Origin of the sequence: Pedobacter puniceum (assembly GCF_009674685.1) — a bacterium.
GTDB classification, from domain to species: Bacteria; Bacteroidota; Bacteroidia; order Sphingobacteriales; family Sphingobacteriaceae; genus Pseudopedobacter; species Pseudopedobacter puniceum.
Genome location: NZ_WKJI01000007.1, coordinates 1 through 57,671 on the forward strand (window position 1 = coordinate 1; position 57,671 = coordinate 57,671).

Sequence of the window (57,671 nt, forward strand, 5' to 3'; positions counted from 1 at the left end):
GAGCTTTCATGATGGTTCCTTCGGTTAATATAGGTTCTTTCGGATTAATCCTAACTGCATTTTTTGTGATTGCTATAGGTTTCTCCCTACAACAAACGGCAGCCAATCCTTTTGCAGTAGCTTTAGGTACACCAGAGACCGGTGCCGATAGGTTAAATCTTGCCGGTGGAGTAAATAACTTTGGTTCTTTATTAGGGCCTATTATTGTAAGTATAATTTTATTTGGAACTGCAGCAGGTGCTGAGCCAAAAGCGGTAGAAATTACCTCTATCAATACCTTGTATTATATTTTGGGAGCTTTGTTTATTGGAGTAGCAATTTTCTTTGCCATTTCTAAATTGCCCAAAGTTACCAGTGATGAACATATTGAGGCTAGTAAAAAAACAAATGGTCCTTTACTGATTATGTTGGTAGCCTTTTTATTGATTTTAGCTGCCGACCCTTTGGCAAGTATGACAGGTATATCAGCAGCTATTTATGTTTATGCATCTTTACTTATTGTGGTATTAACCTTATTCTTATCAAGCACAGCAGCAAGTAAAAAGCCCGAAGGCTGGGGAGCTATGAGATATCCTCAATTGATTTTAGGTATGCTAGCCATCTTCACTTATGTAGGGGTAGAGGTAAGTATACAAAGTAATTTTGGAGCCTTGTTAAATACACCAGAATTTGGTTCTTATCCAGAGGCAGAAATAGCGCCTTTTATATCCCTATACTGGGGAAGTTTAATGATTGGTCGTTGGACAGGAGCAATATCAGCTTTCAATCTTAGTAAATCTGTTAAAAATATTTTAACTATTGTGGTTCCCTTTATTGCCTTCGCGGTGATACTAGGTTTTAACCATATCAGCGGTACAGATATTGGCAATTTATACATCTATGCCATTTGTATTGTGGTATTGATAGCAGGCTTCTTTTACAGTCAAGAAAAACCAGCAAAAACTTTGGCTACTTTTTCTGTATTAGGCGTTATAGCTATGGTAATAGGTTTATTAACCACCGGGCAAACGGCTACCTATGCTTTCATTAGCGGCGGTTTATGTTGTTCTATCATGTGGCCATGTATTTTCTCATTATCCATAACGGGATTAGGGAAATATACTAGTCAAGGGTCGTCATTTTTAATCATGATGATATTAGGCGGTGCAATAATTCCACCAGTACAAGGTATATTTGCCGATAATAGCGGTATCCATTTATCTTACATTATCCCTGTAATATGTTTCGCTTATTTATTGTTTTTCGCTTGGAAAGTAAGTAAAGAACTACAGAAACAAGGTTTTGATGTAAATAAAATTGAAGCAGAAGGCGGTCATTAATCAAAAAAGTATAAGAAATTCAAATAACAATATATGAAAAAGGAAATCTTTAAAAAGATAGAACAAGATTTAATACAACAAGGCTTTGAAATTGCAAATTATGATGACACCCGTCCTTGGGGAGGTTTTTTTGTGATTAACGAAGCACAAGCACAAAAATTTGCTGATACTTATTTTAACGGTCAGCAGGTAGGTCAACTTCAAATTGCGGGTAAATTAAGTCCTAAAATTTTAGTTGTAGAGCCACAAAAACGCTTATCATGGCAATACCATTTCCGTAGAGCAGAAATATGGAGGGTAGTGAGTGGTACAGTAGGTGTTGTTACTAGTGATACAGACGAAGAAGGCGAATTAAAAAGCTATAAGCCAGAAGAAATCATCACCCTAAAAAAAGGAGAAAGACACCGTTTAGTAGGTTTAGATGATTGGGGTATTATAGCCGAAATATGGCAGCATACAGATAAAGACGCTCCATCTGATGAAGAAGACATAGTAAGATTACAGGATGACTTTGGTAGATAAGTCTACAAAATCTAGGATTAAAAGCAGCTTGATAAGCTGCTTTTTTGTTTATAAAATTCAATAATCATATTTATTAGATTTTTTTTCGAGAAGCTATTCCTAATTCTTGTAAAATATCCCTAACTTTTGATAGTTTAACAAATTTTGTTTCCATGAAAAAATCAATCATATCTACTTTAATTTTAGGCATTATCACCTCTATCATGACTTCATGTTCTGTGTTAAATCGTAGTTCAGAAAATCAATCATCTGCATATAATCCTGTAATAGCTCATCGCGGAGCATGGAAAGCTTTACAATTGCCACAAAACTCCATAGCATCTTTAAATCAAGCCATCGCCTTAAAATGTTATGGATCTGAGTTTGATGTACATCTCACTAAAGACAATATTTTAGTGGTTAACCATGATCATGATTTTTTTGGTATCAACATAGAACAAGCAAATTATCAAGACTTACTCGCAAAAAAATTAAGTAACGGAGAGTCTATACCAACCGCAGAAGCTTATTTAAAAGCAGGTTTAAAGCAAAAACAAACTAAGCTTATCTTGGAGTTAAAACCATCTAAATTAGGGAAGGAGAGAACGCAGGAAGCAGCAGAACAAGTGGTGAATTTGATAAAAAAGCTAAAAGCAGAAAACATGGTGGAGTATATTTCTTTTAGTTACGATGCCCTTACGAAGATAAAAGAGCTCCTTCCTAAAGCAAAAGTAGCTTATTTAAATGGAGGCATAGCTCCACAACAACTAAAGCAAGATGGTATTGATGGTTTAGATTATCACTTCTCAGAATATAAAAAGAACCCTACTTGGATAAATGAAGCACATCAGTTAGGATTAACCATTAACGCTTGGACGGTAAATAATCCCATTGATATGAAACACTTGATAGCACAAAAAGTAGCATTTATCCCGAGTTACTGATAAAGGTGTTGGCAGAGAAATAATTTTTTTATTTCTATTTCTAGATAGTAATATTAGTCCTTTCTAAAATTGTATCCTAATTTATTTGCGAGGTATCCTCCTTATAGAGGAGGTAGAAAAATTAATTGTAAGCAGCAGTATTTTCATGAGAAGACACCCAACCTTCTTCGAGACTCGTTCGACAATCCTTCGATAAAATAGGGGTATTTCTCGAACAACTCTCGAAGAAGCCTCGAAGCGGTCTCTTGTTTTTCTCGCAAAAGCTCGCAAATGCCCGCAAAAGCCCGCAAAGTTCGGCAAATTGCGTGTCCCATGTTAATGAAAACCAAATAAGATTTTAAATTGCAAATCTTAAAAACTCTCTATATACTCTTAGTTGATGTTTCAGTTTTCAATTCTAACTTAGTTTTTTAACTTTATTTTACCTCAAAAAAATCAATCTTTTATCAATAAAAAACAATAATTTTGCCGGCCTTATAACACTTCATTGTATAAGTGTTTTGCATATTATTTTTTAACAAATATCAATCATAGTTGTACATGATTAAAATTACACTTCCCGATGGTTCTATAAGGGAATATGAAAAAGGAACCAGTGCTCATCAAATTGCCTTATCTATTTCAGAAGGCTTAGCCAGAAACGTATTAGCCGCCGTAGTAGATGGCGAAGTTTGGGATGCTTCAAGACCTATCGAGCATGATGCATCTTTAAAGTTATTAACCTGGAATGATGCCGATGGAAAATCTACATTCTGGCATTCATCTGCTCACTTGTTGGCAGAAGCCTTGGAAGCTTTATATCCAGGAACAAAATTTGGTATTGGCCCGGCTATAGAAACAGGTTTTTATTACGATGTTGATTTCGGAGAACATCAGATTTCTTCTGACGATTTTAAGAAAATAGAAGATAAAATTATTGAACTTGCCAAAACAAAGTCTGAATACAGCAGAAAGTCTGTTTCTAAAGCAGAAGCGTTGAAGTATTTTGAAGAAAAAGGCGATGAATATAAATTAGATTTAATCAAAGACCTTGAGGATGGTAAAATCACTTTCTATACACAAGGTAATTTTACCGATTTATGTCGTGGTCCACATATTCCTAATACTGGTTTCATAAAAGCTGTAAAGCTGATGAACGTTGCAGGCGCTTATTGGAGAGGTGATGAAAGCAGAAAGCAGTTGACACGTATTTATGGTGTAACTTTTCCTAAACAAAGCGAGCTTACCGAATATCTTCAAATGATTGAGGAAGCTAAGAAAAGAGATCACCGTAAGTTAGGAAAAGAACTAGAGCTCTTTACTTTCTCAGAAAAAGTAGGGATGGGTTTACCATTATGGTTGCCTAAAGGAACTGCTTTAAGAGAAAGATTAGTTAATTTCTTGCAAAAAGCTCAGCAAAAAGCAGGTTATGATCAAGTAATCACCCCACATATTGGACATAAAAATCTATATGTAACCTCTGGGCATTACGATAAATATGGTGCAGATTCTTTTCAGCCTATTAAAACTCCGCAAGAAGGTGAAGAGTTTTTCTTGAAGCCAATGAACTGTCCGCACCATTGCGAAATCTATAAATCTAAACCAAGATCTTATAAAGATTTACCAGTAAGATTAGCCGAGTTTGGTACTGTTTATCGTTACGAGCAAAGTGGCGAGCTACATGGTTTAACAAGGGTAAGAGGCTTTACACAAGATGATGCTCACTTATTTTGTAGGCCAGATCAGGTTAAAGAAGAATTTAAAAAGGTTATCGATTTAGTTTTATATGTTTTCAAAGCTTTAGGCTTTGAGAACTATACTGCTCAGGTATCATTAAGAGACCCTGAGAATAAAGCCAAGTATATAGGTTCTGATGAAAATTGGCAATTGGCAGAGCAAGCTATTGTTGAAGCAGCAGAAGAAAAGGGTTTACCAACCGTGGTAGAGTTAGGTGAAGCAGCATTTTACGGGCCTAAACTAGATTTTATGGTAAAGGATGCTTTGGGTAGAAAATGGCAACTAGGAACCATACAGGTAGATTATAATTTACCAGAAAGGTTTGAGCTAGAATATACCGGAAGCGATAATCAAAAACACCGTCCAGTAATGATTCATAGAGCACCTTTTGGTTCTCTAGAAAGGTTTGTGGCTGTTTTGATTGAGCATTGCGCCGGAAACTTCCCATTATGGCTTACGCCTGAGCAATTTATCGTTTTACCTATTTCAGAAAAATTTGAAGATTATGGTAAAAAAGTTTTAGAATCTTTAAATAATTCCGATATTCGCGGTTTGATTGATTTGCGGGATGAGAAAATTGGAAGGAAGATTAGAGATGCTGAAATCAAAAAACTACCTTATATGCTTATTATAGGCGAGAAAGAAATGCAAGAAGGCATGGTTTCTGTACGTAAGCATGGTGAGGGAGATAAAGGAAGCATGACTTTAGAAGAGTTCCAAAATCATCTTCAACAAGAAATCATCATATAAATAAATAACTGGAGGACTATTATTAGACCAAAATTGAATCCGAATAACAGAAGCAGAAGAACCACAGAGCCAGCTCATAATATCAACAGACGTATTAGAGCTAGGGAAGTTAGGGTAGTAGGCGAGGATATTGAACAGGGCGTATACCCTATAGAAAAAGCATTGCAGATGGCAGAAGAGTTGGAACTCGACTTAGTTGAGATTTCACCTAATGCAAATCCGCCAGTATGTAAAATTGTTGATTACAATAAGTTTGTTTACGAGCAAAAGAAGAAGCTTAAAGAAATCAAAGCAAATGCAAAACAAACTGTTATTAAGGAGATTCGTTTCGGTCCTAATACCAGTGATCATGATTTTCAATTTAAACTAAAGCATGCCGTTAGCTTTTTAGAAGCGGGTGAAAAAGTAAGAGCTTACGTTCACTTTAAAGGTAGAGCTATTGTTTATAAAGAGCAAGGAGAGATTTTATTATTAAAATTTGCCCAGGCTTTAGAAGATTATGGAAAAGTAGAACTACTTCCTAAGTTAGAAGGGAAGAGAATGTTCTTAACAGTAGCGCCTAAAACGTTAAAAAAATAAATATCCACAGGTTAAATTAAAAAGCATAATTATGCCAAAAATGAAAACCAATTCTAGTGCAAAAAAGCGTTTTTCGCTTACTGGAACAGGTAAAATCAAAAGAAAGAGTGCTTACAAAAGTCACATCTTAACTAAGAAGACTACAAAGCAAAAACGTAACTTAACTCATACTACATATGTAAATGATGGAGATATGGGAAATGTTAAACGTATGCTTTGTATCGGAAAGTAATTAATTTATTAACCAGGTATCCGGTAGTAAGAATTCTGAAATACGAATCGCCGTTTATCAAAATCATTTAAAATATGCCACGTTCGGTTAACGCAGTAGCGTCAAGAAGAAGAAGAAAAAAAATCTTAGGTTTAGCCAAAGGCTACTGGGGTTCAAGAAGCAAGGTTTACACCATTGCTAAAAATACTGTTGAAAAAGGTTTGCAATATGCTTTCCGCGACAGAAAAGTTAAAAAGAGAGAGTTCAGAGCTTTATGGATTCAGCGTATTAACGCAGGAGCCCGTCAGTACGGTATCTCTTATTCTCAATTAATGGGAAAACTAGCTGCAAAAAACATAGGTTTAAACAGAAAAGTTTTGGCTGATTTAGCGATGAATCATCCAGAAGCTTTCAAAGCTATTGTTGATACAGTAAAATAAAAAAATCACGTTTTAGGATCATAAAGAAAAGGAATCAAACTTATTTGGTTCCTTTTTTTTTTGAGCAAATGTTGGCTATCGCTTTTTAGTTAAATTATTAACTATTTTTTTTAAATGTTATTTTCATGATTGAAGAAATACTTATCTTAGTGCAGTAGCTCTCATGAATAATCTCTCAATTTTAAACCTATCCTTGAACAAGCTACTTTCTACAGAATCAGATTCTTTAGAAAGAGCCAAGATTAAAATTTTATTTTCCTTACTTGTTTTAGCTTTAGTAAAAGTAATTGTAGTAGCAAGTACAGCTTGGTATTTCCAACAGGGTTTTCAGCTTAACAGAGCAGTTTTCTTCGGCAGTATTTACGTTATCATCTTAAAATTGATGTTGTCTAGAAAAATTAGTTTTTCTAAAACAAGTCACTTCATGATTTTAATAGGCTTAATCATCATTTGGTCTAATATTTTTATGGTGAATAGAGATTTTAACTTAGTAGCTATACAGTTTGCCTTCATGCTCATCATGAGTAGTTTTTACTTAATAGGCTCTAGATTTGCTATTATTGCCTCTTTGTTAGCTTGTTTGCCTGTTATGTTAGATTTAATGTTTGATATTAAAGGCTTTATCATAAAGCAAACGGCGGTTCCCTTAGCTTCTCCAGGTTATGAAATTTTGGTGGCTTTAAATTTTCTTACGGTTATAGTTGCACATTACTTTTTTAATCAGGCATTCTCGGCAAATATTGCTACGCAGATAGAGCTTAATAAAAAGTTAGAAATAGCAGTTCAAGAAGCTAATCAAGCAGCCCAGTCCAAATCAGACTTTTTGTCGGCAATGTCTCATGAATTAAGAACGCCTCTTAATGCCGTTATAGGTATTACTGATTTGTTTTTGTCTAACCCTAAAAGTAATGATAAGGAAGAAAATTTGAATATACTAAAGTTTTCCTCCATGAGTTTGCAAGCTTTAATTAATGATATTCTAGATTTTAATAAACTAAGTTCCAATAAATTAAGTTTAGATATCCAAAAAGTTAATCTTTTTGAATTGGTTAGCAACTTATGTTCTACCATGAAGCTTCAATTTGAGGAAAAGAATATTAACCTTGTGGTAGTTATAGATGAGCAACTACAAAATCTAAATGTCTTATCAGATTCGACTAGAATAACACAAATCTTATATAACCTTGTTGGTAATGCTTTGAAATTTACAGCCCAAGGGAGTGTGAAGGTGAGTTTAAAAGTAATATCTAAAGATAAAGAACAAATAAATGTTGAATTCTCTGTCGAAGATACCGGGATAGGTATAAGTAAAGAACAACAACAAATTGTTTTTGAACCTTTTATGCAAGCTACAGCAAACATTGCTAGAAATTATGGCGGAACAGGTTTAGGATTGGCCATTGTAAGAAATTTATTAAATCTGTTTGATAGTGATATTCACTTAGAAAGTGCTCCTAATCAAGGTTCTAAATTTTATTTTAATTTAAATTTATGGACAAATGAAAGTTTTGATGATATAGATTTAGAGCCCGATACGACTTTTCAAGATCTAAGTGAGATAAAAATTTTGGTAGCGGAAGATCATCCTATGAACAGACTGCTTCTAAAAAAAGTATTAAATAATTGGAATAACAAACCCACATTCGCAGAAAACGGAAGAGAAGTGCTTGAAAAACTAAAAGAAGAAAATTTTGATATTGTTTTGATGGATTTATATATGCCAGTATTGGATGGTTATGCAGCAACTAAACATATTAGAGCAATGGATGATAAGACTAAAGCTCAACTTCCTATTTTAGCTTTTACGGCTTCTGTATCAGAGCATCTTTATTCAGATATAAAAGAAGCTGGTATGAACGATTACTTGTGTAAACCATTTAAACCATTAGAGCTTTACCAAAAACTTCTTGGCTTGGTATAGTTGTCTAAAAAAAGAAACACAGCATTTTTATATAAGCTTAAATTTTTATAGCTAAAATCATTAAGCTAATTATCAATTTAAACATTCATTCTCTAGTTAATATAAAGTCTAATAGATTTTAGGGTTCGTAATTTGTTTGGCATGCTTTGTAACAAATAAATTAACGAACATGAAAAAGAACAATTTTTTAAAACAGATTTTAAGCGGAGCTTTGCTTATAGCAGTTGCCGCAGGTTTTACTTCTTGTAAAAAAGACGATGTAGATGAAACCGGTTCAGCAAGAATTAAAGTAGTGAATGCTTCTTCAGCTTCAATACCACAAAGTGTGTTTTTAGCTAATAGTGCTATCGTTCAAGGTGGTTTAGCCTTTAATAATTCTTCTGATTACATCACCACAAATTCTGGAAATAATTTACAATTAGAATTTAGAAATGAAGGTTCTACAACGGCCTATGCAAGCGGAAGATTTGATGTAGATAATGGAAGTTCATATACTGCTTTCTTAGCAGGAGACGGACAACAAGCAAGGGTGAAATTTTATAAGGATGATTTATCTGCGCCAGCTGGTGGGCAAGCAAAAGTGAGGTTTGTTCATTTAAGTGATGCAGCTCCTGCAAATGTTGATATCAGACGCTCTTCAGGGGCTAATTTAGCAGCCAATTTAGCTAAAGATAATGCAAGTAACTTTATGAATATTGAGCCCGGAATACTTTCTCTACAAGTTTATTCAGCAGGAGGTACTCAAAGTTTAGGTACTTTTAATTTAAGCTCTTTTGCAGAGGGTAGGATTTATACAGTATATATTACTGGTTCTACTACACAAAATATTGCGGTAAGACAAATTACGCATAATTAAGCTAAATTTAAGCTATAAAAAAAGGGCTGCATCATAATGCAGCCCTTTTTTATTCTATTGATTTTAACAACTAATAATTATTGTACTATCACTTTTAAAACTTCTTTAGAAATAGCTCCTTCAATATTTAAGAAATAAACACCAGGTATAATTTGGTCTTTTAACTTAAGTTCTTTTGAAGATTCATTTTCTTGATTTAATAATTCTGTATAAACAACCTTACCTTGAGAAGATATTAAACTCAATTTTTTAGGTTTTAAATTTGTTTTAAATTTAATAGTAGCTGAACCAGAAGAAGCAATAGGATTAGGAAAAATAGTTGAAACATCTTTTTGATTTCCTAAATCAAAATTGATAGCTCTAATGCCTTTTTCATTTACCTTGCCATTTAAATCATACTGTAATAATTTGTAATAGTTACTACCATTAAAAGGGAAATTATCTACAACGGTATAGCTAGAAGCTCCTTTAGCTTTAACAGTAGCTAATAAGGTGAAATCTTTTCCATTGTTAGATTTTAAAATCTCAAACCTATCATTATTAACTTCTGAAGCAGTAAGCCAATTAATATTTATTTTGTTAAGCTCTTTCTTCGCATCAAAAGAAATTAAATCAACAGGTAATACACCTGTCCCATTTAAATTGGTGGTGCCTAGGACGGTAAAGCTGCCTACCACATTAACAGTTGTATTGGCACTTAAAGTTAAATTGTTAAAAGTAAAATTTCCAGTTGCTGTAGAAGTTCCCGTTTTATTAAAAGTAACATTGGTGTTGCCTGTAAAAGTTGCATTCACAGTTCTAAAACTAATAGGTGTAACAGCTGTTAAATTTCCACCTATAAATAATGTTTGATTTGTGCCTACCGAATTATTAGTTATAGATTTTGCGCCTGCTCTAAAATTTAATTGATTCTCAACCAATAAAAATCTATTTGAACCACCACCTACCATAAAGGAACTTCCTGCAATAACTTCTGGTGCTGTAGCATAACCAGAGCCTGCAGCTGTGATAAATACTTCTTGTACACCTAATTGAGCGCTAAAAGACGCTCCTGTTCCACCGCCAGTATCAGTAATTGTAATTGCGGGGAAATTTGTATATCCCGAACCTGGATTAGTAATATTAATGCCAGTAATAACACCTCCTGAAATTATAGGTTCCCCTGTAGCTGTTATTAGTGGAGATGTAGAAGTTTGTTGCCCTGAAATTGCAGATGGTGCAGCAAAGGTGACCGTTGTTGCATTGGTGTAACCGCTCCCACCAAAGTTAATAGCTGTGCCAGTGATGGTGTAACTCGTTATAACTGCAGCTGCAGCGCTTGTAGGTGTGGAACCAGCAAAAACCAAGCCTGAGTGCACTGTAGTACTTGGATTAGGTTTGCTAGATAAACGACCTGCATTTACTATAGTTAAACCTGTTACAGATCCAGCGCCATCAATGCTAGAAGTAATAACTGCAGCATTACCTTCCCCAATATTTAGAATGCTTCCTAAGACACCTGGAGGTGTGGGTGAAGAACCAAAATTAGAAGTCATTGCAACTCCATCTCTAATAGTAACTATAGATCCAGTTCCAGGTACGCTTGATGTATTTGTCCAGCCTGTTGCAGCATTAAATATTTGCCAACCAGAGGTGCTTGTATAACTAGCATTGTAAGTAGATCTAGTCCTAAATTCTCCGTCAACCTGAGCCTGAGATATAAAAGGTAGTATAGTTAAAGAAGATAAAAGGACTAGACGTCCAAAAGAAAGTAAAGTTTTTTTCATGCGTTTATAATTTGGTTGTGATGAAATTACTTGAGAATACTAGTGATGGCAACCTGATTCATCCTGATTGCTTATAGTTTATATCAAAAAACCAAAGGGTATTTATTAAATGTTGTTGTTCTGATGAATATTTACAAGGAATTGAAAGGACCTGAAAATTTAATAACAAGCTTGTAACATAAAAAAAACTTACACCTCGCTGAATAACAGATATAAAAGACTATTTTTGTGCCGATTAAATAATACATATGAGTTTAAATGTTTTTAAAAAGTCGATTGATTTAGGCGATGGCCGTATCATTGAGATCGAAACTGGTAAATTAGCTAAGCAAGCTGATGGTTCAGTTGTCGTGAAACAAGGTGATACTATGCTTTTAGCCACTGTTGTTTCAAATAAAGATGCAAAAGAAGGTGTCGACTTCCTTCCTTTATCCGTTGATTATCAGGAGAAATATGCGGCAGCTGGCCGTATCCCTGGAGGTTTTTTACGTCGTGAAGCCCGTTTGTCTGATTATGAAGTGTTAATTTCTAGATTGGTAGACAGAGCTTTACGTCCATTATTCCCTGAAGATTACCATGCAGAAACGCAGGTAATGATTTCCTTAATATCATCAGACAAAAATATCATGCCTGATGCATTAGCAGGTTTAGCTGCTTCGGCTGCTATTGCGGTTTCTGATATTCCGTTTAACGGACCTATCTCAGAAGTACGTGTTGCTAAAATTGATGGAAAATTGGTTATTAACCCTACTAAGTCTGATTTAGAAAGAGCAACACTTGAGTTTATTGTTGCTGGTTCTGCTCAAGATATTAATATGGTTGAAGGAGAAGCTGATGAAATTCAGGAAGCTGAGTTGGTTGAAGCTATCCAGTTTGCACATGCTGCAATTAAAGCACAAGTTCAAGCACAAGTAGAACTTACCGAGTTGGTAGGTAAAACTCAAAAAAGAGAATACTGCCACGAGCATAGCGACGAGGAATTAAAAGCTAAAATTACGGCTGATACTTACGATAAAGTTTATGCTGTAGCAAAATCTGGCGCAGGTAAAGATGAGCGTTCGGCAGCTTTTAAAGCTTTGCAAGATGAGGTTTTAGCTGCTTTAGGTGAAGATGCTACAGAAACGACTAAGTTTTTAGCTAAGAAATATTTCCATGATGTTCAGTATGATGCTGTAAGAGCTTTATTATTGAATGAAGGTATCCGTTTAGATGGAAGAAATACAAAACAAATTCGTCCTATCTGGAGCGAAGTTGGTTATTTACCTTCTGCACATGGTTCTGCAATATTTACACGTGGCGAAACACAATCTTTAACAACCGTTACTTTAGGTGCTAAAGATGATGAGCAGTTAATAGATGGTGCTTTCATCAATGGTTACAACAAATTCTTATTGCACTATAATTTCCCTTCTTTCTCTACAGGTGAGGCTCGTCCTAACCGTGGTGTGGGTAGAAGAGAAATTGGTCATGGTAATTTAGCCATGAGAGCTATAAAAAAAGTATTACCCGGAGATGAGGAAAATCCTTACACCATTCGTGTAGTTTCTGATATTTTAGAATCTAATGGTTCTTCTTCAATGGCAACTGTTTGTGCTGGTACCTTAGCTTTAATGGATGCAGGTATTAAACTTAAAGCTCCGGTTTCTGGTATCGCTATGGGTTTAATTTCTGATGATAAAACAGGTAAATATGCTATCCTTTCTGATATCTTAGGAGATGAAGACCATTTAGGAGATATGGACTTTAAAGTTACAGGTTCAAGAAATGGTATTACCGCTTGCCAAATGGATTTAAAAGTTAATGGTTTATCTTACGAGGTTTTAACAGAGGCGTTAAACCAAGCTAAAGAAGGCCGTTTGCATATCCTTGGTGAGATGGAAAAAACCATGTCTGCTCCTCGTGAAGATTATAAACCACATGCTCCACGTATCATCAGCATGACCATAGATAAAGAATTTATTGGTGCTGTAATTGGTCCGGGTGGTAAAATTATCCAAGAAATGCAACGCGAAACTGGTGCAACCATCTCTATTGAAGAAAAAGACAATAAAGGTGTTATCCAGATTTTTGCTGATAATAAAGATTCTATTGACCAAGCGGTTAGAAGAATCAAAAACATCGTAGCAAAACCAGAAGTTGGCGAAGTATACGAAGGTAAAGTAAAATCTATCATGCCTTTTGGTGCTTTTGTTGAGATTATGCCAGGTAAAGATGGTTTATTACACATCTCTGAAATAGATTGGAAACGTTACGAAAGTATGGACGGAATTTTCCAAGTAGGAGATGAGGTAAGAGTTAAATTATTGGATATCGATAAACAAGGTAAATTAAAACTTTCTAGAAAAGCTTTATTACCTCGTCCGCCTAAGCCAGATGCAGCACCAGCAGCAGAAGCGCCTCAGGCTTAATAAAAATATATTTTTTTGATTTTTTTTACCCGCTCTGTGTATACAGAGCGGGTTTTTTGTTTGATAATGTGGTTGTCGGTTGATTGGATTTATTTTAATAATTTCTATCTTAGAGATAACCCAATAATAAACCATTACGTTTGAGATGATCTTAGATATCAAAAAAAGCAGAGCCTTGTCTTTGATAACGACATCATCAAACCTAAATAAAAATTAAATGAAAAATCAAGAAAAAGAAGTTTCTAATGTTTCTAGACGTAAGTTTTTAGCAAGCGCTGCTACCTTATCAGCCTTTATGATTGTGCCTCGTTTTGTACTAGGTAAAGGATTTGTTGCACCCAGTGATAAGATAAATTTAGGTTTTATTGGCACTGGAAAGCAATCGATTACATTGAGACGAGCATTTGCTAGCCAAGAGCAAGCACAGATAGTAGCTGCAAGTGATGTTTATAGACGAAAACTTGATTTTTTTGCACAAGAAATCAATAAATTTTACGCTGATAAAAAGGGTGCAGACCAGTATAAAGGCTGTGATATTTATGAAGATTACCAAGAGATTTTAGAAAGGAAAGATATTGATGCTGTAGTCATCATCACGCCAGACCATTGGCATGCTGTACAAGCAGTTGCAGCAGCTAAAGCAGGTAAAGATATTTATTGCGAAAAGCCATTATCATTAACCATAGAAGAAGGAAGAGCAATGGTAAATGCTACTCGCAAATATAAGCGTGTTTTTCAAACAGGAAGTATGCAACGCTCTTGGGATGAGTTTAGACAGGCAGTTGCTTTAATAAGAGGGGGCTACATTGGCGAACTAGATAATATTAAGGTAAGTGTTGGGCCTCCACCACTAGCTTATAATTTACCTAAAGAAGAAATACCAGCAGATTTAAACTGGGAGAAATGGTTAGGGCCAAATAAAAACTATAGTCACTTTAATGAAAAGTTAAATCCAGATATTAATGCTTATTGGGCCAAATGGAGGGATTATAAAGAGTTTGGAGGTGGTATGGTTACAGATTGGGGCGCACACATGTTTGATATTGTGCAGTGGGCTTTAAATATGGATAATAGTGGCCCGGTAGCAGTAACTCCACCAGATCAAAATCATAAATTTTTAACTTTCGAATATGCTAATGGATTAAAGATGACTCATGAGAACTTTGGTGTTGGTAATGCCATTCAGTTTAATGGTAAAGAAGGCAGTATTGTGGTACGTCGTGGAAAATTGGAGGTCAATCCAGAATCTCTACAAAATAAAGTAATAGACGCTAAAAATTTAGGTATTTATCATAGCACTAACCATTATCAAGACTTTTTAGAGGCGATAAAGAACCGTAGTAAACCTGTTTGCGATGTAGAAATTGGACACAGAACGGCTAGTGTTTGTAATATTGCCAATATAGCTTATGAGCTTAAAAGACCATTAAAATGGAATCCTGAAAAGGAAGTTTTCATCAATGATAAAGATGCGAATAAATTAAAGGGTAGAGAGCTTAAAAAAGGTTTTAAGCTTAGTTAAAATTAATTACTCACTTTATTTAAAGAGCCGTTAACAGTAACTTCAATTTTCTCGCCAATAGGTTTTCCTAAGATTTTAGGAGGCTCAATTTTAAAATCTTTTGTATTTAAAATGAAAGTGCTGTTAACGCTTATGATGTTTTTTTGAAGAGTTATTTTACAAGGTATAACTTGCTGTACATCCACACCATGCAGGTTGAATTTGCCTTCTACATAAATGAGGTAAGTACCATCAGGTTTGTTGGATAAATCATCTTTAAAATTACCCTTGAAGCTCGCCATAGGGTATTTGTCACTTTCTATATATTTTTCATTAAAATGCTGTTGCATTAAAGCTTTTTTAAAACTAAAAGAGCTAATAGCAATGCTTACCTTTATTTCTTTACGTTTTATATCTAAAGTTGCGTTTGCAGAATTTGTAAGGGCATCAATATCAGCTACAGGAGCTGCGGCATAAAAGTGCACCGATAATTTATCTGTCTTAAAGTTTTGCGCTTGAAGCCATAAAGGCAAAGAAATAATGCTAAAGATAAGAGCCAAATATTTCATGGTTGGATGTTTTCTTATATACTAAATACGTTTAGCTTATGATTAAAGTTTTATAAGAAGGCATATTTATTATATTTGAATCATGAATCATTTAATCGCACCATCTATTTTATCGGCAGATTTTGCTCATCTAAAACAAGATATTTTAATGCTTAATAATAGCGAAGCAGATTGGATACATGTAGACGTTATGGATGGCGTTTTTGTACCCAATATTTCTTTTGGTTTTCCGGTTATTGCAGCAGTAAAAAATTATGCATTAAAACCTTTAGATGTACATTTAATGATTACCAATCCAGATCGTTATTTGGAAGATTTCCAAAAAGCAGGAGCCAATGTTATTACCGTACATTATGAAGCTTGCGATCATTTGGATAGAACCATTCATAAAATTAAAGAATTAGGTTGTAAAGCGGGGGTTGCAATTAATCCTCATACTCCGGTTTCTTTATTAGAGAATGTGATAGAAGAATTAGATTTAGCCTTAATCATGACGGTTAATCCGGGTTTTGGCGGACAAAAATTTATTGCCAATAGTTACCATAAGATACAACAGTTAAGGGCCATGGCTGATGAAAAAAATCCCGACTTATTTATTGAGGTTGATGGTGGCGTAAGTAATCATAATTCTTTAGCCTTATTAAAGGCTGGGGCTAATGTTCTGGTAGCTGGTAATGCTATTTTTGCTGCCGAAGATCAGTTGCATGCCATAGCAGAATTAAAAAATATATCTCCTGATACTTTCCATGCGTAGTTTCCTTCTGGCGATACTTTTAGGATTTTCTGTAAATGTCTTTGCGCAGCAAACGCTTAAGCTTTCAGGAAAAATAAGTAATGCGCAATCAGAATCTTTAAGCGGTGTAGAGATTAGTGTTAAAGATGCTGATATCAAAAAGATATCTAACATTAAAGGAGAATATAACATCAATCTAAAGCCCGGAACTTACACTTTAATCTTTTCATTATCAGGGTACAATACAAATATTTCTAATCTTAAATTAGAGAAAAATACAATACTTAATGTTGTTTTGGTAAAAGATAAGCAAATGCTTGATGTTGTTGTAGTGAACGACCAAAGCACTAGGGTAGAAGGGATGACCAACATTAATGCCCGTAATTTTGAGCTCTCGCCAAACGTTGCACAAAGTTTTGAGGCCATGTTAAAACAATTACCAGGTGTCTCAACCAATAACGAATTAAGTTCGCAATACTCGGTACGTGGAGGTAATTTTGATGAAAACCTCATTTACATCAATGATGTTGAGATTTTTAAACCTTATTTGGTTAGAAACGGTCAGCAAGAGGGTTTAAGTCTTATAAATCCCGATTTAATCTCTAATGTGAAATTTTCTGCCGGAGGTTTTTCAGCTCGTTATGGCGATAAATTATCATCTGTTTTAGATGTAAACTATAAAACAAGAGATACAGCGGCAAGTGTCATCAGTTTAGGTACCAATGGGTTGTCTGCAAGTACTTTTTTTGCACAAAAAAGGTTTAACGTAGCTATTAGTTTTAGAAATAAGAGAAATAGGTTTGTACTTAATGCACAGCCTATTAGAGGAAGTTATGATCCACGTTTTTACGATTTACAAACTCTTGTCAACTATAAAGCTAGTCCGCGTTTAAATGTTGAGTTTTTAGGTATTGCCAATAGCAGCCAGTTTAGTTTATTTCCACAATCTAGAGAAACTACTTTTGGTACTTTACAACAAACTTTAAGGTTAAGGGTAAACTACGAAGGACAGGAGATAGACCAATATACCAACTTGGTTGGGGCTCTTACTTTTAACTATAAGCTTAATGATAAAGCTAAGTTAAAATGGATAAATTCTGCTTTTATCATGTCTGAAAGAGAGAATTTTGATATTACAGGTTCTTATTTATTTGATGAAGTAGAAACTGATTTTTTAGGAGGAGGTTTTGGTAATGTGGTAGCAAACCGAGGAATAGGTGCCTTCCAAGATTATGGCAGAAACCAAATGGATGCCCGTGTTTTAGCTAGTGATATCAAATACTATTTCTCTAAAAACAACTCGCATTGGGAAGGCAGTTTAAGATTTCAGCAAGATTATATCAAAGATGAACTTTTAGAATTTAATTATCTAGATTCTACGGGTTACGCTTTGCCCAATAATCAATCAAATGGCTTTCCGCTGTTTGATTATCGTAATGCCAGTAATACATTAACTACTAATAGGATTTCTGCTTATATCTTAAACACTTCTGATATTGGTGAGCATTTTACTTTAGCAAGCGGCTTAAGGTTTAATTATAATAGTTTTACTAAAGAGTTATTGCCTAGCCCTAGATTGGTGTTAACTTATAATCCTAAAAAGGAAAAAGACATTATTTATAGGTTTGCTAGTGGTTATTATGTTCAAACGCCCTTTTACAGGGAGTTAAGAGGTTTTGATGGCCAGATAAACCCTGATGTTAAATCGCAAAAGTCTTTACATTTTATAGCCTCATCAGATTATAAATTTAAATCTTTAGGGACTAATTTGAGGTTTAATACCGAGTTGTATTACAAAGCTTTATTACAACTTACCCCTTACGAGTTAGAAAATCTTCGTGTAAGATACAATGCTGGTTTAACCTCAAAAGGTTATGCAGCAGGGGTAGATTTTTCTATTAGTGGTGAGTTTGTACGAGATTTAGAATCGTCTTTTAGACTTTCTTTAATGAAAACAGAAGAGGATATTAATGGCGATTCTTTTACCAGAACAGATGCCAATGGAAATCAGCAAGTTGTTTTTCCAGGCTTTATCAAAAGACCAACAGATCAACGTGTAAACTTTTCGATATTTTTTCAGGATAGGTTATTCAACAGCCCAACTTATAAAGTTCATTTAAGTTTACTTTATGGCTCTAGATTACCAAGTTGGCCACCTAGAACCAATAACTTCACTACAAACTTCACCATACCACCCTACAGAAGAGTAGATATTGGTTTTTCTAAAGATATTTTGGATAAAGAAAGTATCAAAAGATTTAAATGGTTTGATACCTATTTCAATTCTTTCATCGTTTATGCAGAAGTATTTAACTTGCTCAATATCAACAATACAGTTTCTTACTTGTGGTTAACAGATGTTAATAATAATCGTTACGCAATTCCTAATTTTTTAACATCTAGACAGCTAAATTTTAAGATTATTGCAAAATTTTAAATTTACACCGTAGAAACGTTTTATTGTTTTAAATTTGGGCCTTAAAACGTTAACAATAAAAAATGAAACTTAATTTTAAACACCTTACTTAAAGCCGTGTTTAATTTTAAAATCCGATATAGAAACCAAACAAACAACTCAAACAAATGAAACATAACTTTGGCGCTGGTCCATGTATTTTACCACAAGAAGTATTTAAACAAGCTTCACAAGCAGTATTAAATTTTAACGATACAGGCTTGTCTATTCTGGAAATATCACACCGTAGTAAAGAGTTTATTGCTGTATCAGAAGATGCTATTAAAATTGTTAAAGAATTAATGAATGTACCAGAAGGTTATTCGGTTCTTTTCTTACAAGGTGGTGCAAGTTTACAGTTTGCCATGGTAGCTATGAATTTACTTCAAGAAGGTAAAAAAGCTGCTTATTTAGAGACTGGAGTTTGGGCTAAAAAAGCTATTAAAGAAGCTAAATTATTTGGTGAAGTAGAAATCGTAGCTTCTTCAAAAGACGCTAATTTTAATTTCATCCCTAAAGGATACACCATTCCAGAAGATGCGGCTTATTTCCACATTACTTCTAACAATACCATTTATGGTACAGAGCTTTTTGATATTCCAAAAACCAATGTTCCTGTGGTTTGCGATATGTCTTCTGATATTTTTAGCAGGGTGATAAACGTTGCAGATTTTGATTTGATATACGCTGGTGCTCAGAAAAATATTGGTCCGGCTGGTGCAACTTTAGTAATTGTAAAAGACGAGATTTTAGGTAAAGTTAACAGAACTATTCCTTCTATGTTAGACTATAAAGTACATATTGAAGGAGAGTCTATGTACAATACGCCACCTGTTTTCTCTATTTATGTTTCTTTATTGAACTTAAAATGGTTAAAATCTAAAGGTGGTATAGCAGCTATAGAAAAAGAAAATATCGCTAAAGCTGAGGCCTTATATCAAGAAATTGATAGAAACCCATTCTTTAAAGGAACAGCAGCAGTTGAAGATCGCTCTAGAATGAACGTTTGCTTTGTGATGGAAAATCCAGAATTAGAGAAAGATTTCTTAAAACTTGCAGAAGAAAAAGGTTGTGTAGGTATCAAAGGACATAGAAGTGTTGGTGGTTTTAGAGCATCTATTTACAATGCTTTACCTATCACAAGCGTTCATGTATTGATAGAGGCTATGCAAGAATTTGCTGAAAAGCATAAATAACATCGATTTGAGAAGTGAGATAAGAGATTTGAGATTGTTGAACGGTCTCAAATCTTAATACTCACCTCTCAATAATCAAATCTTAAAACTCAAATCTTAAATAAAAACAACATGAGAATCTTAGCAAATGATGGTATAGATCCAATAGGAAAAAAACTACTGGAAGAAGCCGGAATTGAAGTTGACACCCAGAACATCCCACAAGAAGAATTAGCTTCTAAATTAAATGCTTATGATGGTATCACAGTAAGAAGTGCAACCAAAGTAAGAAAAGAGCTTATTGACGCTTGTCCTAACATTAAAGTTATTGGTCGTGGTGGTGTTGGTATGGATAATATTGATGTAGAATATGCAAGAAGCAAAGGTGTTGCAGTAGTGAATACGCCAGCATCATCATCATTATCTGTTGCCGAGTTGGTATTTACTCACCTTTTTAATGGTGTAAGATTTGTTTACGATGCTAACCGTAAAATGCCTGTTGAAGGAGCTAATCAATTTAATAACCTTAAAAAAGCTTATGCAAAAGGTAGCGAGTTAAGAGGTAAAAGCATTGGTATAATAGGTTTTGGCAGAATTGGTAGAGAAACTGCTAAAGTTGCCTTAGGTTTAGGTATGGATGTTTTAGCTTATGATTTAAGTGAAGTACCTGCTTCTTTAACCTTAGAGCTTTCTGGAAATATTAAAGTTGAAGTTCCTGTAAAAAAAGTAAGCCTAGAAGAGTTAATTTCTCAAGCTGATTTTATCAGTATTCATACACCTTTCATAGAAAAACCTTTATTAGGTAAAGAAGAGTTTGAGAAAATGAAAAAAGGTGTAGGTATTGTAAACTGCTCTAGAGGTGGTACTATAGATGAAGAAGCTTTAATTGAAGCGCTTGATAGTGGCCAGGTTGCCTTTGCTGGTTTAGATGTTTTTGATAACGAACCAACACCTAGAACTGCTATTTTACAACATCCAAAAATCTCTTTAACTCCGCACATTGGTGCTTCAACTAACGAGGCTCAAGAAAGAATAGGGGTAGAGCTTGCTAATTTAGTTATTGATGTTTTAAAAGGATAAAATCCTTTTTTTATCATAAAGTTAAAAGCCCGATATTTTAAATATCGGGCTTTTTTATGTTAAACAGAATTTATTTTAATCTAAAGCATTAAGCAATACCCAATACCTATAGCCTGTTAAGGCCTGCTCAAACTTACTGAGTTTAGATGGGTCTTTTTGATATAAGCTGGGTAGTACAAGCTTATTTACTTTATTTAGGAACCTAAAGAATTTCTTCTTCATAACATCTTTTTAAGGTTTAAAGCTCAAATATCATTCCTTTTTCTGGTATTACAGCTTCATATCCATCATCTTTTAAAGCGCTTTGTAAGGCTAGCATACTTTCCTGCTCGCCATGCACCAAGAATATTTTCTTTAAGCCTTCTTTTGGAATGGCTTTTATATACTCCATGATGCCGTTTTGGTCTGCATGTCCGCTTAGTTGGTCTGTTTTTTTGATGGTAGCAAAAACAGATAAATCACGCCCTCTTAACCGCACTACGGCGTCGCCTCTGAGTAAACGATATCCTAAAGTATTTTTAGCACAATAGCCTATGAATAGGATGGTAGCATAAAAATTTTGGATATTATAGAAAAGGTGATCTTGTATTCTACCCCCTTCTAGCATTCCGGCTGATGAAATGATGATACAAGGCTCAAAATGGTTAGAAATCTCTTTACTTTCTTTAAGCTCTTTTACATAAGATAAATTAGCGAATTCAAACTCATCACCATTTTTTTGGTAAAAAGATCTTGCATCTTCATTTACATATTTATGATGCTTTCTATAAATATCAGTAGCCATAATAGCCATAGGGCTATCCACAAAAACTGGTACTGGTGGTAATAGGTTTTTAGAGAATATTTTATTTAGGGTATAAACCAAAGATTGGGTTCTTCCTACACTAAAAGCCGGAATAATTAAACGACCAGGTTGGTTAATGCAAGTTTCTTTTATAACCTTAATAAGCGTTTCTTCAATGCTTTCTGTTGCAGTGTGTAAACGCCCTCCGTAGGTAGATTCTGTTACCAGAAAATCTGTTTCTGGCAAATTTTCCGGATTGATGAGTACCGGATAATTTTTTCTACCTATATCGCCTGTAAAGGCAATGGTTTTTGTTTTACCAGCTTCTGTTATTTTGAAGTGTACAGCTGCAGCACCTAATAAGTGCCCAGTAGGGATAAATTGTATCTCTATATCTTCTCTTATTTGAAAAGGCTTATTAAAACCGATGGTTACTATCCTATCGGTAGTATCCATGACATGTTTTTGAAGATATAAAGGTTGTTGCTGCTGATCGTGATGATGTTTTTTAGAACGTCTTTTAAATGGTTTTTTCTTTAGTTTACCTAAAAATATATTTACAGAATCTGCTAATAGCAGTTGTGTTAAATCTGCCGTTGGAGGCGTACATAAAATTTGCCCTTCAAAGCCTAATCTTACTAAAGTAGGTAAATTACCAGAGTGATCTATATGTGCATGTGTAAGCACCACTAAATCTATCTCTGATGGTAAAAAAGGAAAATTTATATTCTCTATTAGGTTAACATTATTTTCATAATCTAAACCACAATCTATCAAGATCTTATAGTTATTTACCTCAAGCAAATGCATGCTTCCGGTAACTTGCTGCGCAGCACCCCAAACAGTTAATTTCATAAATAATAGCTTGCTTTAAATGAGTTTATACTTCAAACTGAAGCGCACTTAAATGCTTGTATAAACCTTCTTCATTCTTAATAAGTTCTTCATGAGAACCACTTTCTACAACTTTACCTTGGTCTAAAACAATAATTTTATTAGCCTCTCTTATAGTTGATAACCTATGGGCAATAATGATGGATGTTCTACCTTTCATTAATATTTCTAACGCTTCTTGAACCAGTCTTTCAGATTCTGAATCTAAAGAAGAAGTAGCTTCATCTAAAATTAATATAGCAGGGTCTTTTAATAAAGCTCTTGCAATAGCAATTCTTTGTCTTTGTCCGCCCGATAATTTCACACCTCTTTCGCCTACTACGGTGTCATAACCTTCTGGGAAACCTATAATAAACCTGTGGGCATTGGCTTGTTGTGCAGCTTTGATAATTTCGTCTTTAGTAGCATTTAGCTTGCCATAAGCTATGTTCTCTAAAATGGTCCCACCAAATAAGATAACATCTTGTGGTACTATGGCTACTTGTTGCCTAATATCTGTTAAAGCATAGTTGTTGGCTGGCTTACCATCAAAAAGTATTTCTCCTTTTTGAGCTTCGTAGAATTTTAAAATTAAACCCGCTATGGTAGATTTACCAGCACCAGATGGCCCCACAATAGCAATTTTCTCTCCGGCTTGGGCGTCAAAAGATATCCCGTTTAAAACGGTAATTTCTTTTCTTGAAGGATAAGCAAATTCTATATCCTTAAAGCTTAAACTGCCTTGTATTTTTTCTTTGATTTTATTTTCTGATTCATGAATAGAAATAGCTTCGTTTTTTTCATCTAGTATTTCTAGAACTCTTTCTGATGCACCAATAGCTTTCTGGATATTAGCATATAAATCAGGGAAGCTACCCATAGCTGCCCCCACAAAAATAGAATAAAGTACATAGGCCAATAAATCTTCTACCTGTAGTGCACCGCTTTCTACCAAAACAGAGCCATACCAGATAACACCTAAAATAGCGCCAAACAAGCAAAATATTATAAAGGCAGCAAAACCACCACGGTAATTGGCTCCTCTAATAGCTATGCTAACAACCTCTTTTAAACTTTTACTATACCTGTTAGCTTCATAGGCTTCGTTAACAAAAGCCTTTACGTTGCCTATACCTTGTAAGGTTTCTTCTACAACCGTATTAGATTCTGCTAGTTTATCTTGTGCATCTCTAGATATTTTTCTGATTTTTTTACCAAAAATAACTCCGGCTAAAACGATAATAGGTAATATAGAAAGATTAAATAATGTGAGTTTCCCTGAGGTGATGATTAATAAAGTTATGCCACCTATCAATAAAATAACCTGTCTAATAATTTCTGCTAGGGTAGTAGTGATGGTGTCTTGTATTTGAGATAAATCTGCCGATATCCTGCTATTTAGCTCGCCCACTCTTCTGTTTGCAAAGAAATTCATGGGTAAGGTTATCATCTTAAAATAGGTTTCTTTTCTAATATCAGCTAAAGCTTTTTCTGCTACCTCAACAAATAGCCTAATTCTGAAAAATGAAACAAAAGATTGAATAAATAAAATCCCAAAAGCCAAAAAACCAATTTCATTAACGGTTTGCGGTAAAAAACTATAATCTGAAGGGTTTCCTTGGGCATTACCAACCATCACTTTTATTAAAGCCGGAAAAGCTAATGCGGTAAGGCTAGATAGGAATAAGAAAATCATCCCAACTAAAAATTTAGCTCTGTAGGGTTTTAAAAATTTTAATAAGCCCGAAATTTTGTTTAAAGATTCCTTGTTTATTTTTGCCTTTGGTAACTCGGCTTCTTGTGAACTACTGCTGTTAAATCTATTTCTTGCCATCTTAAAATGAAAAACGCCGTTAGGATTGGTAACGACGTTCAACAAAAATAAGCTTTTAAAATTTTATTCTATTTGTTCTGGTAAATTTTACGGTATATAAACACTCCAAGTCCTAAAGTGAATGTCAAGAATAAGAAAAATAAGGTTTGATAGGTGTGAAGGTTATTTTCTATTTCATCAAGCTCATTTTTAATTCTTTCTCTATCATTTTCTAATTTATTGATGGTGCGCATATAAGCCAAATTGCGACTTTCTGATTCTTTAGACTGGCTGAGTACTTTTTCCTGCTCAAATGTTTTATAATCAAGCAGTGTTTTGGTTTCTTTTAGAATCTCATTATCAGTTTGGATGATTTCTATCAAGATATCGATGCTCTTTTGCATATCTCTTTTGGTTTTAAAACCAAAAATTCCTGTTCTCGTATCTAAGCTCTCTGCATATAAACCAAATTTATTGCTTCTAGCATCTAGCATTCCATTTATTTTATTGCGTTGGAGTTGATATGCCAAACTATCGCTTTGTGTATTAGCAAATAGGCTAGTAGAGCATAACATCAATAAACCCAAAATGTATTTCATTATGTAATTTTTTTTAGCATCCATAACGGTAGAAAATGCTATGTATTTTAATGGAACTCAATCCTAATCATATCGTTAATATGTAAGCCTAATAAACCACTTGCTTTACCTTTATTGATAGCAATTTCTAAGTGGTTAGAGATGCCAAATAAGCATAATTTTTCTCCCTCCGGAACTTCATTATAGTGCCAGCTTAATTGGTTTATGGTTTCATTCCTCTTGAATGATAAAGTGAAGTTTCTACCTTTTTGGACTTTCGTAAACAAATCTTTACTCACATTGGTAACTACATTTTGGAAAGAATCTATAAAAATAACACTTCCTTTTATCATGTCTTTTTCTATCACCGGATGTAGGTGCATCCTATGTTCTATACCAGATGTTGGAATGCCAATTTCTGCTAGTTTTCCGCCTTTAGCGAGATGACAGGCAGCTTTTACAAATATATCAGCCAATGGGAAATGCAAAAATTTAAGGTCTTGCATGATATTTATCTCTACAATTTCTTCAGGTGTGTCATCAAAAATTAAAGAGAAAATTCCGTTATCAGAGCCAACAAAATAATGTCCTTTGTATTTTATGGCAAGGTATTTATTATCTTCACTGTAAACGGTATCAATACCTATCAGATGTACTGTACCTTTTGGAAAGTAGTTGAAGCAATTTTTAAGGATAAAAGCAGCTCTCGAAATATTGAAAGCTTGAATTTCATGGGTGATATCAATTATATTAACGTCAGGCAAAGTACTCAGTATACTCCCCTTAAGGGCAGCCTGATAAAAATCTTTATAACCTAAGTCAGTAGTTAATGTAATAATTGCCATTAAATTTGTGAATATTTATTCTTAATCTTGCATTACAAGAACAATGCTACAAATATTAAATTTTTAATTCAGATAAATATCAGGAACATAAAATCTCTAACTTGAACGAACTAAAAATTACCTTAGAATCTGTTAACCCAGCGGTGCTTTGGGGGCCAAATAATGAATACTTTGAGTTGATAAAGCGCTCATTTCCAAAGATTAAGGTTGTTGCCCGAGGTAACGAGCTTAAAGCTTTAGGCGATGAAAGTGAGCTGATAAATTTTAATGAAAAAATTTCGGCTATTATCAACCACCTTGATAAATACCAGAATTTATCTACCAATGATATTGAGTCTCTTCTAGGAGCAACTGCTTTATCCTCATCAAAAGAGGCTGCTAAAGAAGGTGGCGAGGCTAATGCTTCTTCATCAGAAGTGATTGTTTTTGGACCTAATGGCATTATGGTGAAGGCCAGAACGGCAAACCAAAGAAGAATGGTAAGTAGTATCAATAACAATGATGTATTGTTTGCTATTGGTCCGGCTGGTACAGGTAAAACTTACACCGCTGTTGCTTTGGCCGTTAGAGCTTTAAAGAACAAAGAAATTAAAAGAATTATTCTTACAAGACCAGCAGTAGAGGCAGGAGAAAACTTAGGTTTTTTACCCGGCGATTTAAAAGAGAAGATAGACCCTTATTTAAGACCGCTTTATGATGCCTTAGATGATATGATTCCGGCAGAAAAGCTAAAAACATATTTAGAGAATAGAACTATAGAAATTGCACCTTTAGCATTTATGCGTGGTAGAACCTTAGATAACTGCTTTGTTATTTTAGATGAGGCCCAAAATGCTACAGATATGCAGTTGAAGATGTTTTTAACCAGAATGGGTCCAACGGCTAAATTTATTGTTACTGGTGATGTTACCCAGATAGACTTACCTAAAAAGCAACAATCTGGCTTGCATAACGCCCTACGTATTTTAGCAGACATTAAAGGGATAGAAATTATTTATTTAAGTGGAGCCGATGTGGTAAGACATAAGTTGGTAAAGAAAATACTAGAAGCTTACGGAGATATTCAATAAGTTAAAAGTAGAAAAGTAGAAAGTTAAAAGTTATAAGTAGAAAGTTGATAGTTTGGATAAGCTTAATAGAGTATTCATACTAACTACCCCATACCTACTAAAAAGAATGAAAGCAATAAAAGAAACAAAATTTAATCTTCCTAGTCAAACCAATTTTTATAAAGGTAAAGTAAGAGATGTATACACCATTCAAGATAAATATTTGGTGATGGTGGTAAGCGATAGAATCTCTGCTTTTGATGTTGTACTGCCAGAGCCTATCCCTTTTAAAGGTCAGGTTTTAAACCAGATAGCAGCAAAATTTTTAAAAGCTACCCAAGATATTGTTCCTAATTGGGTGCTATCAGTTCCAGACCCTAGTGTTACTATAGGCAAAATTTGCGAGCCTTTTAAAGTAGAAATGGTGATTAGAGGCTATCTTGCTGGGCATGCGGCAAGAGAATATGCTGCTGGTAGAAGGGTGATTTGTGGTGTGCAGCTACCAGAAGGATTAAAAGAAAACGATAAACTTCCTGAGCCTATTATTACCCCAACAACCAAAGCTGCGGTAGGGCATGACGAAGATATATCAAGAGAAGATATCTTGAAAAGAGCTATAGTTTCTGAGGAAGATTACTTACAACTAGAAGACTATACTCGTAAACTTTACCAAAGAGGTACTGAGATTGCTGCTGAGCAAGGTTTAATTTTGGTTGATACAAAATATGAGTTTGGTAAAGCCGATGGTAAAATTCATTTGATTGATGAAATACATACTCCTGATTCTTCAAGATATTTTTATAAAGAAGGTTATGAAGAATTACAGGCAGCAGGTAAACCACAAAAACAGCTTTCTAAAGAGTTTGTAAGACAGTGGTTAATAGAAAATAATTTCCAAGGTAAAGATGGGCAGGTTATCCCAGAAATGAATGAAGCCAGAATAAATTCTATTTCAGAAAGATACATAGAGTTATTTGAGAAAATTACAGGCGAAGAATTTAAGAAAGCTGTTACAGAGGATATTAACGAAAGAGTAGAAGGTAATATTCTTAAAGCTTTAGCTCAACTTTAAAATAATTCTTTCTTTTTGGATAAAATTCTATTAAATTACGAGAAATATCAGACGTTATGAAGTTTTCAGTTGATAAACACGAGAAATATGTTTTAATAAAACTTAATGAGAGTAAATTAAACTCTTTAGTTTCTCCACAATTAAAATCAGAATTAATTTTAAGCAATACAGAAGGACAAAGAAATATCATTTTAGATATGTCTGGCGTAAAATATGCTGATTCTTCTGGTTTAAGCAGTTTATTAGTTGGCCACAGGCTTTGCAAAAACTCTGATGGAGTTTTCATTATAACCGGTATTAATGAAGCTGTTTCTAGGTTAATTACCATTTCTCAGTTAGATAATGTCATGACTATAGTTCCTAAAGTAGAGGAAGCTATTGATTTGATTTTTATGGAAGAAATTGAGAAAGAATTAAGAAAAGAGATTAAATAGTTTTACAGTGCTATATCTATGAAGTTTGAGGTTACCATTTTAGGTAGTAGTTCTGCTACACCTATATTCAACAGAAACCCAACTTCACAAGTTCTCAACATCAACGAAAGGCTGTTAATGATAGATTGTGGAGAGGGTACACAGCAGCAAATGCTACGCTATGGTATTAAGTATCATAAAATAGAACATATTTTTATCAGTCATTTACACGGAGATCATTTCTTTGGTTTAGTAGGTTTAATTTCATCCATGAATTTAAATGGAAGAAAAAGACCCTTACATTTATTTGGGCCAGAAAAATTGATGGATATTTTAAACATTCAGTTTGAACATTCTGATACACACATAAATTTCCCTATAGAGTTTAAAGCCGTTAAGCCGGGTAGCGCCGAACTTATTTTTGAAACTCATGATTTTACTGTTGAAACCATTCCTTTAAATCATAGAATTTCTTGCTCTGGCTTTATTTTTAAGGAAAAGCAGCGTTTAAGAAAGGTTTTAAAAGATAAAATTGCCGAGTTAGAAATTCCAGCTAATTATGTTCCTTTGCTTAAAAAAGGTATAGATTTTACCGATAAAAATGGCAAAGTGCATAAAGCTATGGATTTAACCATTGAGGCTGATGAGCCTAAAGCTTACGCTTACTGTTCTGATACAGTTTGCGATTGGACCTATATCAACCAAATATATCATGTAGATACACTATATCACGAAGCTACTTTTATGCATGATATGGTAGACAGAGCAAAGGCTACTTTTCATACTACTTGCCAAGAAGCAGGAGAGGTAGCTAAAAAAGTAGGAGCTAAAAAACTATTGATTGGTCATTTTTCTGCCCGATATAGAGATTTAAGCCCTTTATTAATAGAGGCTCGTTCGGTATTTCCAGAGACCTATTTAGCAAATGAAGGAGAAACATTTGTGATATAAAAAAAGCCCTTAAAGGGCTTTTTGATTGAGATGAAATATTCTTTTATTCTTTCTTTCCTCCAAAAACCGAGAAACTAACATAACGCTTAGGATTAGCTTTTAAATCTAGCATGAGTTTATCCAAATTTTGAGCCGCGTTATTTAAGTTGTTATATAGTTTTTCATCATTTAGTAACAAGCCTACAGAGCCTTTACCTGAATTTACTTTATTCATAACAGCCTGTAAATCGGCAACAGCCTTATCTGCATTATCTAAAGTCTGCTTAAAATTAGCTTTTGCCAATTGGTCAGACATGGTATTAAAATTGGTGATAATATTGGTGATTTGTTGATTGTTGTTTTTCAAATTGGCAGAGATAGACTCGGCATTAGCTAAGATATTATCTATCCTTTTAGATTGTACACCTACCATACCATCAACAGTTTTAGAAGTAGATTCTAATGTTTCTAAAGTTCTGGCTATGCTATTAAAACTTCTATTGATATTTTCTTGAAAAGTTGGGTTTAAAATTTGGTTAACCGATGTTAAAATAGAGTCCATTCTTGAAATAAGCATTTGTGCTTTTTTCTGAACGGGTTCTACTTGTTCTAAGATGTTTTGCTGTACGTTAGCATTTAAAGTATCACCATCCATGGCATAAGTCATGCTACTTCCTAAGTCAAAAACTACAGCTTTACTGCCTAGTAAATCTGTACTTTCTAATCTGGCAATAGTGTTTTTAGGGATAGCATATTTAGGGTCTATTTTAAATTGAGCTAAAATTTGTCCGTTTTCTAATAAAGTAAGCTCAGAAACACGCCCAATTTGATAGCCATTTACTAAAACAGGCTTAGAAATAGCTAAGCCTTCAACTTTATCATACTTAGCATAGAATTCATTTTCACTACTGAAAATGTCATTCCCTTTTAAGAAATTATAACCTATAATAAAAATGGCTATTGCAAAGGCTGCAAGAATACCTACTTTAGTTTCGTTAGAAATTTTCAAAATTTTAAATTTTAATATTCAAATTAAGATTCAATTTGCTTTTTATAAGTGCTAATGGCATTTAAAATATTATTCACAATTTCTGCTTGTCCTTCATCAGAATTGATGTATTTTTCTTCCTCAGGGCTACTGATAAAACCAATCTCCGTAAGGATTGCCGGCATACCTGCTTTAGCCAATACTGCTAAACTTTGTTCTTTAACACCACGGCTTATACGACCAGATTTTTTATACTCTTCTTGCAGTAATGATGCCAACTTGATGCTTTGCTCTCTAAAAGTATTTTTCATTAAAGAGAATATGATATAGCTCTCTGGGTCATTAGGATCAAAACCTTCATAGTTGTTTTTGTAATCTTTTTCTAGCAAGATAGAAGCATTTTCTCTTAACGCAGCTCCCTGTTCATCCAATCTGCCAAAACCAGATACCAATGTTTCTGTACCTTTTACAGCCGATCTGTTTTTATAATTGCTAGGCATAGAGTTACAATGTATAGATATAAAAATATCAGCCTTTTCTCTGTTTGCTATTCCAATTCTATCATAAAGTTTAACAAAAACATCTGTTTTACGTGTGTAAATCACCTTAACATCAGGTAACTTAGCTTCTATGGCTTTTCCTAATTTTAGAGCTACTTGTAAGGCAACATCTTTTTCTTTAGAGAATAAACCTCTGGTAGCGCCATCTTCACCGCCATGTCCTGCATCTATTACAATTACTTTTACTTTACTAGCCGCAGAAAAGTTATCTTTGCGAGCAAATAAATTTTGTGATAAAAAGGTAAGAGTTATAGAAAGAATAATACAGCTAATAAACCTTTTGGATGTTGTAATTTTCATTAATTTTGAACGTTTTTCGTTTACCTTGCTTACAAAAATAATATTCATATTGAATTTTGAAATTTACTAATATAATTTTTACCTGTATTGGCGCAATAATACACATTTGTTTACTAACAAATGATGCAATTGGGCAGGTGGACACGTTAAAAACAAATATTAACGCTCTTACATCAACAGATTCTACAAAAACGGATTCTGTAAAGAAAAATTCTAATAAAAATACAATTACTGATAAAATTGTAGCTACAGCTGAAGATTCTACCTTTTACGACGCCAAGAATAATATCATTTATTTATATGGTAAAGCAAAAGTTGTTTATGGAGATCGTGAGGTTGATGCTGGCTTTATCAAGCTAGACCAAAAGAACAGTACCATTTTTGCAAAAGGAACGGTTGATTCTTTAGGTAAGTTTTCTGGCTTGCCAATTTTTAAAGATCCATCACAAGGTACGCTTACAGCTGATTCTGTTTTTTATAATTTTAAGACATCTAAAGGTAAAATCTACCAAGTTTATACCGAGCAAGACGGCGGTTTTATAACTGGAGGTAGGATAAAAAAGCAACAGAATAATGAGGTGCACATGAAGAGAGTTACTTATTCTACTTGTAACCTTCCAGATCCTCATCAGCACTTTGGTATCATCATTACTAAAGGTATTGCCACAGAAAAGCAAATTGTAACTGGTCCGGCATATTTAGTTATTGAAGATGTTCCGCTACCTTTTGTATTACCATTTGGTTTTTTTCCTAAGCCCAATAAAAGAGTTTCGGGTGTGTTACTGCCTAATGTTGGTGAAGATGCCCGTCTAGGATTTTTCTTAAAAGACTTTGGATACTATGTTGGTTTAAATGATTATTGGGATTTAACTTTACGTGGTGGTGTTTACTCAAAAGGCTCTTATGAGACTAATGCAACCAGTAATTATACTAAACGATATAAATATAATGGCAACTTATTTTTCTCGTTCTTTTCTACAAAATCTGGAGTGGAAGGTACGCCAGAATATGAAAATCCGAGTAAAAACTTCAACATCAGATGGTCTCATACTCAAAATCCAAATGCCAGACCAGGAACTAATTTTAGTGCATCAGTAAATGCGGGTTCTTCGTCTTATTTTAGACAAAGTGGTGTTCAAGATTTTGCTCAGATAGCCCAAAACACTTTAAACTCTAGTATTTCATACTCTAAAACTTGGGCAAACTCTCCGTTTAATTTAAGTACAAGTTTGTCTCATAGCCAAGATTTAACCACTAAACAAATACGTTTAGGCTTACCTACTTTAAATTTCAGTATGTCTACCATCAATCCTTTTGATAAAAAAGATAGGGTAGGTGAGCAGAAATGGTATCAAAGAATTGCGGTTGGTTACAATTTAAATTTTGATAACCAATTAGAAACAACAGATTCTTTACTGTTTACCAAAGAAGCATTAAGAAAAGTAAGAACTGGTATACAGCATAGCATTCCGGTTTCATTATCATCACAGATATTTAAATATTTTCAGTTTAGCCAAAATGTATCTTATAACGAGCGTTGGTATTTACAAACCATCCGTAAAAACTACATATTGGCCCCAACAGCTAACGGCACAAAAGATTCTTTAGCTATTGATACCATTCAAGGGTTTAGAAGAGCTAGCGAGTATTCTGTTGGTACACAAATATCAACCAAAATTTATGGTTTGGTAAATTTCAAAAAAGGTAAAGTTGCAGCGATTAGACATGTAATGACACCCAATGTTGGTATTTCTTACCGACCAGATTTTGGACAAGATAAATATGGTTATTATCAGGATGTGCGATCTAATCAAGCGGGAGATGTACAACGCTATTCTATTTTTGAGAATAGTATTTACGGTGGACCTGGTTTGGGCAGACAAGCAGCTATGACTTTTGGTTTAGAGAACAATATAGAAATGAAGGTGAGGAATTCAAAAGATACTACCAACGGTGGAGTTAAAAAAATCCCGATTCTTCAAGGTTTAAATATCAATGGTAATTATAACTTCTTGGCAGACAGCTTTAAACTTTCTACGCTTTCTTTTTCAGGAAGAACATTTTTTACCGAGAAACTAGGTATAAGTTTTACCGGGGTATTAGATCCTTATGTTTATGAAACGGAAGAAATTAATGGGGTTTTAAGAGGTAGAAGATTAGATAGATATACTTGGCAAGAAGGTAGTTTGCCACGTTTACAAAATTTTAGTTTCTCTTTCGATTATAGTTTAAACTCTTCAACTCTAGGTAAAAATAACAAAACCAATAATCCTCCAAACCAAAACAGCGATTTGTTTAGTAGGGTTAGTCCGCAACAGGCTGCACAGCTACAGCAAATAAGTAGAAATGCTAATGCTTTTGTTGATTTTAATATCCCATGGAATTTAAGTTTCTTCTATAATTTTAATTATATCAATACAGGTTTCGAGAAAGATGTGGTACAAACCCTTAATGCCAATGGAGACTTTAATTTAACACCAAAATGGAAAGTTCAATTTTCATCGGGTTACGATTTTAATTCTAATGCTATAAGTCCAACTTCTTTTGCTATTTACAGAGATTTACACTGCTGGGATTTATCTATCAATTGGAGTCCTTTTGGTATTTATAAATTCTATAGTGTTAATTTAAGAGTTAAAGCATCTATACTTCAAGATTTAAAATTAAGTAAGCGTACAACCAACGCAATCCAAAGATTCTAAACATATGCTTGCAGAAATTATTACCATTGGCGATGAGATTCTTATAGGCCAAATTATCGATTCTAACTCGGCCTGGATGGCTGTAGAACTCAATAAAATAGGAGTTAAGATAAAACAAATAACATCTGTTTCTGATGATGCTGAGCATATTAAAGAGGCACTTCGTGAGGCAGAGAAAAGAGCTAATATAATTTTGATTACAGGTGGTTTAGGCCCCACAAAAGACGATATTACAAAAAAAACATTAGCAGAGTATTATAAAAGCGGGGGGATGGTTTTGCACCAGCCCACTTTAGATAAAGTAGCTTCTATTTTTGCTAAATATAATGCGCCAGTTACCGAGCTAAATAAGTTACAAGCCATGGTGCCAGATAATTGCGAAGTTATCCTGAATGAGAATGGTACCGCACCTTGTATGTTATTTAGAAATGAGGATAGGATGATTGTTTCTATGCCTGGTGTGCCTTTTGAAATGATGGCTTTGATGCAAGATAAAATATTACCATTGATTAAAGCTACCTATAATTTACCTTCAATATTCCACAAAACTATTTTAACAGCTGGTATTGGCGAGTCTTTCTTGGCCGAAAAAATAGCACACATAGAGGATAGTTTACCTGCTTATATCAAATTAGCTTATTTACCTAAATTGGGTATTGTAAGGTTAAGATTAAGTACCGTAACAGGCATTACTCCAGAAACACAGCAAGAAGTTGAGCATTTTGCCAAGCTTATTAAAAATGAGATTGAAGATTTCTGGGTTGCCGATGAGGATATTCCTCTAGAAAAGGCCATTTTAAATCTAATGGATGCTCAGAAACTAACCCTTAGCGTTGCAGAAAGTTGTACGGGGGGCTATCTTTCTCATTTGCTCACCCAACATCCGGGTTCTTCTTCGGTGTTTTTAGGTGGAGGAATTGTTTATGCTAATGCTTTAAAAATGAAGCAATTAGATGTCAGTAGTCAAACTTTAGATACCTATGGCGCTGTTAGTGAAGAAACAGTTATAGAAATGGCTAATGGAGCAATTAAAAATTTTAATAGTGATTACGCTATAGCGATTAGCGGTATTGCAGGCCCTGATGGCGGTACGGCAGAAAAACCTGTAGGTACAGTTTGGATAGCCGTTGCACATCAACATCAAACTATTGCCAAGAAATTTACTTTTAGTAATAAACGTTTACAGAATATTGAGAGGGCAGCTATTGCAGCTCTTAATCTTTTATTACGATTACTTAAGCAACATCAAGCATAAAAATCAATCAAATTGTTATTTTTGTTATAAACGATAAATAATTCTTATGGCTCAATACAAATTACTATTGCCAAAAATGGGCGAAAGTGTGGCGGAAGCAACAGTTATCAAGTGGGAGAAAAACCCCGGAGATAACATTGAAATAGATGATATTGTATTGGAGGTAGCAACAGATAAGGTTGATTCTGAAGTACCTTCACCAGTAAAGGGTAAATTAGTACAGCAGTTTTTTGCTGAAAATGATGTAGCTCAAGTAGGTGATGTAATTGCCATTATAGAAATTGAAGGAGCTGGAGAAGAAATCCAACAAGACGAGCCGCAAGAGCAAGAATCAGTTCCTGTTACGGAGAATAGTGTGGTAGCAGAAGAAAGTATTATTAAAGAAGAGGAAGAAGAAATTCCTTTTATCCCAGCTGATGCTGAAAAAGAAGAGCAAAGCTTCCAAAATTCAGAATCAGGAAGGTTTTATTCTCCTTTGGTTAAAAGTATAGCTCAGGAAGAAGGTTTAGATTTAGCCGAGCTTGATAAAATACAAGGTACAGGGGCTGATAATAGAGTAACTAAAAATGATTTACTCAATTATATAGCAGAAAAAACTCAGAAACAAACTCCACAGCCAGTAGTTGAAAGCAAACCTCAACCAACTGTAGAAGAGATACAAATACCTGTTCAGCCAAAAGCAGTTCAGGAAGAACCTGTAGTTTCAAAACCAGCAGCTAAAGTTAGCTATAGTGGTCATGATGAAATTATTGAGATGGACAGAATGCGTAAACTTATTGCAGATCATATGATTAACAGTAAGCAAACTTCTGCTCATGTTTGTTCTTTTGTTGAGGCAGATGTTACCAATCTTGTGCAATGGAGAAATAAGGTGAAAGACGCTTTTGAGAAACGCGAAAACGAGAAGATAACTTTTACACCAATTTTTATTGAGGCAGTTGCTAAAGCTATAAAGGATATGCCAATGATTAATATCTCTGTAAATGGTTCTCAAATCATCAAGAAGAAAGATATTAATATAGGAATGGCTACGGCATTGCCAAGTGGAAATTTAATTGTGCCGGTAATTAAAAATGCCGACCAGCTAAATATGGTTGGTTTAACCAAAGCTGTTAATGATTTAGCTGCGAGAGCCAGAGTAAATAAATTACAGCCTGATGAAATTCAAGGTGGTACGTTTACCATTACCAATATTGGTGGTTTTGGTAATATTATGGGTACACCAATTATCAACCAGCCACAGGTAGCTATTTTAGCCGTTGGTGTTATTAAAAAGAAACCAGCTGTAATAGAAACAGAACATGGCGATATGATAGGTATCAGACACATGATGTACTTATCGTTATCTTATGACCACAGGGTTGTTGATGGGGCACTAGGTGGTATGTTTGTGAAAAAAGTAGCCGATTACCTAGAGCAGTGGGATAGTAATAGAGAAATTTAAGTTTAAATCTCTTATTATAAAAAAAACCGATTAGCTTACTAATCGGTTTTTTTATTTAAGCAACTTGTAAGCTGCTTTGTGCTTTCTCTAAAGCTTTTTCTCTTAAAAATTTAGAGATGATATTTTTAAGCTTTTCAACCTCAAGCAAGAAGCCATCATGCCCGTATAAAGAATCAATTTCATAATATTCTGCTTCCCTAATATGTTTAGCAATAAATTTTTGCTCATGCCTAGGGAAAAGAATATCAGAAGTTATGCCTATAACTAAAGTATTTGCTTTGATACTTGCTAAAGCGGCTTCTACACTTGTTCTTCCTCTTCCTAGATTGTGGCTATCCATAGCTTTTGTTAAATACCAATAGCTGTAGGCGTTAAATCTTTTTACCAATTTTTCTCCTTGATAATTTTGGTAAGATGAAGATTTAAATAAATCTATGACATCATTAGAAGCTTCTTTTTGCTTATCTGCATAACAGTTGTAAGTTCTGTAACTTAATAAAGCCATGCTTCTAGCTGTTTTTAAACCTTTTTGTCCGCCTGTTGCTTCTTGTGTATAAAAAGTTCTATCGGTTTCTATAGCCAACCTTTGCGATTCGTTAAAAGCAATTCCCCATGCAGAATGTTGTGCATTAGTAGCTAAAACAATCAGATTTTTGATTCTATCAGCTTCAGAAACAGACCATTCTAAAGCCTGTTGGCCACCTAAAGAACCTCCAATTAAAACCTCAATGTTATCAATTGCTAAATGTTGTGCTAAAAGCTTGTGTGCTTCAACCATATCTCTCACTGAAAATTTAGGAAAAGACAAATAATAAGGTTGCTTGGTAGTTTCATTTACTGATAAAGGATTTGTAGTACCATAAGGAGAACCTAAAATATTAGCACAAACAATAAAATACTCCTCAGGATTAAACAAATCATTTTCACCAAACAGGCCCTTCCACCAATCAAATACATCAGAATTTGCAGTTAAAGCATGGCAAACCCATACTACATTACTTTTATCAGCATTTAGCTTACCAAAAGTATGGTAAGCTATATGAAGCTTTTTAAGTCTTTTACCGCTTTCTAGCTTAAACTGTTTTTTACATTGAAAAATCTTTACACTCATCGCAAACAATCAATTAACAAGGTTGAAAATTATTTAATAGCATCAAAAGCTTGAGCAAAATCAGCTTTAATATCATCAATATGCTCTATACCTACAGAAACCCTTAATAAAGTTGGAGTAACACCTGCCTTTAATTGCTCCTCGGCACTTAATTGTTGGTGTGTAGTTGCAGAAGGCTGTATGATAAGTGTTTTTGCATCGCCCACATTAGCCAAGTGGCTGGTTAGTTTAAGAGCATCAACAAATTTGATGGCGTTTTCTTTATCGCCTTTTAGCTCAAAAGACAATACACCGCCAAAACCATTTTTTAAATATTTTTTAGCCAAAGTATGGTAAGGAGATGATTCTAAACCAGGGTAGTTAACAGCTTTAACTGCATCGTGGCTTTCTAACCATTTTGCTAGCTCTAAAGCGTTATCAACATGTCTTTGTACTCTTAAAGAAAGGGTTTCTAAGCCTTGTAATAGCAAGAAAGAGTTAAACGGAGATATAGCTGGACCAAAATCTCTTAAACCTTCTACTCTTGCTCTAATGATAAACTGGATATTACCAAAAGGACCATTAACTCCAAAAACATCAGAGAAAACTAAACCGTGGTAACCTTCTGATGGCTCAGAGAATTGAGGGAATTTACCATTTCCCCAATTGTAATTTCCACCATCCACAATAACACCGCCAACGCTTGTGCCATGTCCGCCAATCCATTTTGTGGCAGATTCTACAACTACGTTTGCACCATGCTCAATAGGTCTGAAAAGATAGCCACCAGCACCAAAAGTATTATCTACAATTAATGGAAGGTCGTGTTTTTTAGCTAAAGCCGATATTTTTTCAAAATCGGGGATATTAAATGCTGGATTACCAATAGTTTCTAGGTAAATAGCTTTAGTTTTATCATCTATCAAAGCTTCATAAGCTTCAGGAGTTTCCTCGTTAACAAAACGGGCTTCTATACCTAATCTTTTAAATTGTACTTTAAATTGGTTATAGCTACCACCGTATAAATATCTTGTTGAAACAAAGTTCTCTCCAGATTGGATAATATTTGCAATGGCAATGAATTGAGCTGCCTGACCAGATGCTACTGCTAAAGCCGCTACGCCGCCCTCTAAAGCCGCTACTCTTTGCTCAAAAACATCGGTAGTAGGGTTCATTAAGCGGGTGTAAATATTTCCGAACTCTTTTAAAGCGAATAAGTTAGCGCCATGTTCTGAACTGTTGAATACATAAGATGTGGTTTGGTACAAAGGAACAGCTCTTGAACCAGTTGTTGGGTCTACTTGTTGACCAGCATGTAATTGTAGTGTTTCAAATTTTAAATTTTGACTAGACATTGTGTAATATGTTAAGATTGTGAATAATAAATGAATTGTTGTTTTACGTTTCCGTAAGAGAGTGCTAAGAATTAGCACATACAGCAACGCATGCTACAACTTGCATAGGCAAATTGTAAAACGCAAAGATTTTGACTTCCTTTTATTAGGAAATCAGCTTTTAGTAAGATGTGTTTTAAATTTTTCATGTCTTTAAATATTTATATTTCCCTTTCGGGGCAGGATTTGGCACCTTTCACAATCTTTGTGAGGTTGCCAGTGGGTCTTAGAGCCTGTTCTCTTACCACTTCTTTATAAATCAAGACCTTTTTTGAAGAGGAATTGATTTTGGTTTCTAAACCAAATAATGTTTCAAATATAGGTTTGTTTATTTTGTTTTTCCAAATAAAATTTTGAGTTTATTTTTATTTTACTGATAATTAGGTGTTTAGCTTGTCTAGATTTTGAGCTAAATCAGCAATTAAATCATCAATATGTTCTAAGCCAACAGAAACTCTTAATAAATTTTTAGGTGTTTTAGTATCCGGACCTTCTACTGCATAACGGTGTTCTATTAAACTTTCTACTCCGCCTAAACTTGTAGCTTGGGTAAATATTTTCAATCCGTTTATCAAATCAAAAGCCGCTTTTTCACCACCTTTTAAAGTAAAAGAAAGCATACCACTATAGCTTAACATTTGTTTTTTTGCTAAGTTATGTTGCGGGTGCGATGCTAAACCGGGATAAAAAACAGCTTCAACAGCCGGGTGGTTTTCTAGATAAACAGCCAATTTCATAGCATTTTCTACATGGCCACGCATCCGATAAGGTAAAGTTTTGATACCGCGGGTAATCAAATAACAATCAAAAGGAGAGGGGGTTGCACCGCCAAAACCTTGAACAGTTCTAATCTTCTCCCAGAATTCGTCTTTATTTTTAGTGATGATGACACCACCCGTAACATCGCTATGGCCATTTAAATATTTGGTAGTAGAATGCATTACTAAATGTGCACCTAAGGCTAAAGGCTGCTGGCAAATAGGCGTTGCAAAGGTATTATCAACAGCAAAAATGAGCTGATGCTTTTTGCAGATTTTGGCTATGGCGGCAATATCTGCCAGTTTTAATAAAGGGTTAGATGGTGTTTCGGCCCAAACTAACTTTGTAGAAGCATTTATAGTGCTTTCTATTAAAGATAAATCGGTAAAATCAATAAAATCAAAAGTTAAAATCCCTTTAAACAATATTTTAAGCTGATTTCTTAGTCCGTGATACATATCATCAGGACAAATGATATGAGAGCCAGGTGCTAAAGCCTGAAAAACCGACATGCCAGCTGCGTTACCTGTGGCAAAAGCACAAGCATCTTCACCGCCTTCCAATAAAGCTAAAACACGTTCTAAAGATTTTCGGTTAGGATTATCTGCTCTGGAATAGATATATCCACCAGGATATTCGCCATTGCTTCTTTCAAAAGTACTCGACAAAATTAAGGGCTGTACAACTGCTTTGGTAGCTTCATCAACTTTGTTGCCTGCATGTATGGCTATGGTCTCTAAATTCATCATCTTTTAAATATGAAAGTAAACTTAATATAAAAGTGTTTGTTTTACATTAAGTAAACTAAAAAAAAGCTTGTTAATTGTTAATTTTGACAAAATTCATCACATGAACGCAGACCATCAACTCGCAGTACTTTTACAAGATGCTCATCTTGAGGCTCCTTTAAAACAAATAGCCCAAAAAGTGCAAAACGGAGAGAGAATAAGTTTTGAAGAAGGAGTTCTTTTATATGAAAAAGCTGATTTATCCTATTTGGGTGTTTTAGCAAATTATATCAGAACCAAGAAGCATGGAAACGTTACTTATTTCAATAGAAATTTCCATATAGAGCCAACAAACTTATGCGTTTATGATTGCAAATTTTGCTCTTATTCTCGTTTAATTAAAGAAAGGGCAGAAGGCTGGGAGTATACCATGGAGGAAATGATGGCCATTGTTAAATCTTATGATGAGCAGCCTGTTACAGAAGTTCATATCGTGGGTGGTGTGTTGCCGCAATATGATATGAAATTTTATATGGATTTCTTTACAGCTATTAAAAAGCATCGTCCAGATTTACATGTTAAAGCACTTACTCCGGTAGAATATCACTATATCTTTAAAAAAGCCAAAGTAGATTACGCTACCGGTATGCGTATGATGAAAGAAGCCGGCTTAGAATCTATGCCAGGTGGTGGTGCAGAAATTTTTCATCCGGAAATAAGAGAACAAATAGCTAAAGACAAATGCGATGCTGAGCAATGGCTGCAAATACATGAAGAATGGCATAAATTAGGAATGCGTTCTAATGCAACCATGCTATACGGCCATATAGAGCAATATTGGCATAGGGTAGACCATTTAGAAAAATTGAGAGCGTTGCAAGACAAAACAGGTGGTTTCCAAACTTTTATTCCCTTAAAATTTAGAAACCAAGATAACCAAATGTCTCATGTAGCAGAATCTACCGTAGTAGAGGATTTAAGAAACTATGCTATCTCTAGAATTTATCTGGATAATTTTGATCATATCAAATCTTATTGGGCCATGATAGGTAGAAACACCGCTCAACTATCCCTTAATTTTGGTGTTGATGATATTGACGGTACTTTAGACGATACCACCAAAATTTATTCTATGGCTGGTGCAGAGGAGCAAAACCCTGCTATGAGTACTAAAGATTTAGTAAAACTGATTAAAGCAGTGGGTAAAAAGCCAGTAGAAAGAGATACTTTATACAACATCATCAATGATTTTGAAAATGTTGATTTCCCTGAGGATGAAAAACCAAAATATTACGCTTTACCCGTTATTAATTAAAAACATATAGTTTGGATAAGAAGAAAAATAAAAAGCTCTACATCATTAGGCATGGTGAAACTGATTTTAATAAAGATGGGATTGTACAAGGCAGGGGTGTAAATTCTGATTTAAATGCTACAGGAATTGCACAAGGCGAAGCTTTTTATAAAAAATACAAGAATATTCCTTTTGATAAAGTTTATACATCAACCTTAAAAAGAACACATCAAACGGTAAAAGGCTTTATTGATGATGGCTTAGCATGGGAACAGTTAGCTGGTTTAGATGAGTTGGCTTGGGGTGTTTATGAAGGCCAAAAAAGCAATGCAGCTTTAAGAGAGGCTTTTGTTAATTTAATACAGGCCTGGGCTGCCGGGCATTATGATGTTAAACCAGAAGGTGGCGAAAGCCCTAATGATGTTTATGTACGGCAAGCAGCAGCTATAGATTATATCACCAAGCAAGACCATGAAGACACTGTTTTAATTTGTATGCATGGTAGAGCGATACGTTTATTAATGTGTTTGTTGATGAAAAAGCCATTGTCTGAGATGGACACATATCCTCACCAAAATACCTCTTTATATGTTTTAAACTATGATGGAGAGCAGTTTGAGATAGAAGTTTTTAATAGTTTGGCACATTTAGAAGAGCAGGGTTTATAGGTTTGATTTTATTTTGAGATGATAAGAGTTTCTGCGGTTAGTTATACCAATACATTACCTTTTATTTATGGTTTAGAGCATCATCCTGTTAAAGAAGAAATACAGTTAACGGTAGATTATCCGGCATTGTGCGCTCAAAAATTAATAGATAATGAAGCTGATATAGGTTTAATTCCTGTAGCATCTTTATTGAAATTGCCAGAATATCATTTAGTTTCTGATTATTGCATAGGCGCTAATGGTATAGTAAACTCGGTTTATATTTTTAGCAATTGCCCGGTAGAAGAAATAGAATTTCTACAGTTAGACCCCGAGTCTAATACTTCAAATAATTTAGCCTTTGTATTGTTAAAACATTATTTTAAGGTTAACCCAGTTAGGTTAATTAATGCTGTAGATTATGGCGAACTTAAACATCCTAAAACAGCCTTTGTACAAATTGGAGACCGCACTTTTGGTAAGCAAAATCAATATCCTTATGCTTATGATTTGGCTCAAGAATGGAAAAATTTCACAGGTTTGCCTTTTGTTTTTGCTGCTTGGGTGAGCAATAAAAAGTTGCCTGAGGAATTTGTTACTGCTTTTAGCGATGCCTTAAAACTTGGTTTAGATAACCGCAAAGAGGTTTTTAAAATCATGCAAATGCGGGCTGATTTTGATTTGGAAGATTATCTGCTACATAAAATAGATTATCCTTTAGATGCTCAAAAAAGGGAGGCTTTAACGCTGTTTTTAAATTATGTTGAAGCATTAAGCTAGTTTTTCTAAAACCTTTTTAAGCATATTTTCTACAATTAAAGTAGGGTTATTGGCAAATTCGAAATTTAATCGGCTTGCTAAAATCGCATTTATAGAAATAGCTTCATGACCTAAAGCATTGGCAAGTGCGTAAATTCCAGCAGTTTCCATCTCTAAATTTGTTATTTGATACGGGTTCAAATCTAAACTCGTTAGTCTTTCAATAAGGTTATTGATTTTATTTTTTGCTCTTACTTTCCTGCCCTGCGGAGCGTAAAAACCGGGTGCAGTTACTGTTATCCCTTTAGGAATATCAACAGCTAAAGTATTTAATAAAGAAGCTGAAGCTGATGTTAAATAAGGAGATAAACCTAAATCTTGAAGAGAAGATTGAATTTGTTGCTCCAGAACTTTGTCTTCATCGTTCAGATTTCTTTCATAATAATGCATCAAGCTATCTAAGCCTAAACCATGTGAAGAAGCTAAAATACTGCCCATTTCTATATCTTTATTAATGCTTCCTGATGTTCCTAGCCTAATAATTTGTAAAGTTTTATGGTTTTGATTTATTTGTCTTTGTTCAAAATCAATATTAGCAAGTGCATCCAATTCGTTTAAAACAATGTCGATATTATCAGTACCAATACCGGTAGAAATAACGGTAATTCTTTTTTTACCGATATAACCTGTATGCGTAATAAATTCTCTTTTGCCTTTTTTGAGCTCGATTTTATCAAAATACTTACTTACTTCTGGTACCCTTTCTTGGTCGCCAACCGTAATAATGGTATCAGCAATATCTTCTGGCTTTAAGTTTAGATGATAAATACTGCCATCTGCATTAATAATTAAATCTGATGCTGCTATCGTTTTTTCCATGCTTAGTTTCTCATGTTGATGTACTGCAATGGCTGCCCAAAATTATCACCTCTGCAAAGTTGAATCACCGCTTGTAAATCATCAATTTTCTTTCCCTGTACCCTAACCTGGTCTTCCATAATAGAAGCCTGTACTTTTAATCCAGAATCTTTAATTTTCTTTACAATCTTTTTAGCTGTTTCTTTATCAATACCTTCTTTAACCTCAATATCTTTTCTAATCATATTACCAGAAACGCTGTAATGAGGTTTTTCTAAGTTTAAAGCATTAGGATCTAAATGTTGCTTTACCATTCTTGAAATAATAGAATCAATAATCGCTTTTAAGCGCATATCGTTCTCCGTTATCAGGGTTAAAGCATTGGTTTTCTTATCTAGTTCTATAGAACTTTTAGAATCATGAAAATCATAACGATTTAAAATTTCTTTTTTTGCGTTATTGATAGCGTTATCTAATGTTTGGCTATCTAATTTACTTACGATATCAAATGATGGCATACAAAACTTAATTTGATTAATTGAGTTTTTAAAGATAGATTTAAATAAAACAAAATTATTATGAAAGCATCAAAAACTAAAGGGGTAAATAGAAAAGTTAAAAAACAGCTTAAAAGCGATTTAGAAGTAAATCTAAAAGCCAAGCTTAAAGATTTTATTGTAAGCCTTGGGCATGATGCCGAAGATATTGGTGCAGAACTAAAAAAAGCAAGTAAATTATTAGCTAAGAGGCTAGCAGCTAAGATTAAAAGCGTAAAAGATATTAAGCCCAAGAAGGTTGAAGTTAAAAAAGCCGATGTTAAAGTTAATACCGTAAAATCTGCTCAAAAGGCAAAAAAAGTAATTGCAAAAGCGGTTAAAAAGGTAAACAATAAAGCCGCTGATATTGAAGAAATTATTAAAAAAGAGGTTGTAAATCCGGCTAAAGTAGTTTTAAAGGATGTTAAAGAATCACCAAAAGCATCTCCCGTTAAAACTGTGGCAAAAAAAACACCTGCACCAAAAACTACAGCAACTAAAAAAAGTGAAGAAAAGCCTGTAGCTCCTGCCAAAACTATCGTGACAAAAACAACTAGTAAAACACCTGCAAAAAAAGTAAATAGAGCACCTACTAAGAAAACAGAATAAAAAAAACAGGTTTTTCTGCATCAATTTTGATAAGAGTTAAAGCTTACAATGCAATAGCTTGGTTGTGTTTATAATTAACACACAGTTAACATTAAATTTTGCAGCTTTGGATTTCGTGGTAAACAATACATGACAAATAGTAAACCTCCAATTTTAAATAGAGAAATTAGTTGGCTATATTTTAATGACAGGGTTTTGCAGGAAGCTGCTGATAAAACTGTCCCTTTAATAGAGCGTATTAAGTTTTTGGCTATATTTTCATCTAATCTTGACGAGTTTTACCGTGTACGCGTTGCTACTTTAAATAGGCTAACAACTGTTGTAGATAGGGTAAAAGAGGAGTTAGGTTATAACCCCAAGAAAATCCTTAACCAGATAAAAAACATCGTTATCAAGCAGGAAAGGAAGTTTAATCTTTTATATGAAGAGATTATAAAAGAACTTTCTACTAATAAAATATTTATCCTTAATGATAAACAATTAAACGTAAGTCGTGGAACTTTTGTAAAAGAATTTTTTAGAGACAAACTTTTATCTGCCATTGTACCTATTATTTTAGATGAAAAACAGGCTTTTCCAGAGTTAAAAGACAGGGTTATTTATTTCTTGGTTAAGTTGTCTAAAAAAGATAAAAAAACTAAGGTTAAGTATGCTTTGATAGAGCTTCCAGAGGGCATCAGTAGGTTTTTAATTCTACCAGAAACCAATAACTTAAAGTTTATTATTCTGGTTGATGATATTATTAGGTATTGTTTAGATGATGTATTCTTCATTTTTGATCATGATGAAATTGAAGCCTATTCTATACAAGTAACTCGAGATGCCGAGCTTGATTTAGATAAAACCGTTAGTGATAAGTTTATTGAAGCTTTATCTAAGAGCTTACAAAAGCGTAAAAAAGGCAAACCTATGCGCTTGCTTTATGATACGGCTATGCCTATGGATATGCTATCAACCATCGTGGCAAAACTTAATTTAAATTCAGAAAGCCTAATCCCTGGTAACAGGTATCATAATTTTAAAGATTTCATCAGCTTTCCTAATGTAGGTTCAGAAGAGTTAGAGTATAAAAAGCAAACTCCATTACCAGTAAAAGGTTTAAGTTATTTTAAAGGTTTATTCGAGCTGATTAAGCAAAAAGATTATCTCATTAGCTTGCCTTACCAATCTTTTGATTATATCATCCACTTTTTAAGAGAGGCAGCTATAGATCCTAAGGTTACAGAAATACATATCACTTTATATCGTTTAGCAGAAAATTCTAAAGTAATTAATGCGCTTATCAATGCATCTCGTAATGGTAAAAAGGTAAATTGCTTGGTTGAGCTTAAAGCTCGTTTTGATGAGCAAGCCAATATTTATTGGACAAACAGACTAGAAGAAGAGGGTGTAATGGTTAATTATGGCATTACAGGTTATAAAGTGCATTCTAAGATTTGTTTAGTTACCCGTATAGAAAAAGGGGTTAAAGTGCATTATGCCAATTTAGCTACAGGCAATTTTAACGAGAAAACTGCTGGTATCTATGGTGATCATAGTTTATTTACTGCTAATCCTAAAATTACGGAAGAATTAAGTAAACTTTTTATAGCCATTTCAAAAAAAGCAATTTCTAAAAATTATAAGCATTTAATAGTTTCTCCTTTAGAAACTCGTCCTAAATTATTTACACTTATTAATCAGGAAATTAAAGCCGCCAAGCAAGGTAAAGAGGCTTACATCATCTTAAAAATGAATTCTCTTGCTGATGAACAAACAATCAGAAAGCTTTACGAAGCTAGCAATGTGGGTGTAAAAATTAAATTGATTGTACGTGGCATGTGTAGCTTAGTTCCTGGTAGAAAAGGCTTTAGCGAAAATATTGAAGTGATATCTATTGTAGATAAATACTTAGAGCATGCCCGGATATGGGTTTTTGCTAATGGAGGTATAGAAAAAGTATTTTTATTATCTGCTGATTTAATGACTAGAAACTTAGATCATCGTGTAGAAGTTGGTTTTCCTATTTATGATGAGGATATTAAAAAAGAGATTAGAGATATCATAGATATCCAGTTGATGGACAATACTAAAGCTCGGGATATTAATTATCTCAACAATAATAAATACCATAAAACAGGTGATAAAGAACCTCATCGTTCACAAATTGAGATATATAATTATTTAAAACAAAAACACAGCTAAAATTGAAATACGCAGCAATTGATATTGGTTCTAACGCCGTAAGACTTCTCATAGCAGATATTATAGATAACGATGGAACTATCTCTTTCAAGAAAAATACTTTAGTAAGAGTACCTCTAAGGCTAGGTGATGATGCCTTTTTAGAGAAAAAAATCTCCGAAAAAAAAGCTATCGATTTATATAAGACCATGCAAGCCTTTAAGAACCTTATGGACGTTTATAAGGTTGAAGATTACATGGCCTGTGCAACATCTGCTATGCGTGAGGCAGCAAATGGAGAGGAACTTGCTGCAAAAGTAAAGAAAGAAATAGACCTTAATTTAGAAGTTGTTGGCGGACAAAAAGAAGCTAGTATCATCTATGCTAGTCATATAGAGCAAACTTTAGACCGTAAGAAAAACTATTTATATATTGATGTTGGCGGCGGGAGTACAGAACTTTCTGTTTTCAGTAAGGGTCAAATGGAAGCTTCAAAATCTTTCAATTTAGGTACTATTCGTATTTTGGATAATCAGGATAGAGAGGAAGAATGGCAAGATATGCAAACCTGGATTAAAGAAAATTGCAAAGATATAAAAGACCTTATTGGTATTGGTACAGGTGGTAATATCAATAAATTATTTAAATTATCTGATGAAAAAGACGGTGCTCCTTTATCTTTCACGAAGCTTAAAAACTTAGAAAACTATTTAAGTTCTTACTCTTTAAAAGACAGAATCAACGTTTTGGGCTTAAATCAAGATAGAGCAGATGTTATTATCCCAGCTTGTGATATTTTTCTTAAGGTGATGAAATGGGGTAATATTAAAAATATTTATGTGCCCAGAGTAGGAATGGTTGATGGTATCATTCAATTATTAATTGAGAAAAATTTTAAGTAGAAGATATTAATTTAGGTAATTAGGTATAGGCTTTGTATTTTAGAATCGAAATTTTTTAAATTTCAAATAATCACACTGTTAAACCAAAATTACTCAACATGATTAAACATTTGCTAAAGGTATTTACCTTTTTAGCCTTCTTTATTTTTGCTTGCAATTTGCAAGCTCAAGACAATAAAATCGTTGCTGGCTTATTACTTACTTGGGTTGATGATCCAACATCTACCATGGTTATTGATATTCATACACCAGGTGATTATCAGGGGAGCACCCAATTATATTATAAACTAGCTAAAGATAAAAAGTGGAACGAATCTCAAGGAGAAAGCTTTGCTTATCCGTTCTCTACTAAGAAAATCAATAGATTCTATTTAAAAAACCTTACAGCAGCAGGTAATTACGAGTTCACTTTTGGTTCTGATAAAACAGTTTACAGGTTTAGAACCATGCCGCTTAATACTAAAAAGGGTATAACTTTTATTGCTGGGGGCGATACCATGCATGAAAAATCTCATATGGATAGAACCAATAAGGCTGTGTTGGCTCTAAATCCAGATTTTATAGTTTTAGGTGGAGATTTAGCTTATGCTAATGGTTTAGAAAAGAATTTGGGCAGATGGGAGCAATGGTTTCAATCTGTACAAGAAACGCTTATAGATAAGGATAACAGGGTTATTCCTATTGTTGCAGGTATTGGAAACCATGAGGTTGTTGATGGAACTTATAAAAAGCATCCTGATTTTAAAGATACCAACGAGTGGAGAAAGAAAATAGCTCCATATTTTTATACTTTCTTTGCTTTCCCGGGTTTGAGAGGTTATAATGTTCTTGATTTTAAAAATTACCTTTCTTTAGTTGCATTAGATACAGATCATTCTAATCCTATTAAAGGCGAGCAGACCCAATGGTTAGCTCAAACCTTATCAGCAAGAAGCAAAAAGGTAGATTTTATTTTTCCTTTTTATCATGTGCCTGCTTATCCATCAACCAGGTCGTTTTCTGCTAGTAATAGTAAAGAAATAAGAGAGAATTTTATTCCTCTTTTTGAAAAAAACGGAATTAGAGTTGCTTTTGAAAATCATGACCATACCTATAAAAGAACTTATCCAATTTTTGAAAATAAAATTGATGAAACAGGAAAAGGAATTGTTTATATAGGAGATGGTGCGTGGGGAGTTAATACCAGACCAATAACTAAGAAAGAGTGGTATTTGAAAGAAGCCCAAGGTATTAGACATTTCATCGCAGTAACGCTAAAAAATAAGCAAGCATCATTTAGGATGATTAATGAGAACGGCGTTCAGTTTGATAGTTACCAATACAAAAAATAATTATTTAACTTCATGATATTAAAGATGGCTTTGCAATTTGTAAAGCCATTTCTTTTTCAACAGAAAATTAAGCTTTAACTTTTTAAAATATTTATTAATTTAGCAAAACAAAATAAAATAAATCAAAAGTTTTAACCAATTATTTTTAACCTTTTATGCTTTCTTCTCAACAAGAACAAAATATTCAACCTAAAGCAGGTCTTTTAAGTGCTGCCGTAATAGTAGCCTCTTTAGGCTATTTTGTAGATGTTTATGATTTACTGCTTTTTAGTATTGTACGGGTACCAAGTTTAGAGTCTATGGGGTATTTTGGCCAAAGCTTAACAGATAATGGGATTTTTCTATTAAACGTTCAAATGATAGGTTTACTCTTAGGAGGAATTTTTTGGGGCGTTCTTGGCGATAAAAAAGGCAGGCTTTCTGTTTTGTTTGGTTCCATTTTTATGTATTCGGTTGCAAATATTGCTAACGGATTTGTAAACTCTATAGAAGCTTATGCTGTTTGGCGTTTTATAGCCGGAGTTGGTTTAGCCGGAGAGCTGGGAGCTGGTATCACGCTAGTTGCCGAGTTAATTTCTAAAGAAAAGAGAGGCTATGCTACAACTATCGTTGCTGCTGTAGGTGTAAGTGGTGCGGTTGCAGCTTATTTTGTTGCTCAGTTTTTTGATTGGCGTACCTGTTATTTTATTGGTGGAGGTTTAGGTTTATCTTTGTTGTTATTAAGAATAGGCGTTTCAGAATCTGGAATGTTTGGTAAAACTAAAGAACAAGAACATGTAAACAGAGGCGATTTTTTCTCTCTTTTTAATAGTAAAAAACGGTTTTTTAAATATTTAAGATGTATCATTATTGGTGTGCCTTTATGGTTTGTAGTTGGGATTTTAATTACTTTATCTCCAGAGTTTGGTAAGGTTTTAGGTGTTCAAGGAAATGTAAATGCTGGTGCTGCTGTTGCTTGTTGTTATGCAGGTTTAGTACTAGGCGATATTGCTAGTGGCTTATTAAGTCAGTGGTTAAAAAGCCGTTTAAAAGTTGTTTACGTATATTTATTTTTATCTGTAATAGGTGTTGCCGCATATTTCTTCTTATCAGGCATAAGTTTGTTTGCATTTTATGCTATTTGTTTATTCCTTGGTTTTTCTGTTGGTTATTGGGTTATTTTTATGACCATAGCTGCAGAACAGTTTGGTACCAATATTAGAGCAACCGTTACTACAACAGTACCTAATTTTGTGAGAGGTGCTGTGGTTCCTTTATCTTTATTGTTTCAATTTTTTAATAAAATGTTCAACGGAACTTTTGTACATGCTGGTATCATAGTGGGGATTATAAGTTTAGGCTTGGCCTTTTGGGCATTAAATAAGATGCAAGAAACATTTTCTAAAGATTTAGATTATTTAGAAGACTAATCTTAATTTTATATACATGCTACCAGAACAAATATCTGTTTTTGATATCCTTAAAATAGGAGTTGGTCCGTCAAGTTCACATACGCTTGGCCCTTGGCGAGCCGCACAACGTTTTGTGAAAGATTTACAAGAAAAAGGTAAACTTAATCAGATAAATAGCATTCATGTGAATTTATATGGTTCTTTAGCTAAAACAGGTATTGGCCATGGTACAGATATAGCCATTATGCTAGGTTTAAGTGGTTTTGATCCGGTTACGATGAAGATTAACCAAATAAATCCGGTTATAGAAAGCATCAAAAAGGATAAAAAAATAAATCTTCATCATCAGCAGCTTATAGATTTTAATTACGCTAAAGATATTGAGTTTTTAAAACAAGAATCCTTACCTTATCATCCCAATGCGCTTACGTTTATTGTTGTAATGGCTACGGCCGAGGTTTATCAGGAAACTTATTATTCTGTTGGTGGTGGTTTTATCCAAAAGGAAGGTGAAGAAGCTTTAACATCTGGTAAAGCTGCCACACCAAAATATGAAACACAAACTGCTACTCATTTACTCGAGGCTTGTAAAAAGGCTAATAAAAATATCAGCTCTATAGTTCTAGAGAACGAAAAGTGCTGGAATACAGAACAAGCCATAAATGAAAAATTACTTCAGATATGGCAGGTTATGATAGATTGCATTTACAAAGGCTGTCATGAAGAAGGGATTTTACCTGGTGGATTATTGGTTAATAGAAGAGCAGCGGCTATCAATAAGAGGTTACTATCCGGTAAAAATTATGAAGACCAAACAGGTTGGATAGCAGCTATTAAAGAAAATGGTAATGGTTTTCAGTACACTTTAAACTGGGTAAGCTGTTTTGCTTTAGCTGTAAACGAGGAAAATGCTTCTTTTGGTAGGGTTGTAACCGCCCCAACAAATGGTTCTGCAGGGGTAATTCCGGCTGTTTTAATGTATTATATTGTGTTTTGCAATGGGCAAAATAACAGTAAAATCATACAGTTTTTATTAACCGCAGCACAAATTGGAAGTATTTTTAAACAAGGTGCCACCTTGTCTGCTGCTATGGGCGGTTGCCAAGCAGAAATTGGCGTAAGCTCTGCCATGGCAGCGGCTGGTTTAACAGAAGTTTTAGGAGGTAGCCCAGAACAATGTTTAATGGCAGCAGAAATTGCAATGGAGCATCATTTAGGGCTTACATGCGACCCAATTGGTGGCTTGGTTCAAGTGCCTTGTATAGAGCGAAATACCATGGGGGCTATAAAAGCTATCACGGCAGCTCAATTAGCACTACAAAGCGAACCATCAAAAGCAAAAGTTTCTTTAGATAGCGTAGTAAAAACCATGTGGGAAACCGCTTTAGATATGAATTCTAAATACAAAGAAACTTCAGAAGGTGGCTTGGCGGTTAATATTCCTATAAGTTTGAGCGATTGTTAATTTAACTAATTCGCTCTGCTATAATCATGATTTTGTGTTCATCATGGGCAGTTGTACAGTATAAATAAGTATTACTGCCATCATCTATTTTGAATTTCTTTTTTACTTCTTCTGGTTTTAAATGGAAATTTCTACAAACAACGTTAGCTTTTTTTAAATGCTGTTTAGAAAAGTGTTTAAATTCCAGAACCTGATTAATCTTTAAAACTCGTCCTGGAAAATCATTTTTTAGTTCTTTAGAAGTATATAAATGCGAATGTTGATGTAGTTTATATAAATCAAACTTTTGGGCAATACTTTTAAAAAGACCAGCTTTTAAAATGGCAGCATCAGGCTCGTATAAATAGGTTTCGGGTTTTTTATAGCTTGGGCTGATGATATTTTCTTCTTCCAGATATGAAAATTCTAAGATGTTTTGCTTTTCTGCAGTTAATAAAGTGCAAATAATTTTAGTTGCTGATGCTTGTTTTTCTATTATGAATAAAAGCTCTTTACACTCGTTATTTACACTTACAACATGTATTTCGCTTACATATTTAAGTGCCTTAACAGCTGCATAAATATCTAAAATAGGGGCTGCTTTTAAGATGATTTTTGAAGCTTTAGACAAATAGAAATCCAGATGTTGGATAATGTTTGGCTCGCAATCTTGCAATAAAAACACTTTTGAATTTTCTACTCTTCTAGATGGATCTGTATAAATAATATCAGTTTGCTGTATTTTTTGAAGATATTCATAACTATCACCAGTATAATAAACAATATTTTGTGCGCCTAACAATTTGTTGTTATGTTGTGCTAGGGCAGATAGTTGCGGGTTAAGTTCGCAATGTACAACCTCTTTAGCTTCTTTAGCAAAGTAAAAATCATCCACACCAAAACCACCAGTTAAATCAACTAAGTTGGCATTTTTAACAAGTTTACTTTTGTAAAGCGCTGTTATTTCTGATGAAGATTGTTCTAAATTTAATTTTGGTGGATAGATAATACCATCAGTATTTGCCCATAAAGGAAGCTTTTTTGCTGTTGCTTTTCTCCCTTGTATTTGGTTGGCAATTTCTTTAACATCAATATCCTTAAACGGAGAGCCTTTTAAGATAATTTTATTCACGTCAGCATCGGCGTTAAGCCTAATGTAATCCTGAACTTCTTTATCTAAAAGTGCTTTATTAATCATTTTTTAGGATAAATTGTGCCGTTGTTCTGCTTCTTTGTTCTAGTAATAAATTCTTGGCTTGTGCATAAGTTTTAATACTATCTTCTGTAGCATGTCTGATGGTTACCAGTTGCAAATGATTGTTGTATTTATAACTAAAGTCTGCCTCTATCAAACTTCTAAGCTGTTTAAATTTCATTTCATCCTCATCAAAACAAGCAGAAAAGCTAAGAGCTGATACCTGCATCATATTAATTTTGATATTCACTTTAGAAAAAGCTGCAAATAAATCTTTCAGATGATGCTCTGTAATAAAAGAAAAGTCTTTGGTAGAGATACTCATCAACAACTGGTTTTGCTTCACAATCAAAATAGGAATCTGAATAGCAATATCAGCTTCTTTAATGATGGTACCAGCTTCTTCTGGTTGCATAAAAGGTTTTACAAATAGCGGAATACCTTTATTTTGCAATGGTTTTATAGTTTTTGGATGAATAACCGTAGCGCCATAATATGTCATTTCTATTGCCTCAGCATAAGATAATTCAGCCAGTTTTTGAGTATCATTAAATAATTTTGGGTCGGCATTTAAAATACCCGGTACATCTTTCCAAACGGTAACTTGGCTTGCATTTAAACAACTTGCGAAAATAGACGCGGTATAGTCAGACCCCTCTCTGCCTAAAGTAGTTGTAAAATTTTCTGATGTATTACCGATAAAACCTTGTGTAATAGCAATTTGCTCTTTCAAGATAGGAGGGATGCCTTGAGCAATTAATTTTTCTGTTTTTTCCCAGTTAATTTTGGCTTCGCGGTAAGTATTATCTGTTTGGATGTAAGAACGAGCATCAAGCCATTTGTTTTTGATTCCGATAGTGTTTAAATAATGACTTACTATCTTGGTTGAAAGGACCTCGCCAACAGAAACTATTTGGTCGTAAATGAAATTAAACTCATCTTGTGGTTCGTCTTCTATTACCCATTCTATCTCTACAAAAGTGTTATTAATCTCATCAAATACTTTGGCATTTTTATCTTCAAAAAGTTGGTTTATAATACCAAAATGATAAGCTTTAATCTCGTTTAGAATATCAAAAACATCATCATTCCTATCAAAATAGCTTTTGGTAAGTTTTTCTAAAGCATTGGTAGTCTTTCCCATGGCAGAAATAACAACTAAAAGTTGTTTATCGAGGTTTTTTTGAAGAATAAAACCTAAGTTTTTAATGCCATCGGCGTCTTTTACAGAAGCGCCACCAAATTTATATACCTCCATTATGGTTTGAATTTAGATAAAATACTGTCTTTTTTTATGATTTCTTGTATGTCTTTATAAGGGATAAAAAGCATTGTTCTGCCGTAAGCATAAGCTTTAATCTCATAAGGGTTATACAGAAATTCTAATCCTTTGTTAGTGATGATAAAGTTCTCATTAAGGCTAAATTTTTGCTCGTCAAAGAAATAGCTATCTAAGTTATCATTAGCTTTTAAGCCTTCTTGTTTTCTGAAAATTTGCTCGGCAATAGCATTTAATTGCGCTCTTTCATCTTTATCAAAAATATCTTTTAGTTGTATAATTTGATAGCCTTTTTTAGAAATATTGAAATACAGAATGGTTTCTAAACCATGTGCCCCACCAGTATAAACATAGCTTTGATAGGCAAAATTGATGAAATTTTGATCCTGATAAGCTATTCTGAAATTTTGATCCCAAGCGTAGCCTGCTGGGCTATCAGGAAATTCTTTCTTAAACTTTAAATAATCATTGATAAAAGAATCTGCAGCTAAATTTAAATTACGGGTTGGTTGGCCGTTATAAGGTAGTGTGGTGATAATATTAGTGATAAACTTATTTAAAGCCTCAACTTTAAAAACAGGGTAAACAGCTTTTACATAAGCTTCGCAAGAATCGGTTTTGCAGCTTGGGGTGGTCTTATAAAAATTTATAAGTTCGTAAACCAAGGTATCTTTAGCTACTTGTTTAATATCTTCTTGTTCTGCCTGCTTTGGCTTATTTTGATTGCAGCTAATAAATGTAAGCGCAAAAAAAGCTAGTATAAGGTAATATTTCATGGCTTAGAATTTTTGTATTTGTTGAGTAGATAAGGAAGCATTAAGCCAGCCACTTTCTACATAAGCCTCATATTTGCGATAAAAATTTAAGGCAGGCTCGTTCCAATCTAACACTTGCCAAACCATGCCTTTATAGCCTTTTTCTTTAGCTTCTTGTATAGTTCGCTCAAAAAGTAATTTGCCTATTCCTTTACCACGCATTTTCTCGGTTACTATAAAATCTTCCAAGTATAAACGGCAGCCTTTCCAGGTAGAGTAGCGTATGTAAAACAAAGCAAAGCCTTCTACTTTACCCTCAATTTCTGCTACAAAAGCTTTCCAAATGGGCTTTTCTCCAAAACCGGCATTTATAAATTCCTCTAAAGTAACAGTAACCTCATCAGGTGCTTTTTCATAAAGGGCAAGTTCATGAATAAGTTCTAACATTCTTGGGCAGTCTGCTTTGTGGGCTTCTCTTATCATTCTACGTTTTTAAAATGCTTAATTACTCGTTTTCCAAAAATATCACTTCCAATTCTTACCATGGTAGAGCCTTGCTCTATTGCGATTTTATAATCGGTAGACATTCCCATAGAAATTTCTTTAAAGTCTGCATCTTTCCTGAAATAGGAGGTTTTAACACCATCAAATAAAGTTTTAAGCTCGTAAAACTCTTCTTTTATTTGCTTTTCGTTATCAGAATTGGTTGCAATTCCCATTAAGCCAACAATTTTTATGTTTTGTAAGCTTGCAAACTCTTCAGAACGTAATAATTCTATAACTTCATCAAAACCTAAACCATATTTAGTTTCCTCATCGGCAATGTAAACCTGTAATAAGCAATTGATAACTCGATTGTTTTTTGCTGCTTGCTTATTAATTTCTTGTAATAGTTTTAAGCTATCAACCGAGTGAATGAGGTGTATAAAAGGTGCTATATATTTTACTTTATTGGTTTGTAAATGGCCAATTAAATGCCATTCTATATCTTTTGGCAGGGCTTCATATTTCTCTACTAATTCTTGTACGTGGTTTTCTCCGAATAAACGTTGCCCAGCATGATAAGCTTCCATGATATCTTCGACCGGTTTAGTCTTAGATACGGCAATAAGTTTTACATCTTCTTGCTCTATCTCTTTTTTTAGTTTTAATAAATTATCTGTAATGCTCATTTATCCGTAATTTTATCGTTTTAAATGGTAAAAATACGAATGAAAAAATTGTCGGCTTTGTTTTGTGCACTTATTTTTTTTGCAGCCTGTAACAATAATGATAAGCCAGATAACTTGATAGAGAAAGATAAGATGGCTAACGTATTGATAGATATGCATTTAAGTGATGCGGCTATTGATGTAAGATTTAGTCAGGATTCTTTATTAATCTTTGCTAAAGACCGCTATAACTATGTTTTTAAGAAACATGAGATAGACTCTGCAAAGTTTAGTACCAGCTTAAAATACTACGGCAAAAATACCGAGCAAATTAAAGAAATCTATAAAGTTGTAGAGGATAGCTTGTTAAGGATTCAAGATAAAATCAATAAAAACCAATTAAGAGCTTTAAGGTTACCTCTTAAATTTATAGATAGCTTAAACAATACGATCATTAGCAGCAGCTTAATTTACAAGCTTAAAAAAGATTCTGTTGCTAAAATTGAGGATTTAAATAAAGGTGTTATCCGTAAAGAAATTAAAGAAATAGAACGTCAAACACAAGATAGCCTTAGGGTTAGAAGAACGCCTATTAACTAGGTGTTTCAAATGTTTAATTTGAGTAGTAGATGATTTATCCAGTAAATAGTTTAGACAAATTAGGTTTTGATGAGATAAAAGCAAACATCAGATCTTTTTGTATGAGTGATATGGGGCGTGGAATGGTGGATAAAATCCAGTTCATGGCAAATTACGACCAGATTATTAAGTTCTTGAAGCAAACTCAAGAATTTAAAAACATCATTAAAAACGACCAGCCTTTACCTATCCAAAGTTTTTTTGATATTAAAAGACT

Annotated in this window: 52 protein-coding genes and 1 riboswitch (1 of these 53 running past the window's edge); of the genes, 33 read left to right on the forward strand and 19 right to left on the reverse strand. The window is 33.9% G+C overall.

The window, feature by feature from the left end:
- The 9 genes from GJJ64_RS16850 to GJJ64_RS16060 all read left to right on the forward strand — a co-directional run.
- The coding region (locus GJJ64_RS16850) for an MFS transporter (protein WP_195759307.1) at positions 1-1,319 on the forward strand (1,319 nt) is incomplete at its 5' end.
- A 33-nt stretch (positions 1,320-1,352) separates the two neighbouring features.
- Positions 1,353-1,841, forward strand: coding sequence for a cupin domain-containing protein (locus GJJ64_RS16025; protein ID WP_154288768.1), 489 nt, complete (start codon positions 1,353-1,355; stop codon positions 1,839-1,841).
- Positions 1,842-1,993: 152 nt separating this feature from the next.
- Positions 1,994-2,764, forward strand: a complete 771-nt coding sequence (locus GJJ64_RS16030; protein WP_154288769.1) for a glycerophosphodiester phosphodiesterase family protein — start codon at positions 1,994-1,996, stop codon at positions 2,762-2,764.
- A 540-nt stretch (positions 2,765-3,304) separates the two neighbouring features.
- Entirely contained in the window at positions 3,305-5,230 is a 1,926-nt protein-coding gene (gene thrS, locus GJJ64_RS16035) for a threonine--tRNA ligase (RefSeq protein ID WP_154288770.1), read from the forward strand.
- Positions 5,231-5,263: 33 nt separating this feature from the next.
- Entirely contained in the window at positions 5,264-5,809 is a 546-nt protein-coding gene (infC, locus tag GJJ64_RS16040) for a translation initiation factor IF-3 (protein ID WP_026904408.1), read from the forward strand.
- Between the two features lie 31 nt (positions 5,810-5,840).
- Positions 5,841-6,041, forward strand: a complete 201-nt coding sequence (gene rpmI / locus GJJ64_RS16045) for a 50S ribosomal protein L35 (RefSeq protein WP_026904407.1) — start codon at positions 5,841-5,843, stop codon at positions 6,039-6,041.
- Between the two features lie 74 nt (positions 6,042-6,115).
- Positions 6,116-6,460 carry a 50S ribosomal protein L20 gene (rplT, locus tag GJJ64_RS16050; RefSeq protein ID WP_154288771.1) on the forward strand — a complete coding sequence of 115 codons (345 nt, stop codon included), beginning with the start codon at positions 6,116-6,118 and terminating at the stop codon, positions 6,458-6,460.
- 193 nt (positions 6,461-6,653) lie between these two features.
- Positions 6,654-8,381 (forward strand): ATP-binding protein, encoded by a 1,728-nt coding sequence (locus tag GJJ64_RS16055; RefSeq protein WP_195759308.1) that lies wholly within the window; start codon positions 6,654-6,656, stop codon positions 8,379-8,381.
- Positions 8,382-8,550: 169 nt separating this feature from the next.
- The gene (locus GJJ64_RS16060; protein WP_154288773.1) at positions 8,551-9,237 is read left to right on the forward strand and encodes a DUF4397 domain-containing protein; all 687 of its coding nucleotides are present in this window, start codon (positions 8,551-8,553) and stop codon (positions 9,235-9,237) included.
- A 77-nt stretch (positions 9,238-9,314) separates the two neighbouring features.
- Here GJJ64_RS16060 and GJJ64_RS16065 read toward each other — a convergent pair whose 3' ends face one another.
- Positions 9,315-11,003 (reverse strand): T9SS type A sorting domain-containing protein, encoded by a 1,689-nt coding sequence (locus tag GJJ64_RS16065; RefSeq protein ID WP_154288774.1) that lies wholly within the window; start codon positions 11,001-11,003, stop codon positions 9,315-9,317.
- A 248-nt stretch (positions 11,004-11,251) separates the two neighbouring features.
- On the opposite strand from GJJ64_RS16065, the gene pnp reads away from it, so the two are divergent.
- Together pnp and GJJ64_RS16075 are read left to right on the forward strand one after the other, a co-directional pair.
- Positions 11,252-13,411: a polyribonucleotide nucleotidyltransferase gene (pnp, locus tag GJJ64_RS16070; RefSeq protein WP_154288775.1), complete on the forward strand. Its 2,160-nt coding sequence runs from the start codon at positions 11,252-11,254 to the stop codon at positions 13,409-13,411.
- Between the two features lie 217 nt (positions 13,412-13,628).
- Positions 13,629-14,933: a Gfo/Idh/MocA family protein gene (locus GJJ64_RS16075; protein ID WP_154288776.1), complete on the forward strand. Its 1,305-nt coding sequence runs from the start codon at positions 13,629-13,631 to the stop codon at positions 14,931-14,933.
- A 2-nt stretch (positions 14,934-14,935) separates the two neighbouring features.
- On the opposite strand, the gene GJJ64_RS16080 is transcribed toward GJJ64_RS16075, so the two are convergent.
- Positions 14,936-15,481, reverse strand: a complete 546-nt coding sequence (locus GJJ64_RS16080) for a YceI family protein (RefSeq protein WP_154288777.1) — start codon at positions 15,479-15,481, stop codon at positions 14,936-14,938.
- A gap of 82 nt (positions 15,482-15,563) precedes the next feature.
- Here GJJ64_RS16080 and rpe point away from each other — a divergent pair, with 82 nt between their 5' ends.
- From rpe to GJJ64_RS16100, 4 genes are all read left to right on the forward strand, one after another.
- Positions 15,564-16,235 (forward strand): ribulose-phosphate 3-epimerase, encoded by a 672-nt coding sequence (rpe, locus tag GJJ64_RS16085; RefSeq protein WP_154288778.1) that lies wholly within the window; start codon positions 15,564-15,566, stop codon positions 16,233-16,235.
- Positions 16,228-18,651: a TonB-dependent receptor gene (locus GJJ64_RS16090; RefSeq protein ID WP_154288779.1), complete on the forward strand. Its 2,424-nt coding sequence runs from the start codon at positions 16,228-16,230 to the stop codon at positions 18,649-18,651. The genes rpe and GJJ64_RS16090 overlap by 8 nt, the downstream gene beginning before the upstream one ends.
- A gap of 146 nt (positions 18,652-18,797) precedes the next feature.
- A complete protein-coding gene (serC, locus tag GJJ64_RS16095; RefSeq protein WP_154288780.1) occupies positions 18,798-19,865 on the forward strand; it encodes a 3-phosphoserine/phosphohydroxythreonine transaminase in 1,068 nt (355 codons plus the stop codon).
- A gap of 111 nt (positions 19,866-19,976) precedes the next feature.
- The gene (locus GJJ64_RS16100) at positions 19,977-20,924 is read left to right on the forward strand and encodes a D-2-hydroxyacid dehydrogenase (RefSeq protein WP_154288781.1); all 948 of its coding nucleotides are present in this window, start codon (positions 19,977-19,979) and stop codon (positions 20,922-20,924) included.
- 75 nt (positions 20,925-20,999) lie between these two features.
- On the opposite strand, the gene GJJ64_RS16855 is transcribed toward GJJ64_RS16100, so the two are convergent.
- The 5 genes from GJJ64_RS16855 to GJJ64_RS16120 form a co-directional block, all read right to left on the reverse strand.
- Positions 21,000-21,146, reverse strand: coding sequence for a hypothetical protein (locus tag GJJ64_RS16855; protein WP_195759309.1), 147 nt, complete (start codon positions 21,144-21,146; stop codon positions 21,000-21,002).
- 16 nt (positions 21,147-21,162) lie between these two features.
- On the reverse strand, positions 21,163-22,563 hold the full coding sequence (locus GJJ64_RS16105; RefSeq protein WP_154288782.1) for an MBL fold metallo-hydrolase RNA specificity domain-containing protein: 1,401 nt from the start codon (positions 22,561-22,563) through the stop codon (positions 21,163-21,165).
- Positions 22,564-22,588: 25 nt separating this feature from the next.
- Positions 22,589-24,415 (reverse strand): ABC transporter ATP-binding protein, encoded by a 1,827-nt coding sequence (locus tag GJJ64_RS16110; protein ID WP_154288783.1) that lies wholly within the window; start codon positions 24,413-24,415, stop codon positions 22,589-22,591.
- Positions 24,416-24,483: 68 nt separating this feature from the next.
- The gene (locus GJJ64_RS16115; protein ID WP_154288784.1) at positions 24,484-24,993 is read right to left on the reverse strand and encodes a hypothetical protein; all 510 of its coding nucleotides are present in this window, start codon (positions 24,991-24,993) and stop codon (positions 24,484-24,486) included.
- A 47-nt stretch (positions 24,994-25,040) separates the two neighbouring features.
- Positions 25,041-25,817, reverse strand: a complete 777-nt coding sequence (locus GJJ64_RS16120) for an SAM hydrolase/SAM-dependent halogenase family protein (protein ID WP_154288785.1) — start codon at positions 25,815-25,817, stop codon at positions 25,041-25,043.
- Between the two features lie 101 nt (positions 25,818-25,918).
- Between GJJ64_RS16120 and GJJ64_RS16125 the strand changes: the two genes are divergently transcribed.
- From GJJ64_RS16125 to GJJ64_RS16140, 4 genes are all read left to right on the forward strand, one after another.
- Positions 25,919-26,887, forward strand: a complete 969-nt coding sequence (locus GJJ64_RS16125) for a PhoH family protein (RefSeq protein WP_154288786.1) — start codon at positions 25,919-25,921, stop codon at positions 26,885-26,887.
- 106 nt (positions 26,888-26,993) lie between these two features.
- Positions 26,994-27,938, forward strand: a complete 945-nt coding sequence (locus GJJ64_RS16130) for a phosphoribosylaminoimidazolesuccinocarboxamide synthase (protein ID WP_154288787.1) — start codon at positions 26,994-26,996, stop codon at positions 27,936-27,938.
- Between the two features lie 56 nt (positions 27,939-27,994).
- Entirely contained in the window at positions 27,995-28,372 is a 378-nt protein-coding gene (locus GJJ64_RS16135; protein WP_154288788.1) for an STAS domain-containing protein, read from the forward strand.
- 18 nt (positions 28,373-28,390) lie between these two features.
- Positions 28,391-29,302: a ribonuclease Z gene (locus GJJ64_RS16140; protein ID WP_154288789.1), complete on the forward strand. Its 912-nt coding sequence runs from the start codon at positions 28,391-28,393 to the stop codon at positions 29,300-29,302.
- 43 nt (positions 29,303-29,345) lie between these two features.
- On the opposite strand, the gene GJJ64_RS16145 is transcribed toward GJJ64_RS16140, so the two are convergent.
- Together GJJ64_RS16145 and GJJ64_RS16150 are read right to left on the reverse strand one after the other, a co-directional pair.
- The gene (locus tag GJJ64_RS16145) at positions 29,346-30,290 is read right to left on the reverse strand and encodes an MlaD family protein (RefSeq protein WP_154288790.1); all 945 of its coding nucleotides are present in this window, start codon (positions 30,288-30,290) and stop codon (positions 29,346-29,348) included.
- Positions 30,291-30,313: 23 nt separating this feature from the next.
- Complete coding sequence (locus tag GJJ64_RS16150) at positions 30,314-31,129, reverse strand: N-acetylmuramoyl-L-alanine amidase family protein (RefSeq protein ID WP_154288839.1); 816 nt, start codon at positions 31,127-31,129, stop codon at positions 30,314-30,316.
- 137 nt (positions 31,130-31,266) lie between these two features.
- On the opposite strand from GJJ64_RS16150, the gene GJJ64_RS16155 reads away from it, so the two are divergent.
- The 3 genes from GJJ64_RS16155 to GJJ64_RS16165 are packed head-to-tail and all read left to right on the forward strand — an operon-like array spanning position 31,267 to position 36,530.
- Positions 31,267-33,831, forward strand: a complete 2,565-nt coding sequence (locus tag GJJ64_RS16155) for a putative LPS assembly protein LptD (protein WP_317162951.1) — start codon at positions 31,267-31,269, stop codon at positions 33,829-33,831.
- Between the two features lie 4 nt (positions 33,832-33,835).
- Positions 33,836-35,086, forward strand: a complete 1,251-nt coding sequence (locus GJJ64_RS16160; protein ID WP_154288792.1) for a competence/damage-inducible protein A — start codon at positions 33,836-33,838, stop codon at positions 35,084-35,086.
- A gap of 46 nt (positions 35,087-35,132) precedes the next feature.
- Positions 35,133-36,530 carry a dihydrolipoamide acetyltransferase family protein gene (locus GJJ64_RS16165; RefSeq protein ID WP_154288793.1) on the forward strand — a complete coding sequence of 466 codons (1,398 nt, stop codon included), beginning with the start codon at positions 35,133-35,135 and terminating at the stop codon, positions 36,528-36,530.
- 55 nt (positions 36,531-36,585) lie between these two features.
- Here GJJ64_RS16165 and metX read toward each other — a convergent pair whose 3' ends face one another.
- The 3 genes from metX to GJJ64_RS16180 form a co-directional block, all read right to left on the reverse strand.
- Complete coding sequence (gene metX / locus GJJ64_RS16170; protein ID WP_154288794.1) at positions 36,586-37,641, reverse strand: homoserine O-acetyltransferase MetX; 1,056 nt, start codon at positions 37,639-37,641, stop codon at positions 36,586-36,588.
- Positions 37,642-37,670: 29 nt separating this feature from the next.
- Positions 37,671-38,975, reverse strand: a complete 1,305-nt coding sequence (locus GJJ64_RS16175) for an O-acetylhomoserine aminocarboxypropyltransferase/cysteine synthase family protein (protein ID WP_154288795.1) — start codon at positions 38,973-38,975, stop codon at positions 37,671-37,673.
- A gap of 197 nt (positions 38,976-39,172) precedes the next feature.
- Positions 39,173-39,275: riboswitch (SAM riboswitch) on the reverse strand.
- A 119-nt stretch (positions 39,276-39,394) separates the two neighbouring features.
- Complete coding sequence (locus GJJ64_RS16180) at positions 39,395-40,522, reverse strand: trans-sulfuration enzyme family protein (RefSeq protein WP_317162952.1); 1,128 nt, start codon at positions 40,520-40,522, stop codon at positions 39,395-39,397.
- A gap of 100 nt (positions 40,523-40,622) precedes the next feature.
- Here GJJ64_RS16180 and mqnE point away from each other — a divergent pair, with 100 nt between their 5' ends.
- From mqnE to GJJ64_RS16195, 3 genes are read left to right on the forward strand one after another with little or no spacing between them, the layout of a single operon-like run.
- Entirely contained in the window at positions 40,623-41,816 is a 1,194-nt protein-coding gene (mqnE, locus tag GJJ64_RS16185; RefSeq protein ID WP_154288796.1) for an aminofutalosine synthase MqnE, read from the forward strand.
- Positions 41,817-41,827: 11 nt separating this feature from the next.
- The gene (locus GJJ64_RS16190; RefSeq protein ID WP_154288797.1) at positions 41,828-42,463 is read left to right on the forward strand and encodes a histidine phosphatase family protein; all 636 of its coding nucleotides are present in this window, start codon (positions 41,828-41,830) and stop codon (positions 42,461-42,463) included.
- An 18-nt stretch (positions 42,464-42,481) separates the two neighbouring features.
- Positions 42,482-43,222: a menaquinone biosynthetic enzyme MqnA/MqnD family protein gene (locus GJJ64_RS16195; protein ID WP_154288798.1), complete on the forward strand. Its 741-nt coding sequence runs from the start codon at positions 42,482-42,484 to the stop codon at positions 43,220-43,222.
- Here the strand turns inward: GJJ64_RS16195 and GJJ64_RS16200 are convergent.
- Both GJJ64_RS16200 and GJJ64_RS16205 read right to left on the reverse strand, forming a co-directional pair.
- Positions 43,214-44,080 carry a nucleoside phosphorylase gene (locus tag GJJ64_RS16200; RefSeq protein WP_154288799.1) on the reverse strand — a complete coding sequence of 289 codons (867 nt, stop codon included), beginning with the start codon at positions 44,078-44,080 and terminating at the stop codon, positions 43,214-43,216. The genes GJJ64_RS16195 and GJJ64_RS16200 overlap by 9 nt on opposite strands.
- Before the next feature lie 2 nt (positions 44,081-44,082).
- Positions 44,083-44,577 carry a YajQ family cyclic di-GMP-binding protein gene (locus GJJ64_RS16205; RefSeq protein ID WP_154288800.1) on the reverse strand — a complete coding sequence of 165 codons (495 nt, stop codon included), beginning with the start codon at positions 44,575-44,577 and terminating at the stop codon, positions 44,083-44,085.
- 60 nt (positions 44,578-44,637) lie between these two features.
- On the opposite strand from GJJ64_RS16205, the gene GJJ64_RS16210 reads away from it, so the two are divergent.
- From GJJ64_RS16210 to GJJ64_RS16235, 6 genes are all read left to right on the forward strand, one after another.
- Positions 44,638-45,204, forward strand: a complete 567-nt coding sequence (locus GJJ64_RS16210) for a hypothetical protein (RefSeq protein WP_154288801.1) — start codon at positions 44,638-44,640, stop codon at positions 45,202-45,204.
- Between the two features lie 129 nt (positions 45,205-45,333).
- A complete protein-coding gene (gene ppk1 / locus GJJ64_RS16215; protein ID WP_154288802.1) occupies positions 45,334-47,388 on the forward strand; it encodes a polyphosphate kinase 1 in 2,055 nt (684 codons plus the stop codon).
- A 2-nt stretch (positions 47,389-47,390) separates the two neighbouring features.
- Positions 47,391-48,269, forward strand: coding sequence for a Ppx/GppA phosphatase family protein (locus GJJ64_RS16220; protein WP_154288803.1), 879 nt, complete (start codon positions 47,391-47,393; stop codon positions 48,267-48,269).
- Positions 48,270-48,367: 98 nt separating this feature from the next.
- Positions 48,368-49,600: a purple acid phosphatase family protein gene (locus GJJ64_RS16225; protein WP_154288804.1), complete on the forward strand. Its 1,233-nt coding sequence runs from the start codon at positions 48,368-48,370 to the stop codon at positions 49,598-49,600.
- A gap of 155 nt (positions 49,601-49,755) precedes the next feature.
- The gene (locus GJJ64_RS16230) at positions 49,756-51,009 is read left to right on the forward strand and encodes an MFS transporter (protein ID WP_154288805.1); all 1,254 of its coding nucleotides are present in this window, start codon (positions 49,756-49,758) and stop codon (positions 51,007-51,009) included.
- A 16-nt stretch (positions 51,010-51,025) separates the two neighbouring features.
- Complete coding sequence (locus GJJ64_RS16235; protein ID WP_154288806.1) at positions 51,026-52,456, forward strand: L-serine ammonia-lyase; 1,431 nt, start codon at positions 51,026-51,028, stop codon at positions 52,454-52,456.
- Position 52,457: 1 nt separating this feature from the next.
- Here GJJ64_RS16235 and GJJ64_RS16240 read toward each other — a convergent pair whose 3' ends face one another.
- Genes GJJ64_RS16240 through GJJ64_RS16260 form a run of 5 tightly spaced genes read right to left on the reverse strand, consistent with a single transcriptional unit; the run spans position 52,458 to position 56,836 of the window.
- Positions 52,458-53,633 carry a class I SAM-dependent methyltransferase gene (locus tag GJJ64_RS16240; RefSeq protein ID WP_154288807.1) on the reverse strand — a complete coding sequence of 392 codons (1,176 nt, stop codon included), beginning with the start codon at positions 53,631-53,633 and terminating at the stop codon, positions 52,458-52,460.
- The gene (locus tag GJJ64_RS16245) at positions 53,626-54,888 is read right to left on the reverse strand and encodes an aspartate kinase (RefSeq protein WP_154288808.1); all 1,263 of its coding nucleotides are present in this window, start codon (positions 54,886-54,888) and stop codon (positions 53,626-53,628) included. The genes GJJ64_RS16240 and GJJ64_RS16245 overlap by 8 nt, the downstream gene beginning before the upstream one ends.
- Positions 54,888-55,685: a DUF3298 and DUF4163 domain-containing protein gene (locus tag GJJ64_RS16250; protein ID WP_154288809.1), complete on the reverse strand. Its 798-nt coding sequence runs from the start codon at positions 55,683-55,685 to the stop codon at positions 54,888-54,890. Before GJJ64_RS16250 ends, GJJ64_RS16245 begins: the two co-directional genes overlap by 1 nt.
- A gap of 3 nt (positions 55,686-55,688) precedes the next feature.
- A complete protein-coding gene (locus tag GJJ64_RS16255; protein ID WP_154288810.1) occupies positions 55,689-56,147 on the reverse strand; it encodes a GNAT family N-acetyltransferase in 459 nt (152 codons plus the stop codon).
- On the reverse strand, positions 56,144-56,836 hold the full coding sequence (locus tag GJJ64_RS16260) for a YggS family pyridoxal phosphate-dependent enzyme (RefSeq protein WP_154288811.1): 693 nt from the start codon (positions 56,834-56,836) through the stop codon (positions 56,144-56,146). Before GJJ64_RS16260 ends, GJJ64_RS16255 begins: the two co-directional genes overlap by 4 nt.
- A gap of 39 nt (positions 56,837-56,875) precedes the next feature.
- Between GJJ64_RS16260 and GJJ64_RS16265 the strand changes: the two genes are divergently transcribed.
- Positions 56,876-57,415 carry a DUF4296 domain-containing protein gene (locus GJJ64_RS16265; RefSeq protein WP_195759310.1) on the forward strand — a complete coding sequence of 180 codons (540 nt, stop codon included), beginning with the start codon at positions 56,876-56,878 and terminating at the stop codon, positions 57,413-57,415.
- A 29-nt stretch (positions 57,416-57,444) separates the two neighbouring features.
- Positions 57,445-57,671, forward strand: partial view of an endonuclease MutS2 gene (locus GJJ64_RS16270; protein ID WP_154288813.1) — the 5' end (the start) only. It continues 2,140 nt past the right edge of the window; the window shows 227 of its 2,367 coding nt (coding positions 1-227); it begins with the start codon at positions 57,445-57,447; its stop codon lies off the right edge, out of view.

Bases quoted from the DNA above. Each gene is read 5' to 3' on its own strand.
- GJJ64_RS16130 (WP_154288787.1), top strand. From the start codon at position 26,994: ATGAAAGCAATAAAAGAAACAAAATTTAATCTTCCTAGTCAAACCAAT.
- GJJ64_RS16255 (WP_154288810.1), bottom strand. From the start codon at position 56,147: ATGATAAGAGAAGCCCACAAAGCAGACTGCCCAAGAATGTTAGAACTT.
- GJJ64_RS16060 (WP_154288773.1), top strand. From the start codon at position 8,551: ATGAAAAAGAACAATTTTTTAAAACAGATTTTAAGCGGAGCTTTGCTT.
- GJJ64_RS16225 (WP_154288804.1), top strand. From the start codon at position 48,368: ATGATTAAACATTTGCTAAAGGTATTTACCTTTTTAGCCTTCTTTATT.
- GJJ64_RS16245 (WP_154288808.1), bottom strand. From the start codon at position 54,888: ATGGAGGTATATAAATTTGGTGGCGCTTCTGTAAAAGACGCCGATGGC.
- GJJ64_RS16140 (WP_154288789.1), top strand. From the start codon at position 28,391: ATGAAGTTTGAGGTTACCATTTTAGGTAGTAGTTCTGCTACACCTATA.
- GJJ64_RS16265 (WP_195759310.1), top strand. From the start codon at position 56,876: ATGAAAAAATTGTCGGCTTTGTTTTGTGCACTTATTTTTTTTGCAGCC.
- rpmI (WP_026904407.1), top strand. From the start codon at position 5,841: ATGCCAAAAATGAAAACCAATTCTAGTGCAAAAAAGCGTTTTTCGCTT.
- GJJ64_RS16230 (WP_154288805.1), top strand. From the start codon at position 49,756: ATGCTTTCTTCTCAACAAGAACAAAATATTCAACCTAAAGCAGGTCTT.
- GJJ64_RS16100 (WP_154288781.1), top strand. From the start codon at position 19,977: ATGAGAATCTTAGCAAATGATGGTATAGATCCAATAGGAAAAAAACTA.
- rpe (WP_154288778.1), top strand. From the start codon at position 15,564: ATGAATCATTTAATCGCACCATCTATTTTATCGGCAGATTTTGCTCAT.
- GJJ64_RS16195 (WP_154288798.1), top strand. From the start codon at position 42,482: ATGATAAGAGTTTCTGCGGTTAGTTATACCAATACATTACCTTTTATT.
- GJJ64_RS16030 (WP_154288769.1), top strand. From the start codon at position 1,994: ATGAAAAAATCAATCATATCTACTTTAATTTTAGGCATTATCACCTCT.
- ppk1 (WP_154288802.1), top strand. From the start codon at position 45,334: ATGACAAATAGTAAACCTCCAATTTTAAATAGAGAAATTAGTTGGCTA.
- GJJ64_RS16175 (WP_154288795.1), bottom strand. From the start codon at position 38,975: ATGTCTAGTCAAAATTTAAAATTTGAAACACTACAATTACATGCTGGT.
- GJJ64_RS16235 (WP_154288806.1), top strand. From the start codon at position 51,026: ATGCTACCAGAACAAATATCTGTTTTTGATATCCTTAAAATAGGAGTT.
- GJJ64_RS16240 (WP_154288807.1), bottom strand. From the start codon at position 53,633: ATGATTAATAAAGCACTTTTAGATAAAGAAGTTCAGGATTACATTAGG.
- GJJ64_RS16210 (WP_154288801.1), top strand. From the start codon at position 44,638: ATGAAAGCATCAAAAACTAAAGGGGTAAATAGAAAAGTTAAAAAACAG.
- GJJ64_RS16120 (WP_154288785.1), bottom strand. From the start codon at position 25,817: ATGGCAATTATTACATTAACTACTGACTTAGGTTATAAAGATTTTTAT.
- GJJ64_RS16250 (WP_154288809.1), bottom strand. From the start codon at position 55,685: ATGAAATATTACCTTATACTAGCTTTTTTTGCGCTTACATTTATTAGC.
- GJJ64_RS16115 (WP_154288784.1), bottom strand. From the start codon at position 24,993: ATGAAATACATTTTGGGTTTATTGATGTTATGCTCTACTAGCCTATTT.
- GJJ64_RS16205 (WP_154288800.1), bottom strand. From the start codon at position 44,577: ATGCCATCATTTGATATCGTAAGTAAATTAGATAGCCAAACATTAGAT.
- GJJ64_RS16105 (WP_154288782.1), bottom strand. From the start codon at position 22,563: ATGAAATTAACTGTTTGGGGTGCTGCGCAGCAAGTTACCGGAAGCATG.
- thrS (WP_154288770.1), top strand. From the start codon at position 3,305: ATGATTAAAATTACACTTCCCGATGGTTCTATAAGGGAATATGAAAAA.
- metX (WP_154288794.1), bottom strand. From the start codon at position 37,641: ATGAGTGTAAAGATTTTTCAATGTAAAAAACAGTTTAAGCTAGAAAGC.
- GJJ64_RS16080 (WP_154288777.1), bottom strand. From the start codon at position 15,481: ATGAAATATTTGGCTCTTATCTTTAGCATTATTTCTTTGCCTTTATGG.
- rplT (WP_154288771.1), top strand. From the start codon at position 6,116: ATGCCACGTTCGGTTAACGCAGTAGCGTCAAGAAGAAGAAGAAAAAAA.
- GJJ64_RS16090 (WP_154288779.1), top strand. From the start codon at position 16,228: ATGCGTAGTTTCCTTCTGGCGATACTTTTAGGATTTTCTGTAAATGTC.
- GJJ64_RS16065 (WP_154288774.1), bottom strand. From the start codon at position 11,003: ATGAAAAAAACTTTACTTTCTTTTGGACGTCTAGTCCTTTTATCTTCT.
- GJJ64_RS16260 (WP_154288811.1), bottom strand. From the start codon at position 56,836: ATGAGCATTACAGATAATTTATTAAAACTAAAAAAAGAGATAGAGCAA.
- serC (WP_154288780.1), top strand. From the start codon at position 18,798: ATGAAACATAACTTTGGCGCTGGTCCATGTATTTTACCACAAGAAGTA.
- mqnE (WP_154288796.1), top strand. From the start codon at position 40,623: ATGAACGCAGACCATCAACTCGCAGTACTTTTACAAGATGCTCATCTT.
- GJJ64_RS16855 (WP_195759309.1), bottom strand. From the start codon at position 21,146: ATGAAGAAGAAATTCTTTAGGTTCCTAAATAAAGTAAATAAGCTTGTA.
- GJJ64_RS16075 (WP_154288776.1), top strand. From the start codon at position 13,629: ATGAAAAATCAAGAAAAAGAAGTTTCTAATGTTTCTAGACGTAAGTTT.
- GJJ64_RS16160 (WP_154288792.1), top strand. From the start codon at position 33,836: ATGCTTGCAGAAATTATTACCATTGGCGATGAGATTCTTATAGGCCAA.
- GJJ64_RS16200 (WP_154288799.1), bottom strand. From the start codon at position 44,080: ATGGAAAAAACGATAGCAGCATCAGATTTAATTATTAATGCAGATGGC.
- GJJ64_RS16150 (WP_154288839.1), bottom strand. From the start codon at position 31,129: ATGAAAATTACAACATCCAAAAGGTTTATTAGCTGTATTATTCTTTCT.
- GJJ64_RS16110 (WP_154288783.1), bottom strand. From the start codon at position 24,415: ATGGCAAGAAATAGATTTAACAGCAGTAGTTCACAAGAAGCCGAGTTA.
- pnp (WP_154288775.1), top strand. From the start codon at position 11,252: ATGAGTTTAAATGTTTTTAAAAAGTCGATTGATTTAGGCGATGGCCGT.
- GJJ64_RS16180 (WP_317162952.1), bottom strand. From the start codon at position 40,522: ATGATGAATTTAGAGACCATAGCCATACATGCAGGCAACAAAGTTGAT.
- GJJ64_RS16135 (WP_154288788.1), top strand. From the start codon at position 27,995: ATGAAGTTTTCAGTTGATAAACACGAGAAATATGTTTTAATAAAACTT.
- GJJ64_RS16165 (WP_154288793.1), top strand. From the start codon at position 35,133: ATGGCTCAATACAAATTACTATTGCCAAAAATGGGCGAAAGTGTGGCG.
- GJJ64_RS16025 (WP_154288768.1), top strand. From the start codon at position 1,353: ATGAAAAAGGAAATCTTTAAAAAGATAGAACAAGATTTAATACAACAA.